The sequence below is a fragment of the Nocardiopsis coralli genome (assembly GCF_014892575.1).
GTDB lineage: Bacteria > Actinomycetota > Actinomycetes > Streptosporangiales > Streptosporangiaceae > Nocardiopsis > Nocardiopsis coralli.
Genome location: NZ_JADBGI010000002.1, coordinates 57,672 through 113,752, shown reverse-complemented (window position 1 = coordinate 113,752; position 56,081 = coordinate 57,672). Strand labels below are relative to the sequence as shown.

Below are 56,081 nucleotides of genomic sequence, written 5' to 3'. Positions count from 1 at the left end.
CAGACCTGGGAATGGGCTCTGCGCACCCCGTTCGGCCTCCGGGTCGGCACCGGGCCCCTGGAAGCGGTGCCCCTGACCTCCGAGGACCGCATACAGGTGCGGCGGGCGCGGTGGGAACTCTCCGCCCGCCTGGCCGAGTGCACCGAAGCCCGTGACCCCGGGGCGGTGGCGGCCAGGCACGACCTCGACCTGCTGGACTGGCAGACCGCACTCCACCCGTGAGGCCGCTGTCCCGGGGAAGGGGCTGCCGCCGCACGCGCGGCCGCAGCGCGCTTCATGGGCCGACCTGCCTCGCACATCACGCTGCGGGGCAGGTCCGCTGTGTGTCAGCGGTAGGTCATCAGCTCCGTGCCGCCGTGCTCCAGGTGCGCGTGGTCGTTGAACCCGACCAGCTGGGTGCCGCCGCGGCCGTGCAGCAGCTTGGTGACCGAACCGTTGACCACGATCCGGTTCATCGCCAGGAACCCCGACGTGGACGTGGACAGCAGCATCGAGCACACGGTCGCGATGACCCCCGCCGAGGTGAACACCAGGGCGGTGTGGCCGCGCTCCAGCCGGGTCACCACGTCGGTCAGGGCGGAGGCCACCCCGTCGCGGAAGTGGTTCCAGCTGCCCGGACCGGTCTCCCCGGACCCCGTCCAGGCGGTCAACGAGGCGTCCAGGCGGTCCTGCAACGACCCCGAACCCTGCGGGTCCAGGGCCAGCAGCCCCAGGTGGTCGTACTCGTCCCAGCGACGGTCCACCTCCGGCGCCTCGTCGACACCGGCCTCGGCCAGAGCCGTGCCCGCGGTCTGCCGCTGGCGCCGCAACGACCCCGACACCACCGGGCCCACCTTGAGGTCCCGGCGCCGCAGTTCGGCCCCGAGCAGCCGCGCCTGCTCGTAGCCGGGCGCGCTGAGCTCGTCGTAGTCGTCCGCCTCGGGGGAGGCCTTGCCGTGGCGGATCAGGTAGATGGTCGGCATCGCCTCAGAGTACGGGGGCGCCCTCCGTGCACGTTCGACGGGGGCGCCCCCGCATCCGGGGCGGTACCGGGGGTCCAGGTCAGATCCCCTGGGTCGGAGCCCCCGTGCTCTCCTCGAACCGCACCACCACCGACTTGGACGTGGGGGTGTTGCTGATGTCGGCCGTGGAGTCCAGCGGGACCAGCACGTTGGTCTCCGGGTAGTAGGCGGCCGCACCCCCGCGCGCGGTCGGGTACAGCGCCACCTTGAAGTGCGGGGCCCGGCGCTCGCGGCCGTCCTCCCACTCGCTCACCAGGTCCACGTGCGAGCCCTCCACCAGGCCGAGCTCGCGCGCGTCCTCGGGGTTGACCAGCACCACCCGGCGCCCACCGGTCACGCCGCGGTAGCGGTCGTCCAACCCGTAGATCGTGGTGTTGTACTGGTCGTGCGAACGCAGCGTCTGCAGCATCAGGCGCCCCTCGGGCACCTCCGGCGCGTAACTGCCGTTGCGCGTGAAGTTGGCCAGCCCCGTCGCCGTGGGGAAACGGCGGTCGTCGCGCGGGGCGTGCGGCAGCGTGAACCCCGCGGGCCGGCGTGCCCGGGCGTTGAAGTCGTCGAAGCCCGGAACCACCGCCGCCACGTGGTCGCGGATGCGGTCGTAGTCGGCCAGGGAGTCCCAGTCCACCACCGAGCCCTCGCCCAGCGTGCGGCGGGCCAGCTCGCGCACGATGTCGACCTCCGAGCGCATGCCCTCGGACAGCGGGTCGAGCACCCCGTGGGAGGCGTGCACCTTGCCCATGGAGTCCTCCACCGTGATCCACCGCTCCTGGCCCTCGTACCGGTCGCGGTCGCTGCGTGCCAGCGCCGGCAGGATCAGCGCCCGGGTCCCGGTGACCACGTGCGAACGGTTGAGCTTGGTGGACACGTGCACCGTCAGGCCCACACGCCGCATGGCCTCCTCGGTCACCAGCGTGTCGGGGGAGGCCGACACGAAGTTGCCGCCCATCGCGAAGAACACGTCGACCTCACCGCGCCCCATGGCGTGGATCGCCTCGACCGTGTCGTGGCCGTGCTCGCGCGGCGGCTCGAAGGAGAACTCCCGCTGGATCGCGTCGAGGAAGGCCTCCGGGGGCTTCTCCCAGATGCCCATCGTGCGGTCGCCCTGCACGTTGGAGTGGCCGCGCACCGGGCACACGCCCGCGCCCGGGCGCCCCACGTTGCCGCGCAGCAGCAGGAAGTTCACGACCTCGCGGATCGTGGGCACCGAGTGCTTGTGCTGGGTCAGGCCCATCGCCCAGCACACCACGACGTTCTGCGACTCCAGGACCATCGTGGTGATGCGCTCGATCAGCTCGCGCTCCAGCCCGGTGGCGCGCTCGACCCGCGGCCAGAACTCCTCCTCGGGCTCGGCCAGGAGCTCCTTGGCGTAGTCCTCGAAACCGTGCGTGAACTCGTCGACGAACGCACGGTCGAGCACGTCCTCGCCCCGGGCGTCGGCCTCCAGCAGCAGCCGGTTGACCGCGGAGAACAGCGCGAGGTCGCCGCCGATCCGGATCTGCGCGAACAGGTCGGTCAGGTCGGTCCCGCGCCCCATGAGCCCCGCCGGGGTCTGCGGGTCGCGGAAGTTGGTGCTGCCCGCCTCGGGCAGCGGGTTGACCGTGACGATGCGCGAACCGCCGCGCTTGGCCCGCTTCAGCGAGCTGAGCATGCGCGGGTGGTTGGTGCCCGGGTTCTGCCCCGCGACGATGATGAGGTCGGCGCGCTGCAGGTCGTCCAGGGACACACTGCCCTTGCCCACGCCGATGGTCTCGGACAGGGCCGAGCCGGACGACTCGTGGCACATGTTGGAGCAGTCGGGCAGGTTGTTGGTGCCCAGGGCCCGGGCGAACAGCTGATAGACGAAGGCCGCCTCGTTGCTGGTGCGGCCCGAGGTGTAGAAGACGGCGCGGTCGGGGTGGTCAACGCCGCGCAGGTCCTCGGCGATGATGTCGAGGGCGCGGTCCCAACCCACCGGCTCGTAGTGGGTGGCGCCCTCGGCCAGGTACAGGGGTTCGGTCAGGCGGCCCTGCTGACCCAGCCAGTACCCGGAGCGTTCGGACAGATCGGAGACGGAGTGCTCGGCGAAGAACGCGCCGGTGAGGCCTCGGTTGGTGGCCTCCTCGGCCACGGCCTTGGCGCCGTTCTCACAGAACTCGGCCGTGTGGCGTTTGTCGTGCTCGGGCCAGGCGCAGCCGGGGCAGTCGAAGCCCTTCTTCTGGTTGACCTTGAGCATGGCGGGCAGCCCGCGCATGACCCCGGCGTTCTCGGCCACCTGGCGCACGCTGTGCATGACAGCGGGCAGGCCGGCCGCGGCGGTCTTGGGGGCGCCGATGTCGGGGGAGTCCTGAGCGGGGTCGGATTCTACGGAGTGTCGAGGTGTCACCCTCCTATTTTCACATTCGCGGGGGTGCAGTCGGAAGTGCCGGTTACGTCCTCGTGAACGGACACGGTACGGGCGTCCGCGCGCCCGTTGTGCTGGAACGCTAACCTGCCGGGAGTCACCGACGGCACAGGGGAGTACCCATGGCACACACACGCCTGGCCAGGCTGGAGGACGCCGCGGAGATCGCCGCCCGCCTGGTCGAGAACCGCAGTTTCCTCGCCCCCTGGGAACCCCTGCGCCCCGAGGAGTACTTCACCGCCCAGGGCCAGTACCGGCTCCTGGACCAGCAGCTGACCGGCTACACCGACGGCCACGAGGTTCCGCTGGTGGTCACCGACGACACCGACCGCATCGTCGGGCGCATCACGGTCAACGGCATCGTGCGCGGCGCTCTGCAGTCGGCCGCCATCGGCTACTGGGTCGCCTCCTCGCACAACGGCCGGGGCCTGGCCACCGCGGCCGTCGGCGAGGTCAAGGCGCTGGCCTTCGGGCCCCTCGGCCTGCACCGCCTGCAGGCCGAGACCGTGCCGCACAACGCCGCCTCGCAGCGGGTGCTGAGGCGCAACGGGTTCCAGCCCTTCGGCCTGGCCCCCGAGTACCTGCGCATCGACGGCCGCTGGCAGGACCACGTGCTCTTCCAAGCGCTCAACCCGCGGGGCTGAGCGCCCGGCGCGGGGATCGGGCGGTCACCGTGAGCCGGGTGCGCCGGCGGCGCGCAGGATCCGCAGCTGGCCCATCTCCGCGGCGTTCTTCATGAGCTCGGCGTTGACCCAGGCCACCGTGTCGGTGACGGTGTGCCCCGTGCCCTCCGGCCAGGGGAAGGGCGCGGGGGCGTCGGGGTCGAGCTCCGGCAGCAGGGCGATCCACCGCCCGCGGAAGGAGCGCAGCCACTCCGCCGCGCCCTCGGGGCCGGGCCAGCGCACCGCCTCTGGCGGGAGCGGATCGCGCCCCTGCAGCAGCTCGATCGTGGTGCTCCACCACCAGCCGATGTGCCAGCCCACCCACCCCGCGGTCGGGGCGGGAACGGGGTCGGGCTCCTCCTCGGCGAAGTCGGGCACCCACACCCCGTCGCGCAGGTGCAGGGTCCAGCACTCCGGCGCCGGTTCCCAGAGGTGGTCCTGCGGTTCCAGGCGCTCCAGGTGGTACTCGAACAGGGCCCAGGTGAGGTCGAACTGGCGCCGCAACGGGGCCAGGGCATCGTCGGTCATGGTGCACACCCTGGCAGGGGGACGGTGGGCGGGCAACGCGGTTTCCCCAGCTCGGCGCGGCCGCCGCCGGACCGTCGGTTCCTGCCCCTACCGTGGTGCGCGTCCGAGCACGGCCCGCCCCGGGCGGGCGCAACGGGAAGGAATCCCCCATGGCACTGCGCTGGTACACCACCGTCATCGACTGCCGCGACCACAGCGCCCAGGCGCAGTGGTGGGCCGAGGTGCTCGACTGGCGGCTGATCGTCGACGAGGAGGAGGGCGCGGTCGTCATCCCGCCGTGGCTGGAGGCCGAACCCATGACCGTGCAGGAGTGGGACCGGGGCAACCCCGGGCTGGTCTTCGTGCCCGTTCCCGAGGACAAGGCGGTCAAGAACCGCCTGCACCTGGACCTGGCCGCACACGTGGACGACGACCGCGACGCCGAGATCGCCCGCCTGGAACGCATGGGCGCGCGCCGGGTCGATGTGCGCCAGAGCGGCGACGAAGCCTGGACGGTGCTGGCCGACCCCGAGGACAACGAGTTCTGCGTCCTGGAATCACGCCGGTACTGAAGGCGCGGAGCCCCGGCGGCCCCTCACTCGCCGGGGCGCCCGCCCTCGTCCTCCTGCCGGAGCCCCTCCTCCTGGTGCAGGGCCTTGCTCTCCGGGCCTCCGGGGCCCGGCTCGACAGCGCTGTCGGAGGACGGTCCGCCCTCGCCGGCCCGGTCCCGTCCCCGGTCGGGCGCGGCACTGCCGAGGGCCTCGGGCGCCTCGGGCTCCTCCTGGGCCAGGGCCTCGTCGAGCGGATCGCGTTCCTCGGCCGAGCTGTCGTACTCCTCCTCTATCGTGGTCGGGTCCTCCCGGTCACCGGGCAGGGCCTCGTCCTCGGTGGAGTCCTCCTGTTCGGGCATGCCGGCCTCGTCCCAGTCCTGCGCCTCGGCGTTGACCGGGTCATCGGGCCTGCGTGAATCGTGATGGCTCATGCCCGACTCGTAACCGTTCGGGCGGTTCGTCAATCACGTGCCGTGCCGTGCCGGGCCGGGCCCGGCCCGGGGCGCGGCGCACCCCGGACCGGACGGCGGGTCAGGGCAGGTGGTGCGGCTCGCTCGCGCCGCTCTCGTGGTGCAGGCGGTCCAGCGCCGTCGCGTAGTAGGTGTACTCGCCCTCGGCGGCCGGCGCGGTGAACGTGGCCGTACCGTCGTCGCCGGCGCGCACGGTGCCCAGCAGGTTGCGGGCGTCGCCGATGCCGCAGACCGGCTCCTCCTCCGGCGGGCCCTCGATCGCGTACACCGCGTAGTAGGCCGGGTCCGACCCCTCGGCCGGCGCCACGCTCAGCTCGAGGCCGTCCCCGACCGGCTCCGAACCCGTCACCGTCGGCTCGGGCGGGGCCTCACCGCCCAGGTCCGGGTCGACCGGCACGAGCGCCGGGTGGGCGTAGTGCTCCTCCTGCACGATCTCGAAGGCCTCCTGGGCGTTGGTGCGCAGCGAGGTCGCGCTGAAGTAGACGTCGCCGTGCACACCCGGGTGGTCCTGGTTCAGGTGCAGGTGTTCGGAGAGCTCACGCGGGTCGTCGGTCCAGGGGCCCTCTTCCTCCCCGACCTTGTAGGCGCCCTGGCCGATGTAGAGGTGGGTGTCGGTGGTCGCGGCGACCTCCTCCCACCAGGGCACCAGCACCGAGTAGTCGGCCACGTCCAGGCCGATGTGCCAGTACAGCTGCGGGTTGATGTAGTCGAGCCAGCCCTCGGTGACCCACTTGCGGCTGTCGGCGTACTGCTCGTCGTAGGACTCCATGCCGGCGGTGTCCGAACCGGCCGGGTCGGTGTCGGAGTTGCGCCAGATCCCGAACGGGCTGATGCCGAACTTCACGTGCGGCTTGGACGCCTTCACGGCCTCGCTGACCTCGCGGACCATGGTGTCGACGTTGTCGCGCCGCCAGTCGCCGATGTCGTCGAAGCCCTCGCCGTGCTCGGCGTAGGTGTCCTCGTCGGGGATCTCCTCGTCGTCGACCGGATACGGGTAGAAGTAGTCGTCGAAGTGCACGCCGTCCAGGTCGTAGTTGTCGACCGAGTGCATCATCGCCTCGACCACGAACTCGCGCGCCTCGGGGATGCCCGGGTCGTAGTAGAGCTGCCCGCCGTAGGAGAAGGTCCACTCGGGGTTCTGGCGGGCGGGGTGGTCCTCGACCAGGCGCGAGGGGTCGTCGTGCATGGCCACGCGGTAGGGGTTGTACCAGGCGTGGAACTCGAGGTTGCGCTCGTGCGCGGCCTCGACGGCGAACTCCAGCGGGTCGTAGCCGGGGTCGCCGCCCTGTTCCCCGGTGAGCCACTCCGACCACGGCTCGTGCGGGGAGGGCCAGAACGCGTCGGCGGTGGGGCGGACCTGGACCACGACGGCGTTGAGGCCGCGGTCCACGGCGCCGTCGTACAGCTCCTCCAGTTCGGCCTGTTGCTCCTCGGCGCTCAGGCCCTGTTCGGTGGGCCAGTCGATGTTCTCGACGCCGGCGATCCACTCCGCGCGCATCTGGCGTTTGGGAACGGCGTCCTCCTCGGGCTCGCACTCCTGGGTCCGCGGGTCCTCCGGTGCGGCCAGGGCCTGCGGGGCGTGCAGGAACGAGGCGGCGAGTGCGGCGGCCATGACGCCGCCCCACAGCGCGGTCCGGGGGATCGGAACGTCGTGCGCCCGGCCTGGGCGGTTCCGGTTCGTGTGCGCCAACATGGCTCCTTTTCGAAAGCTCCAGCGAGCGGGGCCGGATCGTTGCCGAGTGTGTTCATTCAAGCACGCTCGGTACGCTCCGGTGGGCTCAGGAAAGAACCTTCATGATCGGAGTCGAGTTGGCAAGAGTTCTACGCCAGGTCGGGGCGCACGTGGCAGATGAGCCGGACGGGGTTCCTGTTCGACCCGCCAGGTGCGCCTCGACACGACGGGGGAGAGGCGCTGGTCAGTTGACCGCCACGGGGGTGCCGGCGGTCATCTTCACCAGCTCGGTGAAGTCGGTGGGGAAGATGGTGCGGGGCGTGCCGCCGGCGGCCCACAGGCACGGGTAGTCCTCCAGGGCGAGGTCCACGACCGTCTCCACCGGCTCCGGGTGGCCCAGGGGCGCCACCCCGCCGATCGCCTGACCCGTGGCGTCGCGCACCTCCTCCGGCTTCGCGCGGCGGATCCGGCCCTTGCCCAGGCGCTCGGCCAGCACACCCACGTCCACGCGGTGCCGGCCGCTGGTCATCACCAGCAGCGGGCGCTCGTCGGCCATGAACACCAGGCTGTTGGCGATCGCGCCCACCTCGCAGCCCAGGGCCTCGGCGGCCTCCGCGGCGGTGCGGGTGGAGTCGGGCAGCTCGCGCACGCGCCCCTGCGCACCGATCCCGGCCAACGCCTCGGCCACACGCCGGCTGCGGTCGGGCAGGTCCTGGGTCTCCTCCACGGTCTTCCTCCTCCTGGTCGGGTCGTGCCGAAAGGCTACGCCGCGCCGGATGCTTGTGCTCGACCCGAGAGGAAGTCCTCGACGGCATCGAGCCACGCCTCGGGCCGGTCCACGTGGGCCATGTGCCCTGCCCCGTCCAGTACGACCGCCCGCGACCGGGGTAGGAGGGCGGCTGCACGCTCGGCCATGTGTGCGGGGAAAACCATGTCCTGGCGCCCGTGCAGGAAGAGCCACGCGGCGTCGGCTTCGGCCAGACGCCTCGGCCCGTCGGCCGGTCGCGGCGAATCCAGCCGGCCCGCGCGCAGCGCGCGCAACCAGTGCGCGGACCAACGCACGCGTTCCAGCATTCTCCGGTAGGGCACGATCCGGTCCCGGCGCCAGACGTTGGCCGGCGCCCCGGCCAGAGCTGCCCGTCTGACCAGATCGGGGGCGGCGGGCGCGGGCGTGGACCAGACGCCGGCCTCGGCCGCCCGCCGGCGGTCGCGTTCGGGCCAGGGGCCGAAGTCGGCGTCGGTGACCGGCCACAGGGTGCTGGAAGCCATGATCACCTGCCCGAACGGGCCGGGGTGATCCAGCACCAGGCGCTGCACCACCTGGCCCCCGGCCGAGAAGCCCAACAGGTCGGGGCGCTCCAGGCGTAGGTGACGAATGAGCCGGGCCAGGTCGCGTGCGGCCGCGGCGAAGCTGCAGGGCCCGGGGGAGGAGCGTCCGCAGCCGCGCAGGTCGGGCAGGACCAGGCGCCGGTGGCCGAGCCTGATCAGCGGGTCCAGCAGGTAGGAGTGGTCCCAGTCGGGTCCGCCGTGCACCGCCACGAGCGGGGTAGCGTCCACCGGCCCGGCCAGGACACAGTGCAGGTACACACCGTCACCGGTGGGCACATGGGCGTGCTCCAGGTCCATGGGCGCATCATGGCACGGGCCTGCTGAGCGGGCGAAGGCCAGGAGTCCCGGGTCAGGAGGCCAGTTCGGCGGCCAGGTCGCGCTGGTGTTCGCGCATCCACATCAGGCGCCGGCCCATGCGTTGGGTCTCGCCGGACCGGTACTGGGCCACCATGCGCGGGTCCCCGCGGTGGGCGCCGGACTCCACGATGCGCCGGTAGCGGTCCTGCCGGGCCATGATGGTCCCGATCAGGGGTTCGCGCTCGGCCAGCCCGTAGGCGTCACAGATCAGCCGCACACGCCGGAACGGGTCCTCGGCGTTCGGCCCCAGGTCCACGTACCGCCAGCACAGGTCGGCCACGTCGTGCAGGCGCACGCCCGGCGCGGCCGCCTCCCAGTCCACGAACGCGTACGGAACGCCCTTCTGGCTGATGGTGTGCCGCGGCGCGAGCTGGTTGTGGCAGACCACCTCCCACTGCCCGGCCAGGCGGGTGCCGGCGGTCAGGTCGTGGAACTCGCGCACGAGCGCGGCCGCGCCCTGCAGGTACTCGTCCTCCAGGTAGCGGTCGTCGTGCACGGCGGTCCCGCGCAGCACACTGTGGACGAGCCGGTTCTCGTGGTCGCGGCAGTGCAGGAGGGGAGCGCCCTCCCACCCCTGCTCCTCGAAATGGCGTAGCAGAGCGCGTTCGAAACCCGCGTTGCCGTGCATGGGGCGCAGCGTGAACTCGTGGTCGAACCGGACCCGGGATGACGTCGCATGCACCGGTGTCACCCTTCCCCCTCGCACCACGGAATATCTACGTCGTAAAGGTCATGCGCCGTTCGACGCCCCTGCACCTCGGTACCCCCAATTCGCAACGATGTCTCCATTGTCCAGGTCAAACGCACCGCTGTGGTCGCGGTTCGGTGACACCCTTGTTCGGATTGGATATCTGGTGTAAACGGGGCCGAAGTACCCGTCACTGGACAACGGGTGTCACCGCACGCAGCAGCCCCTCCAGTACACCGCATCCCCGCTCCAGGTCCGCCATGCCGGCCGAGCCGTAACCCAGGACCAACCCGTGCACCGACGGCTCCCCGAAACTCGCGTGCACGGTGTCCACCACCAGCACCCCGCGTTCGGCCGCCCCCTCCACCACCGGGCGCACCGCCTCGGCGGGCAGCGGGAGCAGCACGTGCAACCCCGCGGTGTCCCCGGTCAACCACGGCCCCAGCCGCCGCTTCAGCAACCTCCGTCGCCGCGCGTACTCCAGCCGCATCCGGCGCAGATGGCGGTCCAGATCACCCCGTTCCAACAGCAGCGCCGTCGCCGCCTGCGGCTGTCCGGGGGTGCGGTCCGACAACTCCGCACGCAGACGCGCCAACCGCCCGACCGTGTCCGGGGCCGCCACCAACCAGCCGATACCCAGGTCGGGGGAGAGGGTCTTGGACAGCGTGCCCAGCAGCACCACACGGTCGGGGTCCATGCCGTACAGCGCCGGGAGCGGGGCCGCGTCGTACCGGAACTCACCGTCGTAGTCGTCCTCGACCACCGTCGTCCCGTGCTCGCGCGCCCACGCCAGCAACCGCTCGCGCCGCGGCACCGGCAGCCGCCCGCCCAGCGGGTACTGGTGCGCGGGTGTGGTGTAGAGCGCCGCCAGGTCCCCGGGCAGTTCCTCCACCACGAGTCCCTCGCCGTCCACCCGGCACGGAACCGGCACCGCCCCGCGCGCCGCGAAGACCGCCGGCGCCTTGCGGTACCCGGGTTCCTCCACCCCCGCGCGGGCGCCCGGTCCCAACAGGCCCGCCCCGACCAGGTCGAGCCCGTGTCCGGTGCCGCGGGTGACCATGACGTTCTCCGGCCCGACCCGCACCCCGCGCACCCGCCGCAGGTGCTCGGCCAACAGCGCCCGCAGCCGGGGCTGCCCGCGCGGATCGGGGGAGTCGTCCAGGGGCTGCTCGGCCGCGTGGCGCCAGGCCCGCCGCCAGGCCGCCCGGTCCACCGATCCCACCCACGGGGCCCCCGGGCGCAGGTCGACCAGGCCCGCACGCCGTGCGCCCTCGCGGTCCGTGACCGGCGAGGGCGGAGGTTCGGAGGGGCCGGGGTCGGGCCGGCCTGCGTGCGGCAGGGGCCCCGTGCCCCCGGCGACGAAGGTGCCCGACCCGTGCCGGCCCTCCACCCACCCCTCGGCGTAGAGCTGCTGGAACGCCTCGGTGACCACCGTGCGGCTGACCCCCAGCTGCACGGCCAGCGACCGGCCGGAGGGCAGGCGCTCACCCCGCCGCAGCACGCCCTCGGCCACCGCCGAACGCACCTGGTCGGCCAGCTGCACCGCCAACGGACGGGCACCCGTGCGATCCAGGTGGACCGGGGCCTCGATCGAACCGCGTGCCATCGCCACCCCCGAAGTGGTCTCCTGTTATTGCCCGGAAGTGGACCTATTGTAGGTGACCACTTCTGCCTAGGCTGGCGCCATGCTCTCCACCACCGAACGCACCCGGTTGAACCGCGCCAAGCACAAGGCCCGCACCGACCGGGCCGACCTGTACGACGTGCTCGACCACGGGCTCCTGTGCCACCTGGCCGTGGTCGTGGACGGCACGCCCCTGGCACTGCCCACCTGCCACGCGCGCATCGGCGACACCCTCTACCTGCACGGGTCCACCGGGGCCCGCTCCCTGCGCCAGGGCTCCGAGGTGTGCGTGACCGTCACGGTGCCCGACGGGCTGGTCCTGGCCCGTTCGGCCGTCCACCACTCCTTCAACCACCGCTCGGCGATGGTGCTGGGAACCCCGCGGGTGGTCGAGGACGGGGACGAACGCCTGGACGCCCTGCGCGCCATCGTCGACCACCTCGTCCCCGGCCGGTGGGACCAGGTGCGCGCACCCTCCAAGCAGGACCTGGCCAAGACCCGAGTCCTGGCCCTTCCCCTGGACGAGGCCTCGGTCAAGGTGCGCACCGGAGGCCCCAACGACGAACCGGAGGACGCCCTGCTGCCCGTCTGGGCCGGAGAACTCCCCCTGACCCTGACCGTCGGAGAGCCGCGCCAGGACCCCGCCCGCCAGGTCGACGTCCCCCTGCCCGAGCACGTGGCCCGCCTGGCCGGCCGCACCTGGTGAACCGTGCCCCGGTCGACCGGTCGCGCGAGCAGAGCGCGCCGGCACGGCGCCCGCGGCCGGAACACAGGACGGCCCCGGCAACAGCTGCCGGGGCCGTCCTCACGTGCGCGGGGTGATCAGCACGAGCTGTCGGAGGGCTTGGGCACACCCAGCCCGAACAGCGACCGCGCCTTCAGTCCGGCCCAGGTCCCGGCCAGGGCGAAGATCGCCCACAGCCACCCGTGCAGGCTGCCCGAACCGATCCCGGCCAGGTAGGCGCCGATGTTGCAGCCGCCCGCCAGGCGCGCGCCGATACCCATGAGCACACCGCCGACCAGACCGGCCGCGACGATGTTCCAGCTCAGCCCGGTGTGCAGCTTCCAGGTGCCCGCCGCGCCGGCGGCCACCGCGGCGCCCAGGATGATGCCGATGTTGGTCAGGCTGTTCTGGTCCTGCAGGATCGCGCCCTCCAACTGCGCGGCCTGGTCGGGCTGGGACCAGAACGCCCAGGTCTCCGGCTGGAAACCGATGAGCTGCAGGAACTTGGCGCCCCACAGGTTGAACGCCGACGTGATGCCCCACGTGGTGCCCGAGGTCATGAGCACGGCCGCGCCCAGCACGGCCAGGACCACGGCGCCGGCGATCATCGGCCAGCTGCCGCGCAGCACCCGTGCCAGGCCCTGCGCCGACGGCGGGGCGCCGGTGGGCGGCGGCACGCGGCGGTTCTGCACCATCCGCGTGATGACCACGAGCGCGACCAGCACGGCGATGGTGATGGCCCACGAACCGAACCAGCCCACGTGGTCGGACAGCACCACCGCGGGCACCTCGGGAAGGTCGTTGACCAGCGGCCACGCGGCGCTGTAGATCACCGAACCGGCGATGAAGCCGATGAGCGTGATCACGATGGCCGACTGGCCCGAACCCACGGTGAACAGGGTGCCCGAGGCGCACGCGCCGCCGAGCTGCATACCGATACCGAACAGGAACGCACCCGCGAACAGGGCGATCCCGATGGTGCCGGCCGAACCGGTGGGCTCATTGCCGAACAACCCGGTTCCGGTGCCGATGACCAGGGCGAACAGGGTCGCTGTGGTGCCGAGCAGGACCGCGTGCGCGCGCAGCCCCTTGCCGTTGCCCACGGCGATGAACTGGCGCCAGGCCGAGGTGAACCCGAACCGCGAGTGGAACAGGGTGAAGCCCAGGCCGGTGCCCAGCAGGAGCAGGGCCGCCGGCAGGGCGCCGTGCTCCGACCAGACGAAGGCCGACAGCCCCAGGGCGCCCAGCAGGGCCAGGCCCAGCGGCCACCAGCGGACCGGTTCGGCCTCGGGGGCCTGCGGCGCAGGGGTGGACAGGGTCGGTTGCCACTTCAGTGCCAGAGCCGGGGAGACCCGGTCATTGTCCACCGACCCAGTGGGTTCGGCAGGCAAAGTGGGTTGAGCAGTCATGGTGTCCAAACGGGGATGACAGGGCGCGGACGCCCGGAAGGGCCGGGTGCGGGGTTCACCGGTGCCGCGTCGGAGCGATGGGCGCGCGGGGCCCGGGGGAATGGAGGGAGGTCGGGTCCGTCAGCGCACGACGATGCGGCACCGGCGGCGACAGAGGCCGTCATCGGTGCTCGTGAGTGACATGGAGATGAGCGCCATGCACAGGAAGCGTGCGGGACCAGACATTGCCGCCGATTATAGGACACGTTCTCCGGCGTGTGCCAGCCGTGGGACGCGGACGCGGGCAGGCCCGGCGCTGGTGGAAGCCGGTGTTGCGCGTCCCCTCACGCTGCCTGCCCCCGCCCGCATCCCCGCGCAGGGCCGCGTTCAGGCCTTCCCGTGCGCCCGGTGCGGCAACACCATCACCGGCACCGGGGAGGCGTGCATCACGCCCTGGCTCACCGACCCCAACAGCAGTCCGCGCACGCTCCCGCGCCCGCGCGAGCCCACCACGAGCAGGTCGGCGTCCTCGGCCGCGCCCACCAGGGCGGTGACGGCGTCCTCGCCCGTGCGCAGGACGCTCACCCCGACGCTCTCGGTGTCGGCGTCGGAGACGTGTTCGAGCATGTCGGAGACCAGTTCCTGGGAGCGCCGGTCCAGCTGCGCTGCGGGCGGGGACCACTCCTCGACGCCGTCCGGGCCCGGATCGAAAGGAAGCGGCACCTGCCAGCTGTGTACGACGAGGACCGAGCCTTCCGGAACCCGGGCGGCCTGTTCGAGCGCTGCGCGCAGGGCGCGGCGGGAGTCCTCGGACCCGTCCACCCCCACCACGATCCTGCGCGGCTCGACGGGCCGGCGGGTGTCCTCGCGGCCGGGTACCACCACGACCGGGCAGGGTGATCGGGCGGCCAGGCGCACCCCGGCCGACGATTCCACCGCCGAGCGCACGGGCCCGAGTCCGCGTGAACCGAGCACCACCAGGTCCCCGGCGCGGGCCCGCCGCAACAGGGCCAGGGGCGGTTCCTCCAGGGCCAGCACGGTCTCCGAGCGCAGTTCGGGCAGTTGGCGGCGCACGTGGTCGGAGACTTCCTCCAACACGTGCCGCCCTTGCGCCATGAGCTCCTCCGAGGGCGGGAACCGCGTCGGGCCCGCGTAGACCGACATCACCAGCGGCATCGCCAGCGCGTGCACCAGGAACAGGGGCCAGTCGCGCCGGTGCGCCTCCGCGGCCGCCCACTCCGCGGCGCCGCGCGAGGCCGCGGACCCGTCGACGCCCACCAGGACCCTGGGCGGGCCCTCCTCGAACTCCTCCGCCATGACCACGTTTTCTCCTCCCCGGTGAGGCCGGCGCACACCTCTTCGTGTGCGCTCGTGCCCCCTCACCCCGAGAATGTCCCAACCCTGGGCGAGAGGCGGGGTAAGGCGAGGGCGTGGCGCGTCCCCGGGGCGGGGCCGTGTTCCGGGGACGGTTCGTTGCTCGGGTTGCCCTGTTCGGAGGGGAGCAGGCCCCGGACGCGAGCGGGCCCGCCCGCGCAGGTCGCGCGGACGGGCCCGTGGAGGCGAGCCGGGTCGAGGGCCTGTTCGGCGGCAACGGTCCGGCCCGGTGTACGTGAACTGGGCCCCGCTGCGTGGCGCCATCGGATGTGCGCGCCTGCAGCGGGGCGTGCGGGCCAGTGGTCCTAGTGGTCCTCGTGGCCGTCCTGGTCGCCGTTGTCCTCGGAGTCCTCGGCGCCCTCGGAGCCGTCCCCGGAGGTGTCGTGGCCGAGCATGCCGTGCATCTGCTCGATCTCCTCCTCCTGGGTGTCGACGATCTCCTCGGCCAGCTCCCGGGCCTCGGGCGAGGTGCCGTCCTCCAACACGGTCTCGGCCATGTCGACCGCGCCCTCGTGGTGTTCGATCATCAGCTCCAGGAAGAGGGTGTCGAACTGCTCACCGTCACTGCCGGCCAGCTCCTCCATCTGCTCGTCGGTGAGCATGCCGGCCATGCCGCTGTGGTCCATGTCCTCGCCGGAGTCCTCGCCCCAGTCCTGCAGCATCTGCTGCATCTGTTCGATCTCGGGGCCCTGGGCGTCGCGGATCTCGTCGGAGAGCTCCCCGACCTCCTCGCCGGCGCGGTCGTCGGCCAGGTCGGCCATCTCCACGGCCTGCTCGTGGTGCGGGATCATCATCTGGGCGAAGTGCACGTCGGCCTCGTTGTACTGCTCCTGCTCGGCCTCTGCCGATCCGGAGCCGGGGGAGGCCTCGTCCCCGGTGGCCTGCCCGCACGCGGTCAGCGCCAGGGTGGTTCCGAGCGCGGCGGCCGCGCCGTTGAGGGCGTGCTTGAACGTGATCATGGGTCGTCTTCCCTCGTCAGTTGTGCTGCGGATGTGTGTGCGCAGGCGGCGCCGCCTTCCGTTCCGGGGCGGGCCGCCGGGCATCTACACCCGGAGGATCTGCAGGGAGGACAGGGAGGGTTTGTTCTCGGCCTGGACGCCGGAGGGGTCGAAGGTGCGGACCTGGGGTGTCCAGCCCGGAGGGGCCTGGGGCCAGGGGGTGACCACGGTGGTGGCCGCGCCGGGGTTGACCGCGGTGAACCCGCTCAGGGTCGGGCACATGTCGGTCGGGTCGAGGTCGGGCAGGTCCTCCTGGGCGGCGTACTCGGCCCACGGTGCGGCGTTGTGCCCGCCCGCGGGCTGTGGGTCCGCGGAGTGCCCGTCCCCGGTGTCGGAGGCCGCGGCGAGGTGACCGCCGTGGCCGGCACCTTCTGCGTGGCCGAGGGTGTGCATGGCCGAGAAACCGAAGAGCAGCAGGGGAACCAGGAGCAGCTTCAGCCACACGGGGCCCGTACGGCCCCGCGTGTGCGCTGCGTTCCTGTTCCCGCTCATGCGGTCATCGTATATGCCCCAACCGGGTATCAGTATCCGGGGTCGACCCGCGGGGGCGTGGAACGTTCGGCAAGCCCGTATCCGCAGGCGATGTCGGCGATTATCACCGACCGGAGCGGGTAGGACACTGTGTGCACTTCCCCTTCCCCCGGCACGAGACCGTGACCGAAAACCTCCCGTCCTCCCGAAGGGGCGAATCACATGCCCGAACCAGACAAGCTGCAGTGGCGTTCCGACCTGGGCTGGCCCGCGCAGTCCCCGGCCGACCAGGCCGACCCCAAGGACGGCCTGGTCGTCCACTACGACAGCGCCGACCAGGGGCTGGCCGACCAGGAGCACAGCGCCTGCGAGTCCTACTGGAACAGCACCCGCGACTTCCACACCGGCCCCTCCCGCGGCTGGGTCGACATCGGGTACTGCGTCGACGAGGCCACCGAGATCCTCACCGAGGACGGGTGGCGCACGTTCCGTGAGCTCGGGGAGGGCGACCTCGTCCTCACCCTCGACCACGGGAGCGGGCTGTCGCAGTGGCAACCGGTGCAGGCGGTCAACGTCTTCCCGGCGATGCCGCGCACGCTCGTGCGGATGGAGGGCCGCAGCCACTCCTCCCTCACGACCGACCAGCACCGCTGGCCCGTGGAGCGTGCCGAAAGCCTGGCAGGTCCGGTGGCCGCCTCCGCAGCCCGCCACTGGGCCACGACCGCCACCCTCAGCGGGACGGACCGATTGCTGTCCGCCGCGCCCTGTTCCGACGTTCCGAGCGAGGCCAAGTGGACCGACGCCCTGGTCGAGGCGGTGGCATGGTACTGGGCGGACCCCTCGCCGACCGACATCGATGCGGGCTCTGCCGGCCGTCTGCGGGCCGCACTGCACGCTCTGGCGGACGGCCCCGGCCACTGGTCGGAGACGCGCGAGGGTGACCATTCCGAGTTCCATGTGTCGGGGCCGATCACCGAGGCTCTTGAACAGCATGCGCCCGCTCGTGTGCCCGCACCCGGGTTCCTGCGCGCTCTGACCCGCGCCCAGCTCGACCTGTTGCTCAACACGGCAGAAGGGCTCGGCACCCACGCGGGTGAGGGCAGCCCCGGGACCGTGGATGCGTACCAGTACGCGGTCGCCCTCGCGGGACGTTCCAGTGCCCTGCAGCACGGCCCCGACGGGCACCCGGCCGTGCGTTCGTCCGCCGACACGGCTGTCGAGGTGGGTGGGGAACTCTCCATCACGCGGGAGGCGTACGACGGGCGCATCTGGTGCCCGACCACGCCGAACGGCACGTGGCTGGCGCGCCGCGAGGGCACGGTGTACTTCACCGGGAACTCCTTCATGGCCTGTGCCCACGGCTACGTCATGGAGGGCCGCGGCCTGTTCCGCACCCAGGCGGCCCAGCCCGGCGGCAACACCTCCCACTATTCGGTGACCCTGGCGACCGGCCCGAGCGACGCCATCACGCCTGAGCAGATCAACGCCGTGCGCCAGCTGCGCGAGTGGCTGATGGAGCCCGAGTCCAGCATCGCCGGCACGGTGCTGGGCCACCGCGACTTCGTCTCCACCTCCTGCCCGGGGGACGAGGCCTACGGGATGGTGGAGGACGGAACCTTCACCGAGGACGCCGAGTGGGAGTAACCAGAACCGGTCGACGCTGAGCTGCCGGGGCCCGTCGTGCGGGCCCCGGCAGCGGGGCCGGTTGTCGTGCGCGCAACCGCCCTTGCCACCACGGTCGCGGCAGCGCTACACATGCGCGACCGACGACCGTGGAGGGGCCTTATGCGTGTGGCCATCGCACAGACCGACTGCCGCCTGGGCCGGGTCGAGGACAACCTTGACCGGGCCCGCAGCCATGTGGAGGAGGCGCACGCACGCGGCGCCGATCTCGTGGTCCTGCCCGAGCTCGCCCTGCACGGGTACGCGCTGGGCCGACTGGACCACGACACCGCTCTGGAGGCGCACGACCGTGCATTGCTGAGCCTGGGGGAGGTGGGCCCCGATGTGCTGGTGGGGTTCTACCAGCGCCACCGGCTGCGCTACTTCAACTCGGCCGCCTACCTCTCGGGCGGGCGGACCGTGCACCTGCAGCACAAGCTCTACCTGCCGAATTATCTGATGTGGGAGGAGCGCAAGCACTTCTTCCCGGGCCGCAGCCTGCGGGCCTTCGATGCGTGCGGGGCCCGCATGGCCACGCTGATCTGCAACGACGCCTGGCAGCCCATGCTGCCGTGGTTGGCGGCCCAGGACGGGGCCGAGGTGCTGCTGGTGCCCACCAACAGCGCGGCCGTCGGCGGGATCGACGGTGACGAGGGGCCCCTGGACAACAGCACGTACTGGCGCGACCTCGTGCACCAGTTGGCGCGCATGCAGCAGTGCTACGTGGTCATGGTCAACCGGGTCGGCAGCGAGAACGGGGTCTCCTTCTGGGGCGGCTCCCGCATCGTCGACCCCTTCGGGCAGGTCGTGGCCGAGGCGCCCCTGGACGAGGCCGCATTGGTCACCGGTGACCTGGACCTGGGGGAGGTGCGCCGGCTGAGGCACCGACTTCCGCTGCTGCAGGACCCGCGTTTCGGGTTGCTGTCCCGCGAGTTGCAGCGCCTGACCGCCGAGCTCTGAACCGAAAGAGCGGTTGCCCTGGCCGCAACAGTGCTTGTGGCCCGGGCAACGGCCTTTGATGCTGTGGGCATGTTCGATCTGCATGTCCACGCCGCCCCCGACGTCGTCGACCGCCGCCTGGACGACGCCGCCACCGTCGACGCCTACGAACGCGACGGGTTTTCCGGGTGTGTCCTCAAGGCCCACTACGAGTCCACCGTCGGCCGCGCCCACACCGCCGGACGCGGCCGCGGCCTGCAGGTCCTGGGCGGGCTGGCGTTGAACCAGCACGTGGGAGGCCTCAACCCCGCCGCGGTGGAGGCGGCCCTGGCGGCGGGGGCGCGCATCATCTGGTTCCCCACCGCCGACGCCCTGACCCAGAAACGGGCCGGGCTGCCGCGCCTGTGCGGTCTGCGCCCGGGGCTGTCCGAGCACACCTATGCCGTGCCTCCGGTCGATGTTTCCACCGAGGCCGCCGCGCGTGACATCTGCGCCCGCATCGCCCGTTATGACGCCGTCCTGGCCACCGGCCACATCAGTGTCGAGGAGGTCGAGTGGTTGCTGCCGGTGGCTCGGGAGGCCGGGGTCACCAGGGTGCTGTTGACCCACCCCTCCTACACGGTGCCGGGCATGTCCGCCGAGCAGGCCCGGCGCTTCACCGACCGCGGTGCTCTGGCGGAGATCACCGCTTTCCAGCTCTTCCACCAGCCGGGGTGCACGGCCGCGGATCTGGCCGCGTTCGCCAGCGGTGTTGGGCTGGACCGTGTGGTGCTCAGTTCCGACGCCGGCCAGCCCGATTCGCCGCCGGCCCCGCAGGCCCTGCGCATCCTCATCGACGCGCTCGCGGGGGAGGGGTTGGACCGCGAGGCCCTGCACGCCTGTGCCGGGGCGGTTCCGGCGCGCCTGTTCGCTCACTGAGCGTGCCCGTTGCGTGGTCCCACCAGTGCGTTTCGTGGTTTTGTTGTCGGTCGGACAACCCTTGTTGCGAAGAAGGTGTGGTCCGCTTCACTATTTGGTCATGACAGCGGAGAGCACATCCACCGTCCAGCGCACGGCGAACATCCTGCACGCCTTGGGCGCCTCCGACGTGACACCGGAGAGCGGCCTGGGCGTGGTGGACATCGCGCGCCGGGTCGGCCGGGAGAAGAGCCAGGTCTCGCGGGCGCTGAAGGCGCTCAGCGAGGTCGGGTTCGTCGAGCGGGATCCGCACACGCTCACCTACCGGCTCGGATGGCAGTTCTTCGCCCTGGCCAGCAACGCCGGCCAGCAGCGGCTGCGCACGGTCGGGCCGCCGGTGCTGCGCCGGCTGGTGGGCACCGTCAAGGAGGCCGGTTACCTCAGCGTGCTGTGTGACCGTTCGGCTCTGACGGTGCTCTCCGAGAGCCCGGGACGTGCGGTGGAGGCCGTGGGCTGGGTGGGTCGCACCACCCCGCTGCACAGCACCTCCACCGGCCGGGCCCTGTTGATGGACCGCACACCGGAGGAGGCCGGTCACCTGCTCGCGGGGACCGACTTCACCGACGCGGGACCGGGGGCACCCGCCGGCCTGGACGACCTCATGGAGCGCACCGCACGTGCGCGCCGCACCGGTTACGCCGTGGCGGACGAGGAGTTCGAGTCGGGGCTGGTGGCCGTGGCCGCGCCCGTGCGCGACTTCAGCGGGCGTGTGGTCGCGGCGGTCAACGTCTCCGCACCCAAGTACAGGGCCGGGCGCGACCTGGACCGCCTGGGCCGTGTGGTCATGGCCACCGGCCACCAGCTGACCGCGGCCATGAAGGGCCGTGGCCGGCCCGCCTGAACCAGGGCCCCTGAGCGGGGCCGCCCCTTCTCCACCCGCATCCGGCGCCGCGGGGCGCCCGATGCCTGCCAACACCACACCCGGACCCGGTGCACGCCGCGCCGTGTCCTCCTCGAGCCTGCCCTGAACACGGAAGGACCCGTCATGCCCACTCGTTCCCTGCCCTTCTTCGCCAACGGCCTGCGGCTGGACGCCGATCTGCACCTGCCCGACGACGGGGGAGCGGGCGCCCCCTACCCGGTGGTCGTGCCGTGCTCCGGCTACCAGGGCCTGAAGGTCATCCACCCCGAGCGCTTCGCCCGCGCCCTGACCCGCCTGGGGTACGCCGTCGTGGCCTTCGACTACCGCGGTTTCGGGCTCAGCGAGGGTGAGCGCGGCCGTCTGGTGCCCCAGGAGTGGGCCGAGGACGTGCGTGCGGCCGTGGACCGCATCGAGGGGGAAGCGGATCTGGACTCTGCGCGTATCGGCCTGCTCGGTTGGGGGCTGGGCGGCGGTGTGGTGGTCGCCGAGGCCGCCGCTGACGAGCGTGTGGCGGCCGTGGCGGTGTGTAACGGCATCGGTGACGGGGTCCGTTCCACGCGCGCCATGCACGACGAGGAGACCTGGAACAGCCTGGTGGAGCGGGTGCGCGAGGACCGTGTGCACCGGGCCGTGCAGGGCCGTTCGGAGATCACGGTGCCCTGGGACATCGTGCGCCTGGACCTGGACGACCGCACCGACGGTTACGTGGGTGATGAGCTCTACCGCGCCCCCGGGTTCGGTACGGGGGTGACGTTGGAGTCGGCCGACCGGCTGCTGCGTTTTTCGCCCGAGCAGCAGGCCCATCTGATTTCGCCGCGGCCCCTGCTGGTGGTGCACGGTGACCAGAACCGCCTGCACCAGCCGGAGGAGGCGCGTTCGTTGTACGAGCACGCGGGTGAGCCCAAGGAGCTGATCATGCTCGAGGGCAAGGGCCACACCGAGTGGATGTTCGACGACGACCCGACCTTCAACGAGCTGGTGGGGCACCTGGACCGCTTCTTCGCCTCCGCGCCGGCTCTGCGCCCCACCGCGGGGACCGAGTGACGGTATGGGTTTCTGGGAGTTCACCGCCGACACCTATCCGGAGGTGCTCGGCGCCACCGCAGAACACGTCGTCCTGGTCCTGCAGGGGCTGGCGGCCGCTCTGATCGTGGCGGTGCCGGTGGCTGCGCTGACCTACCGGAGCCGGTTGCCGCGCGGGGCGGCGTTGGGGATCGCCGGGATCGTGTTGACGATCCCTTCCTACGCCCTGTTCGGGTTGCTCATCGCCCCGCTCGGGCTGGGCACCGCCCCGGCGGTCGTGGCGCTGACCCTGTACGCGCTGCTGCCGATCATGCGCAACACCGTCGTGGGCCTGCGCAGTGTGGACCCGGCGGTGGTGGAGGCCGGGCGGGGGATGGGGCTGAGTCGCGGCCAGATCCTGCGCACCATCGAGCTGCCGCTGGCCTGGCCGGTGATCATCACCGGTCTGCGGGTGGCCACGCAGATCCTGTTGGGCATCGCCGCGATCGCCGCGGCCGTCAACGGGCCCGGCCTGGGCAACCTCATCCTCGAGGGCCTCTCCAGCGCCGGGACCCCTTTCGCCGTCTACCTCACGCTGCAGGGCACGCTCGGCATCGTCGTGCTCGCGGTGCTGTTCGACCTGTGTTTCGCCGTCCTCGCCCGCTTCACCACTTCGAGGGGGATCCGTGCCTGAGAGCCCACCGCGCCCCATGATCCGTCTGACGGGGCTGACCAAGCACTATCCGGGCCAGGCCGAGCCGGCCGTGGACCACCTGGATCTGGAGGTGCCCGAGGGGGAGATCGTGGTCTTCGTCGGCCCTTCGGGGTGTGGCAAGACCACGACGATGAAGCTGGTCAACCGGCTCATCGAGCCCACCTCCGGCCGGATCGAGATCGACGGCCGCGATGTGACCGGGGTCGACCCCGACCGGTTGCGCCGGGGGATCGGGTACGCGATCCAGCAGACGGGGCTGTTCCCGCACCGCACGGTGGCCGACAACATCGCGACTGTTCCGCGCCTGCTGGGGTGGGGGCGTGAGCGGATCGCGGCCCGGGTGGACGAGCTGTTGGCCAAGGTGGGTCTGGACCCGCAGACCTACCGGGACCGCCATCCGGGGCGGCTCTCGGGAGGGCAGCAGCAGCGTGTGGGTGTGGCCCGTGCGCTGGCCGCGGACCCGCCGGTGCTGCTGATGGACGAGCCCTTCGGCGCGATCGACCCTCTGACGAGGGAGGCGTTGCAGGAGGAGTTCCTGCGTCTGCAGAGGGACATCCGCAAGACGATCGTGTTCGTCACGCACGACATCGACGAGGCCGTGAAGATGGGCGACCGGATCGCGATCTTCGGAGAGTGCGGCCGGGTGCTGCAGTACGACACCCCCGCCCGCATCCTGGGTGAGCCCGCCGAGGGGTTCGTCGCCGACTTCATCGGCAACGGTACGAACGTGCGGCGGCTTTCGCTGACCCGGTTGTGCGAGGTCGAGGTCTCCGACGACCGTCCCGTCGTGGTGCGGGGCAGCGGAGACGGCGGCTGCCCGACCGCGCCCGGTTCCTTCGCGCTGCTCGTGGACCGGGACCGCCGGCCGCTGGGGTGGGCGGAGCCGGGCCAGGACCGGCCGCTGCCGTTGATCTCGCACCTGGGGCCCGAGCACACCCTGCACGACGCCCTCGACGCGATGCTCGCCAACAACAGCGACACCGTGGTGGTCACCGACCAGGACGGGCGCTACCGCGGAACCGTGGAGATGGCCACGATCCAGACGCACCTGCACCGCGTCGGCGGGCCCGGGAACGAAGGCGGTCCCGTGCGCGGGGGCGAGCGTGCCGACCGATCGATCGGGACCTCATGAGTACCGCGACGGCCTCCACTGCTGCCCCGGTCGCCCCGGCCGCGCGCAACGGGGGCAACGGCCGGCCCGTCCTGGGACCGTACGCGGTGCGGTGGGCCCGCCACCTGGCCACCCCGGTGGTCCTGGGCCTGGTGCTGCTGGGTCTGTACCTGTACGTGGGCGCCCAGGACCTGGACCGCATCGAGCAGCGCAGCCTCAACGCCGACTACCTGCTCAGCCGTTTCGGTCAGCACCTGTGGTTGTCGTCGGTCGTGGTGGTGCTCGTGCTGGCGATCGCGATCCCGCTGGGGGTGCTGCTCACCCGTGCGCGGATGCGCCGGTACGCGGGTGCGGTGCTGGCGCTGGCCAACATCGGGCAGGCCACGCCCTCGATCGGTCTGATCGTGCTCTTCGCCGTGGTCTTCCTGAGCTGGGGGATCAACACGATCGCGGTGGTGGCGTTCGTGACGTACGGGGTGCTGCCGGTGCTGCGCAACACCATGGTCGGCCTGGACCAGGTGGACCGTTCGGTGGTGGAGGCGGCCCGCGGGATGGGGCTGTCGCGGTTGCGGGTGCTGTGGTCCATCGAGCTGCCCCTGGCCGTGCCGGTCATGCTCGCCGGGATCCGTACCGCCCTGGTCATCACCGTGGGCACGGTCGCGTTGGCGACCTTCATCGGCGCCGGCGGGTTGGGCGATGTCATCTCCAACGGCATCTCCTCCAACCGTGACCTGGTGCTGTTCGCCGGAAGTGTGCTGGTGGCCGTGCTCGCCCTGACCATCGACTGGCTCGGCGCGCTCGTCGAGGACCTGCTGCGCCCGCGCGGGGTGTGAAGGCCCGCCCCGCGCGGGCGGCGGAAAGGAGAACCACGTGAGAGTGTTCGTAGGCCGAGGCCGGTGGAGGGCGGCGTCCGCTGCCGCGCTGGCCCTGGTGCTGGCCACCGGCGCCTGCACGGGCAGGGACGGCGGCGGGACCACGACGCCCGGCGACGTCGACCCGGACGGTGGCAGTATCGCCGAGGGGTTCGATCTGAGCGGGGTCTCGCTCTCGGTCTCCTCCAAGGAGTTCACCGAGAGTGTGGTCCTGGGCAAGATCACCGTGCACGCGTTGCGTGCGGCCGGGGCCGAGGTGGAGGACCGGACCGGTCTGATGGGTTCCAACATCGCCCGTCAGGCGCTGGAGAACGGTGAGGTCGACCTGTACTGGGAGTACTCGGGCACCGGGTGGACCCAGCACCTGGGCCACGACACCGCGGTCCAGGGTGAGCAGGAGCAGTTCGAGGCCACCGCCGAGGCGGACCTGGAGGAGAACCGGATCGCCTGGTTGGGCCCGGCCGGGTTCGGTAACCAGTACGGGATCGCACGCGCGGCCGACGCTCCCGGTCCGGCGGGCGGGGTCGACTCCCTGGGTGAGCTGGGCGACTTCGTGGACGAGCACCCGGAGGAGGCCACGTTCTGCGGTGCGGCCGAGTTCATGGACCGCGAGTGGGAGAACTTCCAGCAGGCGCACGACGCCCCCTTCCCGGTGGACGGTGTGCACCAGATGGATCTGGCGCTGAACTACGTCAACGGTGCCCGGAGCGACCCGTGCAACTTCGCGGAGGTCTTCACCACCGATGCGCGTATCGACTCCTTGGACATGGAGGTGCTGGAGGACAGCGAGGGGTACTTCACCACGGAGCTGGCGGCGCTGACCGCCCGCCAGGAGACGGTGGAGGAGTCCCCGGAGCTGGAGGAGCTCGCCGACCTGTTGGGCCGGGCGCTGACCGAGGACGAGATCATCGAGCTCAACGGGATGGTCGACCTGGAGGGCGCTGATGCCGACGCGGCGGCGTTGCACTTCCTCCAGGAGAACGGGTTCGTCGGTTGAGCGCCTCAGGTGATCTGGCCGCGTTCGTGCACGAGAGCGGCGTCGGGGACCTGCCCGGGCCGGTCGTGGAGCAGACCCGGCGGTGTGTGGCCGACCTGGTGGGCACGGCCGCGGCCGGGTCCCGCACCCGGCTCTCCCGGATCGTGCGCGAGCACGTGCACCGCCACCAGAGCGGGCCGCAGGCCCGCAGCGGACTCCTGTTCGACGGCCGGGTGGCGGCACCGCCGGGGGCCGCCCTGGCCAACGCGGCCACGATCGACGCGATGGACGCCCACGACGGCCACCGGTTGACCAAGGGCCACGCCGGGGCGGCCGTGCTGCCCGGCGTGCTGGCCTTCCTAAATCCGGAGGCGGACGTGGGGGAGCTGTTGGCCGCCACCGCCGTCGGGTACGAGGTCGCGCTGCGGGCGGGGTTGGGCCTGCACGCCCGGGCGGCGGAGCACCACAGTTCGGGGGCCTGGAACGCGCTGGGCGTGGCGGCCGTGGGCGCCCGTGCCCTGGGTCTGGGGGCCGAGGCGACCGAGCACGCCCTGGGCATCGCCGAGTACCACGGTCCGCGCGGGCCCATGATGCGCTGCATCGACCATCCGACGATGGTCAAGGACAGCTCCGCGGCCGGTGCCCAGGCCGGGGCGCAGGCGGCGCTGTTGGCCCGGGACGGGTTCACCGGTGCGCCCGCCCAGCTGCTGGCCGGGACCGGGCGCGGCCCGGTCGGGGACCACTGGCACCTGATGGAGCAGTACTTCAAACCGCACCCGGTCTGCCGGTGGGCACAGCCGGCCGTGACGGCCGTGCTCGGCCTGGCCGCCGAGCACACGTTCGTGGAAGGCGACGTGGTGGGGGTGCAGGTGCGCACCTTCGGCGAGGCCGTGCGCCTGGACGAGCGCGACCCCGCCACGACCGAGCAGGCCCAGTACAGCCTGCCGTTCCCGGTCGCGTCGGCGCTGGTGCACGGGTACGTGCCGCCCGAACTGGTCGCCGACCCGTCGTCGGCCGGCAGCCGGGTGCGTGAGGTCGCCGCCGGTATGCGGGTCGTGGAGTCGGCGTCGATGAGCGCGTGTTTCCCCGAGCAGCGGTGGGCCGAGGCGGTCGTGGAACTGGCCGACGGGCGCCGGCTCGCCTCGGGGCCGGTCACCGCCCCCGGCGACCCCGAACAGCCGCTGAGCGAGAGCGACCTGCGCTCGAAGTTCCACACCCTGGCCGAGCCTGCCCTGGGGACGGAGCGGGCGCGGGCGCTGCGCGGCCTGCTCGAACTGCCCTGCGGGGCGCCGGCCGCGCCCTTGCTGAGGGCTTTGACCCAAGCACCGCCGTCCCGGTCCGGGCCCGGGGACGAGGCGGGGCACACCTTCGATCCGAACAGTGAGAACGGCGATGGCTGAGGCCGACACCGAGCGTCTGCACCGTGCCCTGCACGCACGTCTGGGGCGGGAGGTGGTGCGCACCGATCCGGCCGCGCGGGCCGCCCATTCCTCCGACGCCTCGATCTACCGGCACGTGCCCGAGGCGGTGGTGACCCCGCGTGATGACCAGGACGTGGCCGGGGTGTTGGAGGTGGCCCGGGAGACGGGCACACCCGTGCGGGCCCGCGGGGGCGGGACCTCGGTGGCGGGCAACGCGATCGGCCCGGGGGTCGTGCTCGATTTCTCGGACCGGATGGACCGTGTGCTGGAGGTGGACCCGGACGCGCGCACGGCCACGGTGCAGCCCGGGGTGGTCCTGGACGACCTGCGTGATGCGGCGTCGGAGCACGGGCTCACGTTCGGGCCCGACCCCTCCACCCACAGCCGCTGCACGCTCGGCGGCATGATCGGCAACAACGCCTGCGGGTCGCACTCGGTTGCTCGGGGCACCACGGCCGAGAACACGGTGTCCCTGACGCACCTGCTCGCCGACGGGCGCTCGCTGACCGCCGACGGCAGCGGGTTCGGCGACCCCGAGTTGGACCGGCGTGTGCAGCAATGGCGTGACGGGCACCTGGCCGCGTTCCGTACCGAGCTGGGGCGTTTCTCCCGCCAGGTGTCGGGTTATGCGCTGCACCGGTTGTTGCCCGAGCACCGTTTCGACGCCGTCGGTGCGCTGGTGGGAAGTGAGAGCACCCTCGGGTTGGTGACCGAGGCGACGGTGCGCCTGGTGCCGGTTCCGCGTGCGACGGTCCTGCTGGTCGTGGGGTTCGCCGACGTGTTCGCCGCCGCCGAGGCCGCCCCGGCGCTGGCGGCGGAAGGGGCGTTGACGGTCGAGGGCATGGCCTCGGATCTGCTGGAGGCCCTGCGCACCCGGCCGGGCCGCGCCGACGAGGGGCAGGACCTGCCGGCCGGGCAGGGGTGGTTGTACTGCGAGTTCGGCGGGGCGAGCCGGGAGGAGGCCCGGGAAGCGGCCCGAGCGGCTCTGGAGCGGGCGGCGCCCGGGCAGGCGGCCACGTCGCTGCTGGTGCAGGAGCCCGAGCGGGTGCGTGCCCTGTGGCGGATCCGGGAGTCGGGCGCGGGCATCGTCACCCGGATGGCCGACGGCGGTGCGGCATGGCCCGGGTGGGAGGACTCGGCCGTGCCGCCGCAGAACCTGGGCCCCTACCTCAAGGAGCTCTACGCGCTCATGGCCGAGCACGGGTTGCGGGGGGTGCCCTTCGGCCACTTCGGGGAGGGGTGCCTGCACCTGCGGGTGGACCACGACCTGGGCAGCGATCGGGGCCTGGAACGCTACCGGGCCTTCACGACCGAGGCCGCCGACCTGGTGGCCGCGCACGGCGGTTCGCTCTCGGGCGAGCACGGTGACGGGCGGGCCCGCTCGGAGCTGCTGGGGCGCATGTACTCGCCCCAGGTCCTGGAGGCCTTCGCCGGGTTCAAGGCGATCATGGACCCCGACGGGCTCCTCAACCCCGGCGTGATCACCGACCCGGCGCCCTTGGACACGGCGGTGCGGCCGGGGCCGGGCCACACCGAGCTCGACCTGACCCCCGTGCACGCCTTGGCTTCCGACGGGGGCTCGCTGTCCACGGCGGTCCAGCGCTGTGTGGGTGTGGGGGCGTGCCGGGACGTGCGTTCGGGGTCGATGTGCCCCTCGTTCAAGGCCACCGGTGACGAGGTGCACTCCACCCGAGGGCGGGCCCGGGTGCTCTCGGAGATGCTGCACGGGCAGTCGATACCCGGGGGATGGCGGTCCACGGAGGTGCGCGACGCGCTCGACCTGTGCCTGTCCTGCAAGGCGTGTGCGAGTGAGTGCCCGGTCAACGTGGACATGGCCACGTACAAGGCGGAGTTCCTGTACCACCACCACAAGGGCCGGTTCCGCCCCGTCGCCCACTACAGCATCGGGTGGTTGCCGGTGTGGTCGCGCCTGGTCACCGCGGTGCGCCCGCTGGCCGGGGTGGTCAACGCCCTGTTGCGGCGCCCCCGTGTGGCGGCGCTGGCCAAGCGGTTGGGCGGGATCGAGCCCCGGCGCGACATGATCTCCTTCGCCGGCCGGCCGCTGCGCCGGGCCCTGGGCCGCACCGCTCGGGCCGGCGACGAGGCGGGCGCGGGGGGAGAGGCCACCGTCGTGCTGTGGCCGGACACCTTCACCAACTTCCACGAGCCCGGGCTCGGCCGCGACGCCGTGGAGGTGCTCCGGGCGCTGGGGCACCGGGTCGCGTTGCCCGAGGGGTCGGTGTGCTGCGGTCTGACCTGGCACTCCACCGGGCAGTTGGACCTGGCGCGCGCGGCCCTGCGCCGTGCCCTGGACGCCCTGGAGAACCAGCTCGACGCGGGGCTGCGTGTGGTCGGTCTGGAACCCTCGTGCACCGTCATGCTGCGCGAGGCCCCGGACCTGCTGCCCGAGGACCGGCGCGCCCACCTGCTGCGTGAACGTGTGGTCACCTTCGCCGAACTCGTCGACGGGCACGAGGGGCCCTGGCCCTTCGCCGAGCTGGGCGCCGACGCGGTGGCCCAGGTGCACTGCCACCAGGAGGCCAAGGGCGGTTACGGCGCCGACCGGCGGGTGCTGGAGCGGCTCGGTGTCGACCCGGGGGTGATCCGGTCGGGGTGCTGCGGGCTGGCCGGCAACTTCGGCTTCGAACGCGGGCACTGGGAGGTCTCCCAGGCCTGCGCCGAGCAGGAGCTGTACCCGCGGGTGCGCGCGGCGGGCCCGGACACCTACGTCCTGGCCGACGGTTTTTCCTGCCGTACCCAGATCCGGCAGGGGACCGGGCGTGAGGGCTCCCATCTGGCCCAGGTGTTGCACACGGCCCTGGTCCGCGCCCGCGAACAGGGTGGGGGAGCGGACGGGGAGGGGGCGGCGCGCGCATAGTCTGCCCGGTATGCAGGTACCGACAGACGACGAGATCCGGGCGCTGCACGCCGAGCACGCGCCCACGCGCGAGGCCTTCGACCTCGTGCACACCCACTGCCGCATCGTGTGCGAACTGGCCGAACGTGTCATCGACGCCAACCCGTCCCTGCAGTTGTTGGACGTGGACCTGGTGCGGGCCGGGTGCCTGTTGCACGACATCGGGGTGTACCGGCTCTTCGACGGTTCCGGGCGGCTCGACCACACCCAGTACGTGCGCCACGGCGTGCTCGGCCACGAACTCCTCGCCGAGGCCGGGATGCCCGAGGTGCTGTGCCGGTTCTGTTCCTGCCACACCGGGGTGGGCATCACCGAGCACGACGTGCGGTCCCAGTCGCTGCCGATCCCGCCGGACGACTACCTCCCCGACACCCTCGAGGAGGAGGTCGTCATGTACGCGGACAAGTTCCACAGCAAGGCCGACCCGCCGGTGTTCCTGACCGCGGGCGCCTACACCCGCAAGGTGGGAAGGTTCGGTGCGGACAAACCCGCGCTCTTCCAGCAGATGGTGGACCGTTTCGGCGAACCCCCGGTGGAGGAGATCGCCGCCGGGTACGGACACACCGTGCGGCGCTGAACCGGGCCTGCCGGAGCGCCCCCGAACCGGGCCCCGCGGCCGGTGTCCCGCCCCAGGTGCACGGGGCGGGACACCGGCCGCGGTCATGTACGGGGCCCTGACCCTGCGTGGTCCCTTCAGCCCAGGTGGGGGGCGACCACCTCGGTGAAGGCACGCTTGCAGTCGCCGATCACCCGGGTGAACGGGGCGTCCCAGACCTCTTGGTGGAAGACCTCGATCTCGATGTCGCCATCGAAACCGGCCGCTTCCACGGCGCGGGTCAGGGGGGCAAAGTCGATGTGGCCCTTCCCGGGCAGGCCGCGGCCCAGGAGCGCCCCCTCGGGGACCGGGGTGATCCAGTCGCACACCTGGTACGAGGCGATCCTGCGCTCGGCCCCCGCACGTTCGATCATGGGCACCACGTCCGGGTCCCACCAGACGTGGTAGGTGTCGACCACGACGCCGGCCGCAGCAGGGTCGAGGTCGCCGACCAGGTCGAGGGCGTGGCCCAGGGTGGGTACCACGGCACGGTCGGCGCAGAAGACCGGGTGCATGGGTTCGAGCGCGATCCGGACCCCGCGTGTGCGTGCCTCGGGCTCCAACCGTTCCAGGAACCATCTCACCCGGTCCCGTACGGCCACCAGGTCCCGCTCCCCTGCGGGAAGCCCTCCCACCACCATGACCAGGACGGGAACGGAGCCCGGTGCTCCCGCGGCTGACAGGGCCGCGGTCTCGTCGAGCGCGGCCAGGTTGTCCTTCCACGCCTGGTCCGAGGTCTCCGGGTCGGTCAGGAACCCGCCCCGGCACAGGCTGGAGAAGCGCAGCCCCGAGGCGGCGAGACGCCTGGTCGCCTCGTGCAGCCCGGTCTCGGCGACCCGGTCGCGCCACAGGCCCACCGACCGCACACCGGCGGCGGCCGCGAGGTCCAGGGCCGTGGGCAGGTCGGCCCGCTTGATGGTCGCCTGGTTCAGCGAGAACCGTTCGATGCTCACACGCGCCCCCCGGTCACGGCGGGACCCTCGATGCCGTGGGTACCGAGCAGGTGGTGCCAACGCTCGGCGGCCGCGGCGGGATCGGAGAGCGCACCGCACTCGTCGGCGAGTTCGACGATCCGCGCCAGGTGGGGCAGGCTGCGGGCCGAGTGCAGACCCCCGACCATCGTCCAGGCCGGTTGGAGACCGTTGAGCCAGGCCAGGAACGCGACCCCGGTCTTGTAGTACTGCGTCGGCGGGGAGAACACGTGCCGGGAGAGCGCCTCGGTCGGTCCGAGGATGCGCTGGTAGGTCTCGGCGTCACCGCTCTCCAACGCCGAAAGGGCCTCGGAGGCCCGGGGCGCCAGCGCCGCGAAAGCGCCCAGGAGCGCATCGGAGTGCTGGTCGCCGTCCCCCCGGATCAGGTCCACGTAGTGGTGGTCGTCGCCCGTGTACATCCGGACCCCGGACGGCAGGCGCGAACGCAGGGCGCGTTCGGCCCGCGCGTCCAGCAGCGACATCTTGATCCCGGCGACCTTGTCCACGTCGGCCTCGATGATCGAGAGCACCGTGTCCATGGCCTCGTCCACCTCGGTCGAGCCGAAGTAGCCGCGCAGCCGCGGATCGAACGCCTCGCCGAGCCAGTGCAGGACCACGGGTGCCTGCGCGGCGCCCAGCACCTCGGCGTACACCTTGGCGTAGTCGGAGGCGTCCCGGGCGCACGCGGCCAGGTGCCGGCTGGCCATCAGCACCGCACCGGAGCCCGTGCCCTCCACGTGCTCGAGCTGTTCGCGGTAGGCGTGTACGACCTGGGCGGGGCTGCACGGGGCGTCCGGGAGATGGTCGGTGTTGACGCCCGAGACCAGGAGGTCCCGTACCGGTACCCCGTGTCTGCGCGAGTGCTCGGCCGCTGCCTGCGCCGAGCGTTCCACGAGCTCACGGCAGGCCGCGGGGTCGAGCCCCATGTTGCGTTGGGCGGTGTCCATCGCCTCGGCCACGCCCAGGCCCAGGTCCCACACGTGGCGGCGGAACTCGAGGGTGGATCCCCAATCCACCTCGGCCGGCGCGCCCGGGACGTTCTCACCCCAGGCGGCGGGGACCACGTGGGCGGCCGCGTAGACCGAGCGCACGGTGTGGTGCGCTCTCGGGCCCTGCGCGGGTGGGGGCGGGGCCAGCTGCCTGGTGTCGATACGGCCCGAGGAGCGGGGGAGGGCGATCTGCGTCATCAGCGGGCCTCCGTCTTTCCGCCCAGATCGATGCGCCGCCCGGTCCGGTCCGACTCCAGCGCCCGTTCGGCCAGCAGGACACCGCGCGCGGCAGAGGCGAAGTCGAAACGGTGCGGGGTGCCGGCGATGTAGTCGCGCAGGTACTCCTCCCACTGCGCCCGGAAACCGTTGCCGTACTCGGCGTTGTCGGGGACCGGCGCCCAGTCCGACCGGTAGTCGTGTGTGTCGGCCAGGTCCGGGTTCCACACCGGCCGCGGCGTGATCTCCCGCGGCTGCACGTGCCCGTTGAAGAGGCCGACCACCGCCGACGCGTGGGTTCCGTCCACCTGGAACTCGACGAGCTCCTCGCGGTTGACCCGCACACACCAGCTGGAGTTCATCTGGACCACCGTGCCGTCGCCCACCTCGAAGATCGCGTAGGCGGCGTCGTCGGCCGTCGTGTCGTAGGTGCGGTTCTGCTCGTCGACACGCTGGGGGATGTGGGTGGCGGTGTGTGCGTAAACCGAACGCACGGACCCGAAGAGGTGCTCGAAGACGTAGTTCCAGTGGGGGAACATGTCGACGACGATCCCGCCCCCGTCCTCGGCGCGGTAATTCCAACTGGGCCGCTGGGAGGACTGCCAGTCCCCCTCGAAGACCCAATATCCGAACTCGCCGCGGACAGAGAGGACCCGGCCGAAGAAACCGGAGTCGACGAGCCGCTTCAATTTGAGAAGCCCGGGCAGATAAAGCTTGTCGTGCACGACCCCGTTGTGCAGCCCGGCGTTCTCGACCTCCTCCGCCAATTCTGCGGCCTCGGCGTGCGTCTCGGCGGTGGGTTTTTCGCTGTAGAGGGCTTTCCCGGCCGCCATGGCCTTGCGCAGCGCGGGGACGCGGGCGTTGGTGAGCAGGAAGTCCGCGTAGATGTCGAAACCCGGGTCGGCCAGTGCCTCGTCCAGGTCGGTCGTGTACTCGTCGATGCCGTGCAGGAAAGCGATGCGCTGGAGTTTGTCCTTGTTCCGTCCGACCAGAACGGGCCGCAACTGGATCCTGGACCCGTCGGCGAGCGCGAGACCGCCTTCATCGCGAATGGCCAGGATCGAGCGCACCAAGTGCTGGCGGTACCCCATTCGCCCGGTGACGCCGTTGAGAATGATGCCGATGGTCTGTCGATTCATATGATACGAGTCCTGTCCGGAGGTCAGTCATTCACAGAGGTCGACCCGAGAAGTTCGCGGATGCGCCCGGCGGTCCGCTGGAAATCGGGGTGCTCCAAGGCGGTCTCGTATTCGCGAGGGCCGGGGATGTCGATGGTGAACTGCTCGACGATCCGGCCGGGGCGCGGGCTCATGACCACCGAACGCGAGGCCAGGTAGACGGCCTCGGCCACCGAGTGGGTCACCAGCACGACGGTCATACCGGTGGCCTCCCACAAACGGCGCAGTTCGACGTTCATGGTCTCTCTGGTCAGGGCGTCCAGGGCCCCGAAGGGTTCGTCCATGAGCAGCACGTCCGGCCGGTGCAGCAGGGCGCGGCACAGGGAGACACGTTGCTGCATACCGCCGGAGAGCTCGAAGGGCATGGCTTTCTCGAACCCGGTGAGCCCGGTCATCGCGATGAGTTCGTCGGCGCGTTCGCGGGCCCAGGCCTTGGGCAGACCGCGCATCTCCGCCTGGAAGAGGATGTTGTCGCGTGCGTTGCGCCAGTCCAGGAGTGCCGCGCGTTGGAACACGAACCCGACGTCGCGCCTGGGCCCCTGGACAGGGGTTCCGCGCAGGGACACGTGGCCGCCACTGGCGCGGGTGAGGCCGGCGATCACACGCAGCAGGGTCGACTTCCCGCATCCGGACGGGCCCGCGATGCTGATGAACTCGCCCGTCTCGATCTGCAGGTCGATGTCGGACAGAGCCCGCACCGTACGGTCCTTGCTCTGGAAGGTCACGTCCAGGCCGCTGACGGAGACCATGGGCCCGGACGGGCCCTCCGGTCCTGCCCCGGGGCCGGACGCGGCATCGGTGGAGTGGGCGAACATGCTCAGTCCTCCCCGCCGGTGAAGGAACCGTCGAAGTACTCGGCCGGGTCCTTGACCTCGTCGATGAGGTCCGCCTCGGCCAGGGTCTCGATGGTCTCCTCCCAGTCCTGCGGCGCGGTGTGGCCGGGCTCCATGCCCTCGGAGTTCTCGGTCGACAACAGCGGCACGGTCTCCTCCCACTGGTCGAGGAGCACCTCTGCGCTGGGCAGCTGGGGGTCCTCGCCCTCCATCGCGGCCACCGCGTCCTCGGGTGAGTCCTGTGCGGAGGCAAAGGCCTCGGAGGTGGCCTCGACCATGCGCTCGACCAGCTCGGGGTCCTCGTCGATGGTGGAGTTGTGCGCGACGAGGCCGTTGCTGAAGAAGTTCAGGCCGGCATCGGTGTAACGCAGGTAGGACACCTCTCTGCCGCTCTCCTCGGCGATGATGGGTCCCTGGTCGTGCGCGAACCCGATCAGGCCGTCGACCTGGTCGGACATCAGGGCCGCGTTCTTGCCGGCCGCGTCGAGGTTCTGTTGCTCGACGTCGTCCTCGGAGAGCCCGACCGACTCCAGGTACAGCGGGAAGGTGAGGGTCACCGCGTCGCCGGCCGAGACCGCGATGGTGCGCCCCTCCAGGTCCTCGGGGGTGGAGATGCCCGAGTCGGAGAAGACCTGCACGGCGGAGGGCGTGGACTGGAGGAAGACCCCGACGGAGCTCACGTCGACGCCTTCGTCGATGTTGGTCATCAGAGCGGGGGCGTCCGCCCAGCCGAAGTCGTAGCTCTGTTGTCCGACGGACTGCACGGTTCTGGCCGATCCCTGCCCGGCCTCGATGGTCAGGGAGATCCCGTGCTCCTCGAAGATGCCTTCTTCGATGCCGTGGTAGAAGGGCGCGTGTTCTCCGTAGGGGTACCAGTTGAGCTGCAGGGTCACATCGGTGGTGTCTTCGTTCGAGTCTGCGTCGCCGTTGCCGCCGCAGGCGACCAGGGCCAGGGTGCAAGCGCCGGCCGCGGCCGCGGTGAGGGCGGGGTGTCGGCGGGGGGTGGGGTTCGGCATGGGTGTCCAATCCGCACGGTCGGGCCTGCTGTGCACGCCGACCGGGCGTCGGGGGTGGGCGTGCTCAGGTGCGGGTGCGGCTGCGGCGGGACGCGTGCCAGGGGATGAGGAAGTACTCCGCGATCTGGATGAGGGCGAAGAGCACGATGCCCAGCAGGGACATGATGAACAGCGCGGCGAAGAGCATCGCGGTGTCCATGGTTCCGTTGGCCTGCAGGATCACGTAGCCCAGGCCTGCGTTGGCCCCGACGAATTCGCCCACCACGGCCCCGGTCACGGCCAGGGTGGCCGCCACCTTGAGCCCCGAGAGCAGTTCGGGCAGTGCCGCGGGGAAGCGGACCTTGCAGAAGGTCTTGACCTTGGACGCGCCCATCGTCGAGGTGAGCTCGAGCAGTTCGGGGTCGACCGAGCGCAGGCCGCTGAGCGCCGATATGACCACGGGGAAGAAGGCCATCAGCACCGCGACCAGGATCTTGGGGCTGGGGCCGAAGCCGAGCCAGACCACGAACAGCGGGGCGATGGCGATCTTCGGGATCACCTGGGCGAAGAGGATCAGCGGGTAGAAGGTCTTCTCCATGGTCGGTGAATAGACCATGGCCACGGCCACGAGCACACCCACGACGGATGCGATGACGAAGCCGATGACGGTCTCCACGGAGGTCACGAGCGTGTGCGTCCAGAGATAGCCCGTGTTGTCGGCAAACGCTTTCCACGTGTCCATGGGTGAAGGCAGGACATAGGGCGCGACCAGGCCCCCGCCGGTGACGAGGAACCAGCACGCCACGGCGAGGGCGAGGAAGGCCAGGGGGTAGGTGTAGGCGAGCCAGTTGCTGGCTCTGGGGGGACCCTCCCGCTGGGACGGGGTCGGGTTGCGCGCTTGTGGGCCTGCTGGGGGGCGTTCCATCTGATGAGTCATGTGGGACCTAACATCGCTCGCATCGCGCGAGGCTCTTGACCCTGCTCTAGAAAGCGCTTTCTATTGCGTGGATGTTAAGTGGCCCCTCGGCCCGTGTCAACGCCCCGTCGACGGCCTCATTCGGCTGCCTTTGCGGAGGGCGCCCGCTCGCCGGAAGTGCTGTTCCGGCCCCGGGAGGGCGGCGCGGTGGAGTCCCGCACGAGGAGTTCGGTGCGCACGGGAAGGAGCCCGCCGGGGGGAGGGCTCTCGTTGCCGAGGGCGAGCCGCCCGCTGGTGCGTCCGGCCTCGGTCAACGGGATCCGGACCGTGGTCAGCGCGGGCACGGTGTCGGAGCTGAAGGGCAGGTCGTCGAACCCGGCCACCGAGATGTCGCGGGGGACCTCGATTCCGCGGGAGCGCAGCTCGGTGAGCACACCCACGCCGGCCATGTCGTTGCCCGCGACGACGGCGGTCAGGTCCGGGTTGCGGCGCAGGAGCTCGGTGGCTCCGGTGCTGCCCGAGGCCCGGTCGAAACGGCCCGAGACCACCGGGCAGCGGGCCTCGTCCAGCCCGGCGTCCCGGATCGCCATCAGGTGGCCCTCGAGCCTGAGCTGCGACGTGGTCCGCCCTTCGGGTCCGGTGACGTAGCCGATCTCGCGGTGGCCCAGGGAGGTCAGGTGCGCGGTCAGCCTCCGGGCCCCGTCGCGGTTGTCGAAGTCGACCGTGACCAGGCCGGGCACGTCCCGGCCCTCGGCGTCGGTCACCGGCGGGCGGCCGCACAGCACCACGTGGGCCCCCGAGGCCGTGAGCTCGGTGAGCTGCTCGACGAAGGCCCCGTGCAGGTCGGGATCGTCGACCGAACCGCCGGTCAGGACCACGGCGCGGGCCCGCTGCTTGCGGAGCAGTTTCAGGTAACTGAGTTCGCGCGCCGCCGAGCTCCCCGTGTTGCACACGACGGCCAGGACGTCGGCTTCGGCGACCGAGTCCTGGATGCCGCTGGCGATCACCCCGAAGAAGGGGTCGGCGATGTCGTGCACCAGGACCCCGACGAGGTCGGATCTGGCCGAGACCAGGGCGCGGGCGTTGCCGTTGACCACGTAGTGCAGCTCGGCGACGGCCCGGTGCACCTTCTCGGCCGTCGCATGAGCCACCGGGTAGTTGCCGTTGAGGACCCTGGAGACCGTCGCGGGGGAGACCCCCGCTCGCGCGGCCACGTCGGCCAGTTTCGCTGCCATCTGCCCTGTCCACTCCTCGTGTTCCTCGGCCCCGTGTGCCCTGGCACCGGGCTGTTCCGGCGCGAGCCCGGGCCGGTGCGGTGCACGTCAACAGTAAGCGGTCTCTATCAGTATCCCGGAGACGCATCGGGCTGCAGGGGCGGGGATCCGGTAGCTGAGCGGTTGTTCCGGTGATCTTGACAACACCGTGAGGGGAACATAAGTTCCCGGATCAGAAAGCGCTTTCTGCTATACCGTCCAGCAACCATCCGCCCTGTCCCGCCACCGTCGCCCGTGGCAGTCGTGCCACGCGCGGCGCGGGGCCAGGAGGGAGCTGCCAGTGAGAGACGAGACGGAAGACGCCGTCGCCCGTGGCGACAGCCGAGCGGGCCCGCCGTTACCGGGCGGGGTCGGTCTGTCGCGGTTACAGGTCTACGACTGGCCGGGCGCCGAGAACTCCGACGGGATCTGCGGAGGCACCCCGCACGTGCACCTCGCGTGTGCCGAGGCCTACGCCGTGGTCGGGGGCTCGGGCGCGGTGCAGACCCTGACCACGGAAGGGTTCGCCTCGACCCGGCTCGCCGAGGGCGACCTGCTGTGGTTCACCCCCGGAACCATCCACCGGTTGGTCAACGGCGGCGGCCTGCGCATCGTCGTCCTCATGCAGAACGCCGGTCTGCCGGAGGCGGGGGACGCTGTGCTCACCTTCCCGGCGCAGATCCTGTCCGACCCCGACGCCTACCGTTCGGCGGCCGCCCTCGACCCGCAGGACCCGGAAGGCTCGGCCAGGGCCCGCAGAGACCTCGCGGTGACCGGTTTCGTCGAGCTGCGCCGACGTGTCGAGGCCGGCGACCGTGCCGCGATGGCCGATTTCCACGAAGCGGCGCTGCGCCTGGTCGCTCCGGAACTCCCCGTGTGGAGGGAGCGCGTCGAGAGCGGACCGGGCCGCGAGCTGGCCCGTACACGGGCGCACCTGGACGCGCTCGGAGCAGGCGACGTCTCCCACCTGTCCTCGGCCGCGGTCCGTCGCGGCGAGCAGCGTCCCGCCTGGGGGATGTGCGGCCGGCTCCTCACCTTCCCGGGCAGCGAGGCGGTCCGTTCGGGCCGCCCCTAGCAACGCACCCTCACCCTCCGCCGCGGTCCGTCGTTCACCCGGACCACCGACCCCCCTGTGCCGAATTCGAAGAGGAAGTAGCCCCCCATGCCCTCAAGAACAGGCCGGCCCCCCGCGGGTGCCCTGGTCGCCGTCGCGGCCACCGGGATGCTCCTGCCCTCGGCGGTCCCCGCCGCAGCAGACGACCTTCCGCCCCAAGAACCCGGCGTCACGATGCGGGTGTTCGACGTCGGGGTCGAACTCGAGGAGACCTGCACCCTGACCGAGGGGCAGACACCCAATGTGGACGAGCTCCGTTCCCACGTCGACTGGGAATCCACCGACGACTTCGGCGGGTTCGAGAGCAACTTCCTGACGCATGTGATCGGGAACATCCACGCACCCGAGGACGGAGAGTACGAATTCCGCCTCACCAGTGACGACGGGTCACGACTGTCCGTCGGCGACGAGGAGATCATCGACAACGACCGGGTCGAACCGGAGCCCGCCGAAGGGACCGCGGAGTTGTCCGAAGGGCCGCACGCCCTGCGGATCGACCACTTCCAGGGCGCGGGTGACAAGGCCCTGCAACTGGAATGGTCGCCCCCGGGCGGGGACGGGTTCGAGACCGTGCCCGAGTCCGCGCTCAGCACCGACGCCGATGTCACCCGGGTGACCTCGCCGGGGACCAAGGAGTGCGAGGACCCGGACGCCACCCCCGGTGACGGGGAGCCCCTCGAGGACGTGCACCCGGACTACACGCTGACCGACCTGCGGCCCGAAGGGTACGAACCGAAGGTCACCGGCATGGACTGGTTCGAGGACGGCGACATGGTCCTGACGACCTGGGCCGGACGGGAGAGCTTCGACGGAGCGGTCGAGCTCGTCACGGGCACGGTCGGTGAGGACGCCGACCCCGAGGACATCACCACCCAGGTCATCGCGACCGACATGAACGAACCCCAGGGTGTGGTCATCGACGACGGCGAGATCATCGTCGCCGAGAAGCACCAGCTCAGCCGGTTGACCGGCCAGGACGACGACGGCGTCTACCAGGACACCGAGGAGATCGCGACCTGGCCCTCGGGCGACACCTACCACGAGTTCGGGTTCGGCCTGCTGATGGACGAGGACCACTACTACCTCAACCTGTCGGTGGCCATCACCCCCGGCGGCCGGACCACCGTGCCGCAGCACGTGGAGAACCGCGGCACCTCCATCAAGGTCGACAAGGACAGCGGCGAGGTGGAGTACGTCGCCGGCGGTCTGCGTACGCCCAACGGCATCGGCTGGGGCCCCGATGAGGAGATCTACGTCAACGACAACCAGGGCGACTGGCTCCCCGCCTCGAAGCTCGTCGAGATCGAGGAGGGCGGGTTCTACAACCACTACACGACCCCCGAGGGCCCCTTCGACGACCAGCCGGTGACCGATCCGGTGCTGTGGCTCCCGCACGGTGAGATCTCCAACTCGCCGACCAACCCCGTGACCGTGGAGGAGGGCCCCTTCGAGGACCAGCTGGTCTTCGGCGACGTCACCTACGGCGGTATCCAGCGCGGCTTCATCGAAGAGGTCGAGGGCGACAAGCAGGGCGCCGTCTTCCGCATGACCCAGGGCCTGGAGTCGGGGGTCAGCCGGCTCGAGATCGGCCCCGACGGTTCCTTCTACGTCGGCGGCATCGGCGGTGGCGGGAACTGGGAACAGCCCGGCAAGCTCGACCACGGTCTGCAGAAGCTGACGCCGACCTCGGAGGAGGCCATGGACATGGTGTCCATGGAGGCCACCGAGCAGGGGTTCGACATCACCTACACCCAGCCGGTCTCCGAGGACGTGATCGCCGACCTCGGCGACGCCTACGAGGTCGAGCAGTGGTCGTACAACCCCACGTCGGACTACGGCGGTCCCAAGCTCAACCAGGAGCAGCTGTCCGTCGCCGACGCGTCGGTCTCCGACGACGGGCTGACCGTGAGCCTGGACATCGACGGGCTGCGTGAGGACCGGGTGGTCCACGTGCGCTCTCCGCGCCCCTTCGAATCGGCCGAGGGCCAGGAGCTGTGGAGCACCGAGGCCTGGTACACACTGCACACCATCCCCAACCACGAGGAGCCGCCGAACGAGACCGGGGTGCACGAGGCCGAGAACGCGACCCTGGGCGGCAACGCCGTGCTCGACGAGGAGCACGGCAACCACACCGGCGAGGGTTACGTGAGCGGGTTCGGCGAGACCGGTTCCTCGGTCACGTGGGACGTCGACGTGGACGAGGCGGGCACCCACCCGGTGACCTTCCGCTACGCCAACGGCCCCAACCCCTCGGAGATGGACAAGACGATCTCGCTGTCCGTCAACGGGCAGGACCAGGGCCAGATCACGGTCGAGTCCACCGGGGAATGGGACCAGTGGGCCGACCACGTCGAGGAGCTCGAGCTCGAGGAGGGGCGCAACACGGTCACCGTCACCGCCGGTGAGGACGACGACGGCCACGTGAACTGGGACCACCTGCGGCTCCGACCGGGCTCGTGCGAACCCGCCCAGCCCGACGAGGGCTACCGCATGCTCTTCGACGGAACCCAGGAGAGCTTCGCCGACTGGGAGATGGCCGGCCCGGGCGACTTCATCACCCAGGCCGACTGCTCGGTGCGTTCGGTCGGGGGACTGGGGCTCACCACCCACCCCGAAGAGTTCACCGACTACAGCCTGAAGCTGGACTGGAAGATGACCGGCGAGGACAACTCCGGTGTGCACATCGGTGTCCCCGACCCCGAGGGCGACCCGGAGGCGCGCAACGAGGGCTTCGAGGTCCAGATCGACGCCATGGACGAGCCCGAGCTCACCACGGGAGCGATCTACAGCTTCCAGGGCGCCGACATCGAGGCCAGGGACGAGGCGTTGAACCCGCCGGGGGAGTGGAACTCCTACGAGATCGTCGTCGAGGGCCACAACGTGCAGGTGTACCTGAACGGTGAACTCATCAACGACTTCGACAGCGAGGGCGCCGACCCCGACCGGGACCTGAGTGAGGGCCGGATCGGGATGCAGAACCACCACACCGGTTCGGACGTCTGGTTCCGCGACGTGCAGATCAAGGAGCTCGAGGACTGACCCCGCGGGGTGCGGTGCCCGCCCCCTGCCGGTGCAGGGAGCACACCGAGCCCTCCGGAACGAGCGGTGCCCCGTCCTGGCCGTCCAGGGCGGGGCACCGGTCATGCGGGGAGGCCGGTAAGGGCTCAGTCCAGGGCCTCGACGAGCGCTTCGGTGGCGTCGGCGACCAGGGCGTCGTCGTACTCGGCGTCCTCGTCCTCGCGGTCGGACATCACCGCGATCACCACCGGATCGCCCTCGGACGGCCAGGCCACCGCGATGTCGTTGCGCGTCGCGTACCCGCCCCCGCCGGTCTTGTCGCCGACCTCCCAGTCCTCGGGCACCCCGGCGCGGATCAGGGTGTCGCCGGTGGTGTTGCGCTCGAGCAGGTCGGTGAGGAACTCGCGTTCCTCCTCGGGCAGGGTGTCCTCCTCCAGCACGTAGGACTGCAGGGACTCGGCCATGGCACGCGGGGTGCTGGTGTCGCGCTCGTCGCCGGGGGCGGCCTCGTTGAGGGCCTGCTCCCACCGGTCGGAGTTGGTGGTCTCGTCGCCGATCTCCCGGAGCGCCTCCTCGAACCCGTCCGGCCCGCCCAGGCGTTCCAGCACGAGGTTGCCGGCGGTGTTGTCGCTGTAGCGGACCGTGGCGTCGGAGGCCTCGCGCAGGGTCATCGACGTGCGCCCCTCCTCCACGAGCTCCTCGGCGATCGGCGCGTTCTCGAGCAGGTCGCCCTCGCCGAGCGGCATCTCCTCATCCAGGACCTCGGCGCCGTGCTGGTGCAGCAGCGCACCCACCGCCAGGGCCTTGAACGTGGAGGCGAAGGCGAAGCGGTCGTCGGCGCCGTACTCGACCTCCTGTCCGGTGCCGGTGTCGAGGGCGTAGACCCCCAGGCGGGCGTCGTACTCCGACTCCAGGGCGGTGAAGGCCTCCTCCGCCGCGGCCGCCGGGTCCGCCGACGGGGCCGGGTCCGGGGCGGCCTGCCCGGTAGCGCACCCGGCCAGGGGCGCCAGTGCCAGGGACACGGTCAGGACGGCCGCGGGGCGTAGGCGGGCGTTGGTGGACACAGGTCTCCTCCTCGCATCACGGGGGCGCCCGCCACCAGGGACGACGGCGCCACCACAGGGACACCACGGAGTCTGCTCCCGCACGTGTGATGCGGTCCAAGACAGAAACGGCACCTTCCATGCGGTTTCGGTATAGTCACCGGTCATGGACTTGGTCGGTGCGTGCCGCGTGTTCGTCCACATCGGCGAACGCGGCAGTTTCACCCTCGGGGCGCAGGCCGCCGGGGTCCGCCAACCCGTCGCCAGCCGGCGGGTCTCGGCCCTGGAGGAACACCTGGGCGCGCCCCTGTTCGACCGCTCGGCACGGCGCGCCCAGCTCACCGCGTTCGGCCGCGACCTGCTGCCCACCGCCCGGCGCCTGGTCGCGCTCGCCGACGACCTGGGGGAGGAGGCCGAACGCGCCCTGCGCCGCCCGGTCACCCTGGCGGTGCCCGACGTGTGCACGCCCTTGGACCTGGCCCATTTGGACGCCGAGGCGCGGGGGAGCGGGCTCCATCTGGACCTGCGCCCGGTCGCCCGCGCCGAACGGCGCTCCCTGCTCAACGCTCACCAGGTGCGCCTGGCCCTGGAGACCGTCCCCGCCGACGAGGCCTCCTGGGTGGTCCCGCTCGGCCTGGCCGGCACCCACGACGCGCACGCCGGCGGGGTGCGGTTGGAAGCGCTGCGGGTGGGGCGCGCCAGGGTCGGGGCCGCGGGCCGGCGGGTGTGGATCACCCCGGAGGACGACGTCCCGCACGTGCGCGACCGCCTGTCCCGGGTGCGCGACGCCGTGGGCCTGCGCCCGGGGCAGGTGGCGCTCGCCCGGTCCGTCGCCGGGGCGCTCACCGAGGTGCTGACCCGCGACGACCTCCTGCTGTGCTCGGCGCACCAGGCACGGGAGCTGTCCCTGGACTGGCTGCCGTTGCGCGATGCGGTGCTGGAGCGCGGTTACCGTCTGTCCGGTGCCGACGACGAGGCGGGCGCGCGGGTGCACGCACACCTGGCGGGGGCGCTGGCCCGGTTCCTGGGTGCCCGGACGGGAAGGGGAGACGATGCATGAGCGCGCGCTGGTCCGTGACCTGGAGCAGTTGTTGGAGGAGGGCGGGCTGGGCGGTTCTTTCCTGGTGCGGGACCTGGACACCGGTGAGGAGCTCGCCCTGGGGCCGGACCTGCCCTACCCGACGGCCTCACTGGCCAAGGTTCCGTTGGCCCTGGCCACCGTCGAACGCATCCACCTGGGTGAGCTCGACGGCGCCCGCACGGTCGAGGTGGTTCCGGGGCGCGACTCCACCCCGGGGCCGATCGGGCTGGCGCAGTTCCGCCACCCGGTGCGTCTGGCGGTGGAGGACCTGCTGTACCTGGCCACCGCGCTGAGCGACAACACCGCCGCCGAGCTGTTGTTCGAGTCGACCCCGCCCGAGCTGGTCGCGGACGTGCTGCGGCGGGTCGGGGTGCACGGGATCACCGTGCGCCACGGTATCGCCGAGGTGGCCACCACCCCGTTGGGCGCACTGGCCCCCGGCGACGCCCACCTGGCGTTGGAACTGGCGATCGGTGCGCCCACCGAGGGGCACGGGCACCCGGTGCGCCAACTGGACGTCACCCACGCCAGTTCGGGGTCGGCGCGCGCCTACGTGGACCTGTTGCAGGAGGTGTGGCGGCCCACGGTGGTGGCTGCGCCGGTGGCCGAGCGGGTGCGCGGGCTCTTGGGCGCGAACATGCTGCGTCAGCGGTTGTCGCCGGACTTCGCCTCCGACTCGGCCCTCTGGTCGTCCAAGACCGGGACCGTGCTCAACTGCCGCCACGAGGTCGGGGTGGTCGAGCACGCCGACGGGCAGACGCTGGCCGTGGCGGCCCTGACCGAGTCGCGGGTGCCGGCGGTCGTGCAGCCCGGTGCGGAGGCCCTGATGGGCCGTGTCGCCCGCGGCCTGCACGACCACCTGCGCGCCCGGTGAGAACAGCGCGTCGTTACTGTTCCAGGGCCTCGGTCAGCAGCGGCACGATGCCGTCGAGGGCGGCGTGCACGCCGGGCGCGGAGCCGCTGGAGAAGGCGTCGATGAGGTCCTGGTCGTCCAGGACGATCAGGCGGTCGTCCTGGGCCGATTCCAGGCCCTGCAGGACCGGGTCGGACTCCAGTTCCCCGGCGGCGCCGGCCTCCAGGGGGAAGACGACGGTGAGGTCGGCGTCCAGGGCCTCGACGTCTTCGGAGGCCAGGTCGGTGTAGAAGGCGCCGTCGGCCATGTCGGCGAGGTCGCTGTCGTACTCGAAGCCCAGGTCGGTGAGCAGGTCGGTGCGCGAGTCGCCGGGCACGTAGGCCCCGAAGCCGCCGTCGTAGTTGTAGGCGCCCACGGCGATGGTGTGGTCGGCGAACTCGGGGTGCTCCTCGCGCAGCTCGGCGAAGCGGTCCTCGAGTTCGGTGACCACCTCCTCGCCGCGTTCCTCCTCGTTCAGGGCGGTGGCGACCTGGCGGGTCTGCTGCTGCCAGGTGGTGCCGTAGGTGATCTCGACGCCGGGCGGCGGGCCCACGACGGGGGCGACCGGGGCCAGCATGTCGTAGCGCTCCTGCGACAGGTCCGAGCGGGTGTCGAGGATGACGTCGGGCTCCAGGTTGGCGGTGGCCTCGACGTTGGGCTCCATGGTGCCGAGCTGGACCGGCTCGCCCTCGACCAGGTCGTCGACCCAGGGGCCGACCCCGTTGCCGCCGTACTCGAGCCAGTCGGCGACACCGAGCGGTTCCACGCCCAGGGCCAGGGCGGCCTCGGCGTCGGACCACCCGAGGGCGACCACGTCGGTGGGGTTCTCGGGCACCTCGACGTCGCCGTGGACGGTCTCGACGGTCCGGGTGCCCTCGCCGTCGGCCGAGCCGGGGTCGGGGTCCTGGCCGGCGCAGGAGGTGACGAGCAGAAGGGATGCCGCGGCGGCGCCGAGCACGCCGACACGGGGGAGCGGACCGGGGTTCATGGGGACCTCACCGAAGGATGTTTAGCCAAGCCTTGCCTAAGTCTGGTGTGTCCAGGTTAGCGCGGTCGGCCCGCCCTTGTGACCAGGGGGTCAGCCGATGGCGGCCACACCCTCGCGCCAGTACCCCACGAACGTGATGTCCTCCTTCGGGACCCCGTGCTCGCGCACCAGGGTGCGGCGCAGCCCCGTGGGAAGGCCGTTCTCCCCGGCCACCCAGCAGTAGGGGCGCCCCTTCGGAAGGGCGGAGGACTGCACGGTGCTCAGCGCGAGCCGGCCCGGCGTCGCGTGGGGGTCCTGGCGGGGCAGCCAGTGCACCTGTGTGCCCTCGGGGGCGCGGACCGGGCGCACGTCCGCGGGGGAGGGGACCTCCAGGTAGACCTGGGCGCGCAGGTCCTCGGGGGCCTGCTCCAGGATCGCCAGCAGGGCCGGGACCGCGCTCTCGTCGCCCACCAGCAGGTGCCAGTCGGCCTCGGTGGGCGGCAGGTAGTAGATGCACTCGGGGAACAGGCCCAGCTCGTCGCCCTCGCACGCCGACAGTGCCCAGGCCGAGGCCGGGCCCTGGTCGCCGTGGGCGACGAACTCGATGTCCAGCTCGAGGGTGTCGGGGTCGAAGCGCCGCATCGTGTAGTTGCGCACGTAGGGGCGCACGTCGTCGGGCATCTGCTTGTACTGGGGGAACCAGCCCTCGCCGTCGTACTCGGGCAGGGTCAGGCTCTCCTGCCCGGGGCGGGCGAAGAACACGCGTACGCACTGGTCCCGGCCCAGGAACTCGAAGTGGGCCAGTTCCGGGCCCTGCACGGTCACCGTGACGAAGTTGTCGGTGGTCCGCTCGACACGGCTCACACGGGTCCGCATCATCTCGCGGTTCTCGGGGAATTGCATGCGCAACAAGGCGGTCCTCCGGCAGGGCACACGGGCGACGGCGTCAGTGAGGTTAGCCTAACCAATATTCCGACCGTTGTGCACCCCTGGACCCCGCGCACAAGGGGCCCGGCGTCGCCACCGGGCCCCTCACCTGCACGATCCGATCTCAGTCGGCGGTGATCCCGCGCTCGGAGAGCTCCTTGCGCAGCCCCTCGGCGGAGGTGAAGTGGTGACCGCCCAGGCCCAGCTCACGGGCGGCCGCGACGTTGCGTTCGCTGTCGTCGACGAACAGCACACGGCCCGGCTCCACGCCCAGGCCCTGCAGGCACCAGTCGAAGGCCTGCGCCTCGGGTTTGGCACGCCCGATCCGGCACGAGAGGCCCAGGACCGGGAACAGGTCCAGCACCCGCGCGTGCTCGGCCTCGAACAGGTCGGCGATCTCGAAGGGGATGTTGGACAGCAGCCCCAACCGCACGCCCGACTGCGACAGGCCCGTGACCAGGGAGACCATCTCCTCGTCCACGCGCGACCAGCTCGCCAGGTCCAGCTCCACCAGTTCGGCCACCGCCCGGTCGTCGAACCCGGTGCCCGCGCCGCGGCCGACCGTACGCCAGTAGGCCGGCCCGTCCACGTCGCCGCGGTCGTAGGCCTGGCGCTCGCCCCAGTAGGAACCCCAGAACACCTCGGGGTCCAGGCCGGAGGCGCGCTCCAGGGCGGCCCGGCTCTCGTCGGACTGGGTGCGGGCGATGACGCCGAACATGTCGAACAGGACGGTGTCCACGGGGTCTCCAAGCGCTCGTCTCGACAGGGGTTCCCCACATTAGGAGGCACCGGGAACCGCCGGTCCTCGCTGGTCGGTCACCCCCGGTCGGGAGGGGGTGCGCACACAGCGGCGCGGTCTCAGGCGCCGGGCTCGGGGCCGACCTTCACCGAGACCGGGCCCAGGCGGTCGAACTCGGCGGTGAAGACCTGTCCGGCCGCCAGCGGGACCGCCGCGTGCAGGGCGCCCGTCATGATCACGTGCCCCGGCTCCAGGCACACCCCGTTCTCGCCCAGGGTGTTGGCCAGCCAGGCCACGACCGCCACCGGATCGCCCAGCGCCGCGGCGCCCGCGCCGGTGTCCACGACCTCGCCGTCACGGTCGAGCACCATGCCGACCAGGCGCGGGTCCACCTCGGCGGGGTCGACCCGGCGCTCGGACAGCACCACCGCGCCCATCGACGCCAGGTCCGCGACGGTGTCGGCCAGCTTGATACGCCAGTCGGCGATGCGCGAGTCGACGATCTCCAGACCCGCGCGCACGTCCGCGACGGCCGCACGCGCCTGTTCCACACTGACGCCCGGTCCCTGCAACCGTTCACCCAGGGTGAAGACCACCTCGGCCTCGACCTTGGGTGCGACGAAGTCCCCGAGCGCAACGGTCGCGCCGTCGGGGTAGAGCACCGAGGACAGCACCGGCCCGTGGTCGGGCGAGTCGACGCCGAGCAGGCGCTGCATCGGGGCGGAGGTCAGCCCGACCTTGTGGCCCACGACCCGGTCGCCGTCGGCCTCCAGCATCGACACCAGCTCCTGCTGGATCTCGTAGCCCTCCGCCATGCCGAGAGAGGGGTCCTCGTCGGTGAACGGGGCGATGGGCTCCCCCGTCCGGCGCGCCTCGTACAGGGCGCGGGCCCGCTCGTGTGCCAGGCTCATCGCACGGCCTCCTTCTCCCGCTCGTCCACCGGTGCGGTCCCCTCTTCCTCGGCCGCGAGCTGCACGGCCACGTCGATGATCATGTCCTCCTGGCCGCCCACGTAGCCGAGCTCACCGCAGCGGCGCAGGATGTCCTGGGCCGGAACGCCGTAGCGGGCCGCCGCGCGTTCGGCGTGCAGCAGGAACGAGGAGTACACCCCCGCCCAGCCCTGCACGATGGCGTTGCGGTCCATCTTGGGCCAGCGCGGCAGGTAGGGCCGCACCACGTCCTCGGCCGCGTCCAGCAGCGAGGCCACGTCCAGGCCCGTGCGTACCCCGAGCCGGTCGAAGACCGCACCCAGTACCTCGGTGGGGGAGTTCCCGGAGCCCGCGCCCAGGGCACACAGCGATCCGTCGAAGTAGCGCACGCCGGCCTGTTGGCCGAGCACCGAGTTGGCCACACCCAGCGACATGTTCTGGTGGCCGTGGTACCCCACCCAGGCCTGGTCGCCGACCTCGGCCACCAACGCCTCGAAACGCTCGCGCGCCTCGTGCATGAGCAGGGCACCCGCGGAATCGGTCACGTAGACGCTCTGGCACCCGGCGTCGACCATGATGCGCGCCTGCTCGGCCAGCACCTTCGGCTCGGCCCGGTGCGCCATCATCAGGAACCCGCAGGTCTCCATGCCCAGTTCGCGGGCGACCTCGAAGTACTGGGGCGAGATGTCGGCCTCGGTGCAGTGCGTGGCCACCCGTACCATGCGCGCGCCGGCCGCGTGCGCGCGCCGCAGGTCGTCGGCGGTCCCGATGCCGGGTACCAGCAGAACCGCGATGCGCGCCCGGCCCGCCTCCTCGGCCGCGGCGGCGATCAGGTCCATCTCGTCGGTGCCGGAGAAGCCGTAGTTGAAGGAGGAACCCCCGACACCGTCGCCGTGGCTGACCTCGATCCACTCCACGCCGGCCCGGTCCAGGGCACGGACCGTGGAGCGCACCTGGTCCTCGGTGAAACGGTGGCCCATCGCGTGGCTGCCGTCGCGCAGGGTCGTGTCGATGATGCGGACGTCGTGGGTGAGTGCGGGGCGGGTCATGCGCGGGCTCCGATCCGTGCGGTGGCCATGAGCTCGCCGATGCGCGCGGCGGCGGCCGTCATGATGTCGAGGTTCCCGGCGTAGGGCGGGAGGAAGTCGCCGTTGCCCCGCACCTCCAGCAGGACCGTGACGCGTCCGTTGCCGCCCCACTCCGGTGCCGGGTCGTCGAACTGCGGGTCGGCGCGCAACGTGTATCCGGGCACGTACTCGCGCACGCGGTCCACCATCCGGTGCACCGACTCGGTGACGGCCGCACGGTCGGTGTCGGGGCCGACCATGCAGTAGACGGTGTCGCGCATGATCATCGGGGGCTCGACGGGGTTGAGCACGATCACGGCCTTGCCGCGTTCGGCGCCGCCGACCTCGGCCACGGCCTGCCCGGTGGTGTGGGTGAACTCGTCGATGTTGGCGCGGGTGCCGGGGCCGGCCGAGCGTGAGGCGATGGAGGCGATGATCTCCGCGTAGGGGACCCGCGTCACGCTGGAGACCGCGTGCACGATCGGGATCGTCGCCTGGCCGCCGCAGGTGATCATCGAGACGTTGGGCGAGGCGGCGTGCTCGTGCCCGTTGACCGCCGGGCTCACCATCGGCCCCAGGTGCGCGGGGGTGAGGTCGACGGCCTGGATGCCGGCCTCGGCGTAGCGGGGGGCGTTGGCCGCGTGCGCCTTGGCCGAGGTCGCCTCGAAGACGATCTCGGGGAGCTCGTCCTGGGCCAGGAGCCAGTCCACGCCCTCGGAGGAGGTGCGCAGTCCCAGGTCGCGGGCGCGCGCGAGCCCCTCGGACTCGGCGACGCCCACGACGGAGCGCACGTCCAGGGCCTCGCTGTGGCGGAGTTTGGCCAGCAGGTCGGTTCCGATGTTGCCGGGGCCCACGATGGCCGCCGGGATCTTCTGTCTTGTCATGGGTGGGACCCTCGCACCGGCGCCGCAGCGGTGCAGGCTCGCGTTCCGCCGGATGGAACGCGCGCAGCCCGCACCGGACCGCGTGCCGTGTGCCGGAACGCGCGCTGTCAGGTGCCGACGAGCCTGGTGCACGCTGCGGGACATGAGAGCAGCCGTAGCCATCTCCCAGGACGCCGACGACCCGCTGTCCGGCCTCGTCCTCGACGACGTTCCGGTGCCCGATCCCCCGCCCGGGTGGGCGAGGGTCCAGGTCAAGGCGTCGGCGTTGAACATGCACGACCTCTGGACGCTGCGCGGGGTGGGCCATCCGGCCGAGCACCTGCCCATGGTCCTGGGGTGCGACGCGGCCGGGGTGGACGAGGAGGGCAACGAGGTCATCGTCTACCCGGTGATCGCCGACGCCGACGCGGGCGGTGGAGACGAGACGCTCGACCCGAACCGGGCTCTGCTGTCCGAGCGCCACGACGGCTCCTTCGCCGAGTACCTGACGGTGCCCCGCCGCAATCTCGTGCCCAAGCCCTCCTGGCTGAGCTTCGAGGAGGCCGCGTGCCTGCCCGTGGCATGGACCACCGCCTACCGGATGCTCTTCACCCGCGCCGGTGTCCGCGCCGGTGACCGAGTGCTCGTGCAGGGCGCCGGGGGAGGGGTCGCCTCGGCGGCGATCGGGCTGGCCTCGGCGGCCGGTGCGGTCGTGTACACCACCAGCCGCAGCGAGGCCAAACGCAAGGCCGCCCTGGACTGGGGCGCCCGCGCGGCCGTGCCAACCGGTGAACGGCTGACCGAGAAGGTCGACGTGGTCATCGAGACCGTCGGAGACGCCACGTGGAAACACTCCCTGCGGTCGCTGCGCCCCGGTGGCACCGTCGTCATCGCCGGTGCCACCAGCGGCCCCAACCCGCCGGCCGATCTGGCCCGCATCTTCTACCTGCAGCAGCGGGTGATCGGTTCGACCGGATGCACCCGCCACGAGTTGGTCGCGATGCTGCGGATGATGGAGGCGACCGGCCTGCGCCCCGTGGTGGACCGCGTCCTGCCGCTGGAGGACGTGCACTCCGGGTTCCGGGCGATGGAAGCCGGTGAGCTCACCGGCAAGGCCGTCGTCCTGCCCTCCTGACATCGCCCGTCCCTGAAAAGGAGTTACACCATGCCGGTCGCACTCGTCGGCCTCTCCCACTCCCCGCTCATGGGGACCAACCAGCCCGCGGACGAGACCGTGCAGCGTGTGGACGCCGCACTGGAGGAGGCCCGCGCCTTCGTCCGCGACTTCGACCCCGACCTGGTCGTGCTGTACGCGCCCGACCACTACAACGGGTTCTTCTACGAGAAGATGCCGCCCTTCTGCCTGGGCACTTCCGCCGAGTCGGTCGGCGACTTCGGGTCGGAGGCCGGTCCCCTGCGTGTGGACACCGAGGCGGCCAAGACCATCGCAGGGTCGGTGCTCGAGCAGGACGTGGACCTGACGATCTCGGCCCGGATGAAGGTCGACCACGGGTTCGTCCAGCCCCTCGAGGTGCTCTTCGGCGGCATCGACACCGTCGACGTGGTCCCCGTCTACATCAACGGTGTGGCCTCGCCGCTTGGCCCGGTGCGCCGCGTGCGCGCCCTGGGCGAGGCGATCGGCCGCGCCGCCGCCGACCTGGACCGGCGCGTGCTCTTCCTCGCCTCGGGCGGGTTGTCCCACGACCCGCCGGTGCCGGTGCTCGAGGGTGCCCCGCCCAAGGTCGCCGACGCTCTGATCGAGGGCACCCCGCCCACCCCCGAGCAGAGGGCCCGTGGTGAGAAGCGGGTGCTGCAGGGCGCGCTCGACTACGTGGCGGGCACGTCCGGCCGACGTGAGCTGAACCCCGAGTGGGACCGCCTCGTCCTGGACACTCTGGGCAAGGGCGACCTGGACCGGGTGGACACCTGGACCAACGCGTGGTTCGAGGCAGAGGGAGGCGGGTCCGCGCACGAGGTGCGGACCTGGATCGCCGCGCACGCCTCCCTCTCGGCCCAGGGCTCCTACACGGTGCGGTCGCGTTTCTACGAGGCGATCCCCGAGTGGATCGCCGGGTTCGCGGTGACCACTGCCGCCCCCGACGCCTGACCTGTGCGAACACGAGGGCCGCCCCGTCCACCGCAATGCGGGTGGGGTAGGGCGGCCCTCGTTATGCGTGGGGAGTCCGGCGCCGGGTCAGGCGGCCGCGCTGCGGGCCTGGGCGTGCTTGACCGCCAGCGACGCTGCGTAGGCGATGCGGCGGAGCCGGTCGGTGAAGCGCTCGGGGTCGAAACCGGTGGTGCTGCCGGCCACGGACAGGGCGGCCACGGGGCGGTTTCCGCGGCCCAGCACGGGCGCGGCCACACAGCGCAGTCCGGGCGCGGACTCCTCGGTCTCGTAGGCCAGGCCGTGCGCGCGCACGGTGGACAGCTCCCGCTGCAGTGCGCGGCGTCCCTGCAGAGAGCGGTGCGTCATGCGGTGCAGTCCGCGGTCCAGCAGAGCCTCGACGGTGTCGGGGGAGTGCGCGAGCAGGCTCTTGCCGACCGCTGTGCAGTGGGCGGGTACGAGTGATCCGACACGGGAGGGGGCGGGCACGGCGCGGTGGCCGTGCAGCTTGGTGAGGTAGACGACGTCGGTGCCGCGCAGGGTCGCCAGGTGCACCGTCTCGTGGGTGAGTTCGTACAGCTCGGCGACGAAGGGGGTGAGCACCTCCGCGAGCCACGTCTGCCGGGGTGCGTGTACGCGTGCGCCCAGGTCGTAGACCTTCCGCGCGAGCTGGTAGTCGGTCCCCTGCCTCTGGACCATCCCGTTGCGTTCGAGGATGCCCAGGAGCCGGAAGGCCGTGGACTTGGTCTGCCCGGTGCGGCGGGCCAGTTCACTCACGCCGATGGCCTCCTGGTGGGAACCGAGGAAACGCATCAGCTCCAGGGCCTTGTCCACCGCTGTGCGGCTGGAGGGGTCGGGGCTCCGTTCGCCCGAGGGCCGGGGGAGCGCGGGCGTCGTGGTCATTGCTGTGTCCTCCGACGTGGCTGTCTCTCGGTGGTAAACAGATTAGACGAACGTCACCTAAAAATGACACCCCTGCGAACGGAGTTTTTCCGGAGCGTTTCGCGGAGCCGTCGTCCCTGTTCCGCGATCCGGCACGACGGATGGTCAAGCCGCCCGCCGACACGGTGATGTGTGTGACGTGCGGCGCACAGACCCACCGCGCCGCTCGCACCGGAAACACCTCGGAGGAGACCGTGACCATCACAGAACCCCCTGCGGGACGGAGTTGGCGGGCACACTCTCCGCCCTCCGCAGACGCCGGCGCCTACCTCGACATCGAACGGGGTGTGATCGACCGGCGCATCTGGAAGGACGAAGGCCTCTACCAGCAGGAACTGCGCAGGGTCTTCGCTCCGAGCTGGCTCTTCCTGGCCCACGAGAGCCAGCTGCCCAAACCGGGGGACTTCTTCACCACCTACATGGGCGAGGACCCCGTCGTCGTGGTCCGGGGCAAGGACCGCACCGTGCGGGCCTTCCTCAACACCTGCCGCCACCGCGGCATGCGCCTGTGCCGGGCCGACGCCGGGACCACCCGCAACTTCACCTGCAGCTACCACGGCTGGGGTTACGACCTGTCGGGAAACCTGGTCAACGTCCCCAACGCCGAGGCCTATCCGGACCACTTCGACACCGCCGACTGGGGGCTGCGCGAGGTCGCCCGGGTCCAGAACCACCGCGGACTCGTCTTCGGCACCTGGAACCCCGAGGCCCCAGACCTCATCGAGGCGCTCGGCGACATGGCCTGGTACATGGACGCCTTCCTCGACCGCGACCCCGAGGGCACGGAGGTCGTCGACGGCGTCACCAAGTGGGTGCTCGAAGGCAACTGGAAGCTCGCCGCCGAACAGTTCGCCAGCGACTGGTACCACGTCAACATGGCCCACGCCTCGGCGCTGATGGTCATGTCTCCCACCGGCAAGGGGCCCAAGACCGAGATCGCCAACACCCCCGGGCGCCAGTTCACCTCACCGCTCGGGCACGGGGCCGGGTTCCCCGTGCACCCGCGCAGCCGCTTCGACGACGCCGCGGTCCACGAGCACTACGACTACGACCAGCTGCGCGAACGCCTCGGTTCGGCCCGGGTCGAGGGTCCCATGACCACCGGCCACGCGACGGTCTTTCCGAACTTCTCCTACTTGCCCGTCAACGGCACCATCCGCGTCTGGCACCCCAAGGGGCCCGACCGCATGGAGGTGTGGACCTGGGTGCTGGTCGACAAGAACATGCCCGAGGAGGTCAAGCAGGCCCAGCGCCGCTACAACCTGCGGACCTTCGGGCCCAGCGGCATCTTCGAGCAGGACGACGGCGAGAACTGGAGCGAGATCCAGGCGGTCTCCCGCGGGTTCGTCTCCAACCGGACCCCGCTCAACTACCAGATGGGCCTGGGAATCCACGACGACCACGACCCGGACTACCCGGGCCGGGTCGGTGAACTCTACAGCGACAACGCCGCCCGCGGGTTCTACGCGCGCTGGCGCGACCTGATGAACACACCGGCCTGGCACGAGAACCACACGACCCCGGAGGGCGACCGTGACTGAGACCGTTCGAGCGATCCATGTCGGGGTCCCCGAGGACATCGAGGACGGCGAGGCCGTGGTCGTGCCCGCCGAACGGACCGGCACCGGGGACGGGATCGCCGTCTTCCACTGCGACGGCGAATTCTACGCCCTCGACGACACCTGCACCCACGCCGAGGCCTCCCTGGCCGACGGCTGGATCGAGGACGGCGAGGTCGAGTGCCCGATGCACAGCGGGCGCTTCTGCCTCAGCACCGGCGAGGCCCTGTGCATGCCGGCCACCGAGAACGCGCGCACCCACAAGGTCGAGATCGGCGACGACGGGCTCTGGCTCCACCCCGGGAGCAGCACATGAGTGCCGTCCCCGACAGCGTGTGCGTGGTCGGCGGTGGCCTCGCCGCGGTCAGCACCGCCGCCGAACTGCGCGCCCAGGGCTTCACCGGTCGTGTCACCCTGCTCTCGGCCGAGGAACACCCGCCCTACGACCGGCCCCCGCTCAGCAAGGACGTCCTCCTCGGCCGCATCACCTACGACGAGGCCGCCCTGCGCCCCGCCCAGTGGTACACCGACCACGACATCGACCTGTACCTGGGCGAACGCGTGGTCTCCCTCGACCCCGCCGGGCCGACCGTGCTCACGGAACGGGGCGAGCAGGTCCGGGCCGGAGCCGTGGTCCTGGCCACCGGCGGCGTGCCCCGTCGTCTCCCGGCCGCGCTCGTGCGCCCCGAACGCACCCACGTCCTGCGTACCCTCGACGACGCCAGGGGCCTGCGCGCCGCCCTCGCCCCTGGAACCCGGGTGCTGTGCGTGGGCGCCGGCCTCATCGGGGCCGAGGCCGCTGCCGCTGCCGGCGCGCTGGGTGCGTCGGTCACCGTGATCGACCCGGTCGGTGTCCCCCTCGTGCCCCTCCTGGGCGAGCAGATCGCCACCGCCTTGCACGGCCTGCACCACAGCAACGGCGTGCGCACCCTCCAGGGCGCGCTCGGACAGGTCCACGAGGGCTCCGACGGGACCCTCACCTGCACTGTCGACACCGCGGGCGGCCCTGAGAAGGTCACCGCCGACGTGCTCCTGACCGGAATCGGTACCGACCCGGATCCCTCCCTGGCCGCGGACGCCGGCCTCGAGACCGACCGGGGTGTGCTCGTCGACGCCCGGCGGGCCACCTCCGCGCCCGGCGTGTACGCGGTCGGCGACCTGGCCCAGGCCCACCCCGGCACCGAAGAACGTCCCCAACACGGCGAGCACTGGGAGAACGCGCTGAAGGACGCCGGGGCCGCGGCCGCATCGATCCTCGGG

The 56,081-nt window shown here is 71.6% G+C and carries 53 protein-coding genes (2 of these 53 cut by a window edge); 25 read left to right on the top strand and 28 right to left on the bottom strand.

The genetic code is table 11. The features are described 5' to 3' along the window. Positions 1 to 222, top strand: the 3' portion of a protein-coding gene (locus tag IDM40_RS02485; protein WP_193120235.1) for a hypothetical protein. The gene continues 18 nt to the left of window position 1, outside the view; the window shows 222 of its 240 coding nt (coding positions 19-240); the start codon falls outside the window, past its left edge; the stop codon is at positions 220 to 222. Between the two features lie 104 nt (positions 223 to 326). On the opposite strand, the gene IDM40_RS02480 is transcribed toward IDM40_RS02485, so the two are convergent. Then, complete coding sequence (locus tag IDM40_RS02480; protein WP_193120234.1) at positions 327 to 962, bottom strand: histidine phosphatase family protein; 636 nt, start codon at positions 960 to 962, stop codon at positions 327 to 329. A 79-nt stretch (positions 963 to 1,041) separates the two neighbouring features. Next, entirely contained in the window at positions 1,042 to 3,363 is a 2,322-nt protein-coding gene (locus tag IDM40_RS02475) for an FdhF/YdeP family oxidoreductase (RefSeq protein WP_193120233.1), read from the bottom strand. A gap of 140 nt (positions 3,364 to 3,503) precedes the next feature. Between IDM40_RS02475 and IDM40_RS02470 the strand changes: the two genes are divergently transcribed. Beyond that, on the top strand, positions 3,504 to 4,025 hold the full coding sequence (locus IDM40_RS02470) for a GNAT family N-acetyltransferase (protein ID WP_193120232.1): 522 nt from the start codon (positions 3,504 to 3,506) through the stop codon (positions 4,023 to 4,025). A 24-nt stretch (positions 4,026 to 4,049) separates the two neighbouring features. Here IDM40_RS02470 and IDM40_RS02465 read toward each other — a convergent pair whose 3' ends face one another. Next, a complete protein-coding gene (locus tag IDM40_RS02465) occupies positions 4,050 to 4,571 on the bottom strand; it encodes a DinB family protein (protein WP_193120231.1) in 522 nt (173 codons plus the stop codon). A 149-nt stretch (positions 4,572 to 4,720) separates the two neighbouring features. On the opposite strand from IDM40_RS02465, the gene IDM40_RS02460 reads away from it, so the two are divergent. Continuing rightward, entirely contained in the window at positions 4,721 to 5,122 is a 402-nt protein-coding gene (locus tag IDM40_RS02460) for a VOC family protein (RefSeq protein WP_193120230.1), read from the top strand. A 23-nt stretch (positions 5,123 to 5,145) separates the two neighbouring features. On the opposite strand, the gene IDM40_RS02455 is transcribed toward IDM40_RS02460, so the two are convergent. From IDM40_RS02455 to pdxR, 6 genes are all read right to left on the bottom strand, one after another. Next, positions 5,146 to 5,532: a hypothetical protein gene (locus tag IDM40_RS02455; RefSeq protein WP_193120229.1), complete on the bottom strand. Its 387-nt coding sequence runs from the start codon at positions 5,530 to 5,532 to the stop codon at positions 5,146 to 5,148. Positions 5,533 to 5,632: 100 nt separating this feature from the next. After that, a complete protein-coding gene (locus tag IDM40_RS02450; RefSeq protein WP_193120228.1) occupies positions 5,633 to 7,264 on the bottom strand; it encodes a glycoside hydrolase family 10 protein in 1,632 nt (543 codons plus the stop codon). Positions 7,265 to 7,487: 223 nt separating this feature from the next. Further along, positions 7,488 to 7,970 (bottom strand): YbaK/EbsC family protein, encoded by a 483-nt coding sequence (locus IDM40_RS02445; protein WP_193120227.1) that lies wholly within the window; start codon positions 7,968 to 7,970, stop codon positions 7,488 to 7,490. A 35-nt stretch (positions 7,971 to 8,005) separates the two neighbouring features. After that, positions 8,006 to 8,869: an alpha/beta fold hydrolase gene (locus tag IDM40_RS02440; protein ID WP_193120226.1), complete on the bottom strand. Its 864-nt coding sequence runs from the start codon at positions 8,867 to 8,869 to the stop codon at positions 8,006 to 8,008. Positions 8,870 to 8,921: 52 nt separating this feature from the next. Then, positions 8,922 to 9,611 (bottom strand): phosphotransferase, encoded by a 690-nt coding sequence (locus IDM40_RS02435; RefSeq protein ID WP_193120225.1) that lies wholly within the window; start codon positions 9,609 to 9,611, stop codon positions 8,922 to 8,924. A 196-nt stretch (positions 9,612 to 9,807) separates the two neighbouring features. Then, complete coding sequence (gene pdxR, locus IDM40_RS02430; RefSeq protein ID WP_193120224.1) at positions 9,808 to 11,223, bottom strand: MocR-like pyridoxine biosynthesis transcription factor PdxR; 1,416 nt, start codon at positions 11,221 to 11,223, stop codon at positions 9,808 to 9,810. Between the two features lie 79 nt (positions 11,224 to 11,302). On the opposite strand from pdxR, the gene IDM40_RS02425 reads away from it, so the two are divergent. Then, positions 11,303 to 11,947 (top strand): pyridoxamine 5'-phosphate oxidase family protein, encoded by a 645-nt coding sequence (locus IDM40_RS02425; RefSeq protein ID WP_193120223.1) that lies wholly within the window; start codon positions 11,303 to 11,305, stop codon positions 11,945 to 11,947. 116 nt (positions 11,948 to 12,063) lie between these two features. Here the strand turns inward: IDM40_RS02425 and IDM40_RS02420 are convergent, their stop codons facing one another. The 4 genes from IDM40_RS02420 to IDM40_RS02405 form a co-directional block, all read right to left on the bottom strand. Beyond that, a complete protein-coding gene (locus IDM40_RS02420; RefSeq protein WP_216630242.1) occupies positions 12,064 to 13,374 on the bottom strand; it encodes a YeeE/YedE family protein in 1,311 nt (436 codons plus the stop codon). Positions 13,375 to 13,740: 366 nt separating this feature from the next. Then, positions 13,741 to 14,670 (bottom strand): universal stress protein, encoded by a 930-nt coding sequence (locus tag IDM40_RS02415; protein WP_193120221.1) that lies wholly within the window; start codon positions 14,668 to 14,670, stop codon positions 13,741 to 13,743. A 362-nt stretch (positions 14,671 to 15,032) separates the two neighbouring features. After that, entirely contained in the window at positions 15,033 to 15,686 is a 654-nt protein-coding gene (locus IDM40_RS02410) for a DUF305 domain-containing protein (RefSeq protein WP_193120220.1), read from the bottom strand. Positions 15,687 to 15,770: 84 nt separating this feature from the next. Then, on the bottom strand, positions 15,771 to 16,217 hold the full coding sequence (locus tag IDM40_RS02405) for a DUF6153 family protein (protein ID WP_216630241.1): 447 nt from the start codon (positions 16,215 to 16,217) through the stop codon (positions 15,771 to 15,773). Positions 16,218 to 16,418: 201 nt separating this feature from the next. Here IDM40_RS02405 and IDM40_RS02400 point away from each other — a divergent pair, with 201 nt between their 5' ends. The 12 genes from IDM40_RS02400 (at position 16,419) to IDM40_RS02345 (ending at position 30,207) form a co-directional block, all read left to right on the top strand. Beyond that, positions 16,419 to 17,840 (top strand): N-acetylmuramoyl-L-alanine amidase, encoded by a 1,422-nt coding sequence (locus IDM40_RS02400; RefSeq protein ID WP_193120219.1) that lies wholly within the window; start codon positions 16,419 to 16,421, stop codon positions 17,838 to 17,840. Positions 17,841 to 17,981: 141 nt separating this feature from the next. After that, complete coding sequence (locus tag IDM40_RS02395) at positions 17,982 to 18,818, top strand: nitrilase-related carbon-nitrogen hydrolase (protein ID WP_193120218.1); 837 nt, start codon at positions 17,982 to 17,984, stop codon at positions 18,816 to 18,818. A 69-nt stretch (positions 18,819 to 18,887) separates the two neighbouring features. After that, positions 18,888 to 19,715: a DUF6282 family protein gene (locus IDM40_RS02390; protein ID WP_193120217.1), complete on the top strand. Its 828-nt coding sequence runs from the start codon at positions 18,888 to 18,890 to the stop codon at positions 19,713 to 19,715. A gap of 100 nt (positions 19,716 to 19,815) precedes the next feature. Continuing rightward, the gene (locus tag IDM40_RS02385; RefSeq protein WP_193120216.1) at positions 19,816 to 20,595 is read left to right on the top strand and encodes an IclR family transcriptional regulator; all 780 of its coding nucleotides are present in this window, start codon (positions 19,816 to 19,818) and stop codon (positions 20,593 to 20,595) included. Positions 20,596 to 20,739: 144 nt separating this feature from the next. Then, the gene (locus IDM40_RS02380; protein WP_193120215.1) at positions 20,740 to 21,660 is read left to right on the top strand and encodes an alpha/beta hydrolase; all 921 of its coding nucleotides are present in this window, start codon (positions 20,740 to 20,742) and stop codon (positions 21,658 to 21,660) included. A gap of 4 nt (positions 21,661 to 21,664) precedes the next feature. After that, on the top strand, positions 21,665 to 22,312 hold the full coding sequence (locus tag IDM40_RS02375) for an ABC transporter permease (RefSeq protein ID WP_193120214.1): 648 nt from the start codon (positions 21,665 to 21,667) through the stop codon (positions 22,310 to 22,312). Next, positions 22,305 to 23,465: an ABC transporter ATP-binding protein gene (locus IDM40_RS02370; RefSeq protein ID WP_328806917.1), complete on the top strand. Its 1,161-nt coding sequence runs from the start codon at positions 22,305 to 22,307 to the stop codon at positions 23,463 to 23,465. Before IDM40_RS02375 ends, IDM40_RS02370 begins: the two co-directional genes overlap by 8 nt. Continuing rightward, positions 23,462 to 24,277, top strand: coding sequence for an ABC transporter permease (locus tag IDM40_RS02365; RefSeq protein ID WP_193120213.1), 816 nt, complete (start codon positions 23,462 to 23,464; stop codon positions 24,275 to 24,277). The genes IDM40_RS02370 and IDM40_RS02365 overlap by 4 nt, the downstream gene beginning before the upstream one ends. A gap of 37 nt (positions 24,278 to 24,314) precedes the next feature. Next, positions 24,315 to 25,313, top strand: a complete 999-nt coding sequence (locus IDM40_RS02360; RefSeq protein ID WP_328806916.1) for a glycine betaine ABC transporter substrate-binding protein — start codon at positions 24,315 to 24,317, stop codon at positions 25,311 to 25,313. Next, positions 25,310 to 26,692, top strand: coding sequence for an MmgE/PrpD family protein (locus IDM40_RS02355; RefSeq protein ID WP_193120212.1), 1,383 nt, complete (start codon positions 25,310 to 25,312; stop codon positions 26,690 to 26,692). The genes IDM40_RS02360 and IDM40_RS02355 overlap by 4 nt, the downstream gene beginning before the upstream one ends. After that, the gene (locus IDM40_RS02350) at positions 26,685 to 29,591 is read left to right on the top strand and encodes an FAD-binding and (Fe-S)-binding domain-containing protein (protein ID WP_193120211.1); all 2,907 of its coding nucleotides are present in this window, start codon (positions 26,685 to 26,687) and stop codon (positions 29,589 to 29,591) included. The genes IDM40_RS02355 and IDM40_RS02350 overlap by 8 nt, the downstream gene beginning before the upstream one ends. Before the next feature lie 10 nt (positions 29,592 to 29,601). Next, entirely contained in the window at positions 29,602 to 30,207 is a 606-nt protein-coding gene (locus tag IDM40_RS02345; protein WP_193120210.1) for an HD domain-containing protein, read from the top strand. A 116-nt stretch (positions 30,208 to 30,323) separates the two neighbouring features. Here the strand turns inward: IDM40_RS02345 and IDM40_RS02340 are convergent, their stop codons facing one another. The 7 genes from IDM40_RS02340 to IDM40_RS02310 form a co-directional block, all read right to left on the bottom strand. Beyond that, entirely contained in the window at positions 30,324 to 31,178 is an 855-nt protein-coding gene (locus tag IDM40_RS02340; protein WP_193120209.1) for a sugar phosphate isomerase/epimerase family protein, read from the bottom strand. Then, on the bottom strand, positions 31,175 to 32,383 hold the full coding sequence (locus tag IDM40_RS02335; protein WP_193120208.1) for a DUF993 family protein: 1,209 nt from the start codon (positions 32,381 to 32,383) through the stop codon (positions 31,175 to 31,177). The genes IDM40_RS02340 and IDM40_RS02335 overlap by 4 nt, the downstream gene beginning before the upstream one ends. Next, on the bottom strand, positions 32,383 to 33,540 hold the full coding sequence (locus IDM40_RS02330) for a Gfo/Idh/MocA family protein (RefSeq protein WP_193120207.1): 1,158 nt from the start codon (positions 33,538 to 33,540) through the stop codon (positions 32,383 to 32,385). The genes IDM40_RS02335 and IDM40_RS02330 overlap by 1 nt, the downstream gene beginning before the upstream one ends. Positions 33,541 to 33,563: 23 nt before the next feature. Beyond that, positions 33,564 to 34,394 carry an ABC transporter ATP-binding protein gene (locus IDM40_RS02325; protein WP_193120206.1) on the bottom strand — a complete coding sequence of 277 codons (831 nt, stop codon included), beginning with the start codon at positions 34,392 to 34,394 and terminating at the stop codon, positions 33,564 to 33,566. Positions 34,395 to 34,396: 2 nt separating this feature from the next. Next, entirely contained in the window at positions 34,397 to 35,428 is a 1,032-nt protein-coding gene (locus tag IDM40_RS02320; protein ID WP_193120205.1) for an ABC transporter substrate-binding protein, read from the bottom strand. Positions 35,429 to 35,492: 64 nt separating this feature from the next. Next, the gene (locus tag IDM40_RS02315) at positions 35,493 to 36,332 is read right to left on the bottom strand and encodes an ABC transporter permease (RefSeq protein WP_235997246.1); all 840 of its coding nucleotides are present in this window, start codon (positions 36,330 to 36,332) and stop codon (positions 35,493 to 35,495) included. 128 nt (positions 36,333 to 36,460) lie between these two features. Further along, on the bottom strand, positions 36,461 to 37,558 hold the full coding sequence (locus IDM40_RS02310; RefSeq protein ID WP_193120203.1) for a LacI family DNA-binding transcriptional regulator: 1,098 nt from the start codon (positions 37,556 to 37,558) through the stop codon (positions 36,461 to 36,463). Positions 37,559 to 37,877: 319 nt separating this feature from the next. Here IDM40_RS02310 and IDM40_RS02305 point away from each other — a divergent pair, with 319 nt between their 5' ends. Both IDM40_RS02305 and IDM40_RS02300 read left to right on the top strand, forming a co-directional pair. Then, the gene (locus IDM40_RS02305; RefSeq protein ID WP_193120202.1) at positions 37,878 to 38,651 is read left to right on the top strand and encodes a cupin domain-containing protein; all 774 of its coding nucleotides are present in this window, start codon (positions 37,878 to 37,880) and stop codon (positions 38,649 to 38,651) included. 87 nt (positions 38,652 to 38,738) lie between these two features. Beyond that, positions 38,739 to 41,729, top strand: a complete 2,991-nt coding sequence (locus IDM40_RS02300) for a family 16 glycoside hydrolase (RefSeq protein WP_193120201.1) — start codon at positions 38,739 to 38,741, stop codon at positions 41,727 to 41,729. A gap of 125 nt (positions 41,730 to 41,854) precedes the next feature. Here IDM40_RS02300 and bla read toward each other — a convergent pair whose 3' ends face one another. Further along, a complete protein-coding gene (gene bla, locus IDM40_RS02295) occupies positions 41,855 to 42,772 on the bottom strand; it encodes a class A beta-lactamase (protein WP_193120200.1) in 918 nt (305 codons plus the stop codon). Between the two features lie 145 nt (positions 42,773 to 42,917). On the opposite strand from bla, the gene IDM40_RS02290 reads away from it, so the two are divergent. Both IDM40_RS02290 and IDM40_RS02285 read left to right on the top strand, forming a co-directional pair. Further along, positions 42,918 to 43,811 (top strand): LysR family transcriptional regulator, encoded by an 894-nt coding sequence (locus IDM40_RS02290; protein WP_193120199.1) that lies wholly within the window; start codon positions 42,918 to 42,920, stop codon positions 43,809 to 43,811. After that, positions 43,804 to 44,706: a serine hydrolase gene (locus IDM40_RS02285; protein WP_193120198.1), complete on the top strand. Its 903-nt coding sequence runs from the start codon at positions 43,804 to 43,806 to the stop codon at positions 44,704 to 44,706. Before IDM40_RS02290 ends, IDM40_RS02285 begins: the two co-directional genes overlap by 8 nt. Before the next feature lie 13 nt (positions 44,707 to 44,719). Here the strand turns inward: IDM40_RS02285 and IDM40_RS02280 are convergent, their stop codons facing one another. The 6 genes from IDM40_RS02280 to IDM40_RS02255 all read right to left on the bottom strand — a co-directional run bounded on the left by IDM40_RS02280 (position 44,720) and on the right by IDM40_RS02255 (position 50,237). Continuing rightward, the gene (locus IDM40_RS02280; RefSeq protein ID WP_193120197.1) at positions 44,720 to 45,712 is read right to left on the bottom strand and encodes an iron-siderophore ABC transporter substrate-binding protein; all 993 of its coding nucleotides are present in this window, start codon (positions 45,710 to 45,712) and stop codon (positions 44,720 to 44,722) included. Positions 45,713 to 45,802: 90 nt separating this feature from the next. Continuing rightward, positions 45,803 to 46,594: a siderophore-interacting protein gene (locus tag IDM40_RS02275; RefSeq protein WP_193120418.1), complete on the bottom strand. Its 792-nt coding sequence runs from the start codon at positions 46,592 to 46,594 to the stop codon at positions 45,803 to 45,805. Between the two features lie 148 nt (positions 46,595 to 46,742). Continuing rightward, on the bottom strand, positions 46,743 to 47,357 hold the full coding sequence (locus IDM40_RS02270) for an HAD family hydrolase (protein ID WP_193120196.1): 615 nt from the start codon (positions 47,355 to 47,357) through the stop codon (positions 46,743 to 46,745). A gap of 119 nt (positions 47,358 to 47,476) precedes the next feature. Further along, positions 47,477 to 48,268, bottom strand: a complete 792-nt coding sequence (locus IDM40_RS02265; protein ID WP_193120195.1) for a 2-keto-4-pentenoate hydratase — start codon at positions 48,266 to 48,268, stop codon at positions 47,477 to 47,479. Continuing rightward, positions 48,265 to 49,335, bottom strand: coding sequence for a 4-hydroxy-2-oxovalerate aldolase (dmpG, locus tag IDM40_RS02260; protein WP_193120194.1), 1,071 nt, complete (start codon positions 49,333 to 49,335; stop codon positions 48,265 to 48,267). Before dmpG ends, IDM40_RS02265 begins: the two co-directional genes overlap by 4 nt. After that, positions 49,332 to 50,237, bottom strand: a complete 906-nt coding sequence (locus tag IDM40_RS02255) for an acetaldehyde dehydrogenase (acetylating) (protein ID WP_193120193.1) — start codon at positions 50,235 to 50,237, stop codon at positions 49,332 to 49,334. The genes dmpG and IDM40_RS02255 overlap by 4 nt, the downstream gene beginning before the upstream one ends. A 142-nt stretch (positions 50,238 to 50,379) precedes the next feature. Here IDM40_RS02255 and IDM40_RS02250 point away from each other — a divergent pair, with 142 nt between their 5' ends. Both IDM40_RS02250 and IDM40_RS02245 read left to right on the top strand, forming a co-directional pair. Next, positions 50,380 to 51,351, top strand: coding sequence for a zinc-binding dehydrogenase (locus IDM40_RS02250; protein ID WP_193120192.1), 972 nt, complete (start codon positions 50,380 to 50,382; stop codon positions 51,349 to 51,351). A gap of 30 nt (positions 51,352 to 51,381) precedes the next feature. Beyond that, positions 51,382 to 52,323: a 3-carboxyethylcatechol 2,3-dioxygenase gene (locus IDM40_RS02245; protein ID WP_193120191.1), complete on the top strand. Its 942-nt coding sequence runs from the start codon at positions 51,382 to 51,384 to the stop codon at positions 52,321 to 52,323. A gap of 87 nt (positions 52,324 to 52,410) precedes the next feature. Here the strand turns inward: IDM40_RS02245 and IDM40_RS02240 are convergent, their stop codons facing one another. Next, positions 52,411 to 53,223 (bottom strand): IclR family transcriptional regulator, encoded by an 813-nt coding sequence (locus tag IDM40_RS02240; protein ID WP_193120190.1) that lies wholly within the window; start codon positions 53,221 to 53,223, stop codon positions 52,411 to 52,413. Positions 53,224 to 53,456: 233 nt separating this feature from the next. Here IDM40_RS02240 and IDM40_RS02235 point away from each other — a divergent pair, with 233 nt between their 5' ends. The 3 genes in view from IDM40_RS02235 to IDM40_RS02225 are tightly spaced (each overlapping or abutting the next) and all read left to right on the top strand, a layout consistent with a single transcriptional unit that may run on beyond the window. Next, positions 53,457 to 54,803 (top strand): aromatic ring-hydroxylating dioxygenase subunit alpha, encoded by a 1,347-nt coding sequence (locus IDM40_RS02235; RefSeq protein ID WP_216630238.1) that lies wholly within the window; start codon positions 53,457 to 53,459, stop codon positions 54,801 to 54,803. Beyond that, entirely contained in the window at positions 54,796 to 55,137 is a 342-nt protein-coding gene (locus IDM40_RS02230) for a bifunctional 3-phenylpropionate/cinnamic acid dioxygenase ferredoxin subunit (protein ID WP_193120189.1), read from the top strand. The genes IDM40_RS02235 and IDM40_RS02230 overlap by 8 nt, the downstream gene beginning before the upstream one ends. Next, positions 55,134 to 56,081: the 5' portion of an NAD(P)/FAD-dependent oxidoreductase gene (locus IDM40_RS02225; RefSeq protein WP_193120188.1), read on the top strand. 312 nt of this gene lie beyond the right edge of the window; only the first 948 of its 1,260 coding nucleotides appear in the window; the start codon lies at positions 55,134 to 55,136; the stop codon falls past the right edge of the window. The genes IDM40_RS02230 and IDM40_RS02225 overlap by 4 nt, the downstream gene beginning before the upstream one ends.

Coding starts and splice junctions, on each gene's coding strand:
- IDM40_RS02290 (WP_193120199.1), top strand. CDS start 42,918: ATGGACTTGGTCGGTGCGTGCCGCGTGTTCGTCCACATCGGCGAACGC.
- IDM40_RS02385 (WP_193120216.1), top strand. CDS start 19,816: ATGACAGCGGAGAGCACATCCACCGTCCAGCGCACGGCGAACATCCTG.
- IDM40_RS02335 (WP_193120208.1), bottom strand. CDS start 32,383: ATGACGCAGATCGCCCTCCCCCGCTCCTCGGGCCGTATCGACACCAGG.
- IDM40_RS02275 (WP_193120418.1), bottom strand. CDS start 46,594: ATGCAATTCCCCGAGAACCGCGAGATGATGCGGACCCGTGTGAGCCGT.
- IDM40_RS02300 (WP_193120201.1), top strand. CDS start 38,739: ATGCCCTCAAGAACAGGCCGGCCCCCCGCGGGTGCCCTGGTCGCCGTC.
- IDM40_RS02395 (WP_193120218.1), top strand. CDS start 17,982: ATGCGTGTGGCCATCGCACAGACCGACTGCCGCCTGGGCCGGGTCGAG.
- IDM40_RS02380 (WP_193120215.1), top strand. CDS start 20,740: ATGCCCACTCGTTCCCTGCCCTTCTTCGCCAACGGCCTGCGGCTGGAC.
- IDM40_RS02455 (WP_193120229.1), bottom strand. CDS start 5,532: ATGAGCCATCACGATTCACGCAGGCCCGATGACCCGGTCAACGCCGAG.
- IDM40_RS02375 (WP_193120214.1), top strand. CDS start 21,665: ATGGGTTTCTGGGAGTTCACCGCCGACACCTATCCGGAGGTGCTCGGC.
- IDM40_RS02310 (WP_193120203.1), bottom strand. CDS start 37,558: ATGGCAGCGAAACTGGCCGACGTGGCCGCGCGAGCGGGGGTCTCCCCC.
- IDM40_RS02420 (WP_216630242.1), bottom strand. CDS start 13,374: ATGACTGCTCAACCCACTTTGCCTGCCGAACCCACTGGGTCGGTGGAC.
- IDM40_RS02250 (WP_193120192.1), top strand. CDS start 50,380: ATGAGAGCAGCCGTAGCCATCTCCCAGGACGCCGACGACCCGCTGTCC.
- IDM40_RS02285 (WP_193120198.1), top strand. CDS start 43,804: ATGCATGAGCGCGCGCTGGTCCGTGACCTGGAGCAGTTGTTGGAGGAG.
- IDM40_RS02390 (WP_193120217.1), top strand. CDS start 18,888: ATGTTCGATCTGCATGTCCACGCCGCCCCCGACGTCGTCGACCGCCGC.
- IDM40_RS02425 (WP_193120223.1), top strand. CDS start 11,303: ATGCTCTCCACCACCGAACGCACCCGGTTGAACCGCGCCAAGCACAAG.
- IDM40_RS02410 (WP_193120220.1), bottom strand. CDS start 15,686: ATGATCACGTTCAAGCACGCCCTCAACGGCGCGGCCGCCGCGCTCGGA.
- IDM40_RS02320 (WP_193120205.1), bottom strand. CDS start 35,428: ATGCCGAACCCCACCCCCCGCCGACACCCCGCCCTCACCGCGGCCGCG.
- IDM40_RS02330 (WP_193120207.1), bottom strand. CDS start 33,540: ATGAATCGACAGACCATCGGCATCATTCTCAACGGCGTCACCGGGCGA.
- IDM40_RS02465 (WP_193120231.1), bottom strand. CDS start 4,571: ATGACCGACGATGCCCTGGCCCCGTTGCGGCGCCAGTTCGACCTCACC.
- IDM40_RS02365 (WP_193120213.1), top strand. CDS start 23,462: ATGAGTACCGCGACGGCCTCCACTGCTGCCCCGGTCGCCCCGGCCGCG.
- IDM40_RS02405 (WP_216630241.1), bottom strand. CDS start 16,217: ATGAGCGGGAACAGGAACGCAGCGCACACGCGGGGCCGTACGGGCCCC.
- IDM40_RS02400 (WP_193120219.1), top strand. CDS start 16,419: ATGCCCGAACCAGACAAGCTGCAGTGGCGTTCCGACCTGGGCTGGCCC.
- IDM40_RS02245 (WP_193120191.1), top strand. CDS start 51,382: ATGCCGGTCGCACTCGTCGGCCTCTCCCACTCCCCGCTCATGGGGACC.
- IDM40_RS02315 (WP_235997246.1), bottom strand. CDS start 36,332: ATGGAACGCCCCCCAGCAGGCCCACAAGCGCGCAACCCGACCCCGTCC.
- dmpG (WP_193120194.1), bottom strand. CDS start 49,335: ATGACCCGCCCCGCACTCACCCACGACGTCCGCATCATCGACACGACC.
- IDM40_RS02440 (WP_193120226.1), bottom strand. CDS start 8,869: ATGGACCTGGAGCACGCCCATGTGCCCACCGGTGACGGTGTGTACCTG.
- IDM40_RS02460 (WP_193120230.1), top strand. CDS start 4,721: ATGGCACTGCGCTGGTACACCACCGTCATCGACTGCCGCGACCACAGC.
- IDM40_RS02265 (WP_193120195.1), bottom strand. CDS start 48,268: ATGAGCCTGGCACACGAGCGGGCCCGCGCCCTGTACGAGGCGCGCCGG.
- IDM40_RS02480 (WP_193120234.1), bottom strand. CDS start 962: ATGCCGACCATCTACCTGATCCGCCACGGCAAGGCCTCCCCCGAGGCG.
- IDM40_RS02255 (WP_193120193.1), bottom strand. CDS start 50,237: ATGACAAGACAGAAGATCCCGGCGGCCATCGTGGGCCCCGGCAACATC.
- IDM40_RS02325 (WP_193120206.1), bottom strand. CDS start 34,394: ATGTTCGCCCACTCCACCGATGCCGCGTCCGGCCCCGGGGCAGGACCG.
- IDM40_RS02240 (WP_193120190.1), bottom strand. CDS start 53,223: ATGACCACGACGCCCGCGCTCCCCCGGCCCTCGGGCGAACGGAGCCCC.
- IDM40_RS02280 (WP_193120197.1), bottom strand. CDS start 45,712: ATGAACCCCGGTCCGCTCCCCCGTGTCGGCGTGCTCGGCGCCGCCGCG.
- IDM40_RS02470 (WP_193120232.1), top strand. CDS start 3,504: ATGGCACACACACGCCTGGCCAGGCTGGAGGACGCCGCGGAGATCGCC.
- IDM40_RS02345 (WP_193120210.1), top strand. CDS start 29,602: ATGCAGGTACCGACAGACGACGAGATCCGGGCGCTGCACGCCGAGCAC.
- IDM40_RS02450 (WP_193120228.1), bottom strand. CDS start 7,264: ATGTTGGCGCACACGAACCGGAACCGCCCAGGCCGGGCGCACGACGTT.
- pdxR (WP_193120224.1), bottom strand. CDS start 11,223: ATGGCACGCGGTTCGATCGAGGCCCCGGTCCACCTGGATCGCACGGGT.
- IDM40_RS02415 (WP_193120221.1), bottom strand. CDS start 14,670: ATGGCGGAGGAGTTCGAGGAGGGCCCGCCCAGGGTCCTGGTGGGCGTC.
- IDM40_RS02350 (WP_193120211.1), top strand. CDS start 26,685: ATGGCTGAGGCCGACACCGAGCGTCTGCACCGTGCCCTGCACGCACGT.